The 57044-nt window shown below is 65.1% G+C and carries 52 protein-coding genes and 2 tRNA genes (1 of these 54 running past the window's edge); 25 read left to right on the top strand and 29 right to left on the bottom strand.

Annotation, left to right across the window (positions count from 1 at the left end; genetic code table 11):
• Together AUCHE_RS03540 and AUCHE_RS03535 are read left to right on the top strand one after the other, a co-directional pair.
• Positions 1–342: the final stretch of a ribose-phosphate diphosphokinase gene (locus tag AUCHE_RS03540; protein ID WP_006501902.1), read on the top strand. It extends 669 nt beyond the left edge of the window; only the last 342 of its 1011 coding nucleotides appear in the window; its start codon lies beyond the left edge, outside the window; the stop codon is at positions 340–342.
• Positions 339–767 (top strand): DUF3054 domain-containing protein, encoded by a 429-nt coding sequence (locus AUCHE_RS03535; protein ID WP_006501901.1) that lies wholly within the window; start codon positions 339–341, stop codon positions 765–767. Before AUCHE_RS03540 ends, AUCHE_RS03535 begins: the two co-directional genes overlap by 4 nt.
• Before the next feature lie 95 nt (positions 768–862).
• Here AUCHE_RS03535 and AUCHE_RS03530 read toward each other — a convergent pair whose 3' ends face one another.
• Genes AUCHE_RS03530 through AUCHE_RS03515 form a run of 4 tightly spaced genes read right to left on the bottom strand, consistent with a single transcriptional unit; the run spans position 863 to position 5560 of the window.
• Positions 863–1573, bottom strand: a complete 711-nt coding sequence (locus AUCHE_RS03530) for a peptidyl-tRNA hydrolase (RefSeq protein WP_006501900.1) — start codon at positions 1571–1573, stop codon at positions 863–865.
• Complete coding sequence (arc, locus tag AUCHE_RS03525) at positions 1570–3279, bottom strand: proteasome ATPase (RefSeq protein ID WP_081578118.1); 1710 nt, start codon at positions 3277–3279, stop codon at positions 1570–1572. Before arc ends, AUCHE_RS03530 begins: the two co-directional genes overlap by 4 nt.
• A complete protein-coding gene (locus tag AUCHE_RS03520; RefSeq protein ID WP_006501898.1) occupies positions 3276–4349 on the bottom strand; it encodes a tRNA (adenine-N1)-methyltransferase in 1074 nt (357 codons plus the stop codon). The genes arc and AUCHE_RS03520 overlap by 4 nt, the downstream gene beginning before the upstream one ends.
• 11 nt (positions 4350–4360) lie before the next feature.
• Positions 4361–5560, bottom strand: a complete 1200-nt coding sequence (locus AUCHE_RS03515) for a M50 family metallopeptidase (RefSeq protein WP_006501897.1) — start codon at positions 5558–5560, stop codon at positions 4361–4363.
• 135 nt (positions 5561–5695) lie between these two features.
• On the opposite strand from AUCHE_RS03515, the gene AUCHE_RS03510 reads away from it, so the two are divergent.
• The gene (locus tag AUCHE_RS03510) at positions 5696–6502 is read left to right on the top strand and encodes a RecB family exonuclease (protein WP_040321515.1); all 807 of its coding nucleotides are present in this window, start codon (positions 5696–5698) and stop codon (positions 6500–6502) included.
• On the opposite strand, the gene AUCHE_RS03505 is transcribed toward AUCHE_RS03510, so the two are convergent.
• Together AUCHE_RS03505 and metH are read right to left on the bottom strand one after the other, a co-directional pair.
• Positions 6445–7203, bottom strand: a complete 759-nt coding sequence (locus AUCHE_RS03505) for an HAD family hydrolase (protein ID WP_006501895.1) — start codon at positions 7201–7203, stop codon at positions 6445–6447. The genes AUCHE_RS03510 and AUCHE_RS03505 overlap by 58 nt on opposite strands.
• Positions 7200–10760 (bottom strand): methionine synthase, encoded by a 3561-nt coding sequence (gene metH / locus AUCHE_RS03500; protein ID WP_006501894.1) that lies wholly within the window; start codon positions 10758–10760, stop codon positions 7200–7202. The genes AUCHE_RS03505 and metH overlap by 4 nt, the downstream gene beginning before the upstream one ends.
• Before the next feature lie 155 nt (positions 10761–10915).
• Here metH and AUCHE_RS03495 point away from each other — a divergent pair, with 155 nt between their 5' ends.
• Positions 10916–11764 carry a PAC2 family protein gene (locus AUCHE_RS03495; RefSeq protein WP_006501893.1) on the top strand — a complete coding sequence of 283 codons (849 nt, stop codon included), beginning with the start codon at positions 10916–10918 and terminating at the stop codon, positions 11762–11764.
• Positions 11765–11841: 77 nt separating this feature from the next.
• Here AUCHE_RS03495 and mshC read toward each other — a convergent pair whose 3' ends face one another.
• The 4 genes from mshC to AUCHE_RS03475 are packed head-to-tail and all read right to left on the bottom strand — an operon-like array spanning position 11842 to position 15305.
• Positions 11842–13113 (bottom strand): cysteine--1-D-myo-inosityl 2-amino-2-deoxy-alpha-D-glucopyranoside ligase, encoded by a 1272-nt coding sequence (mshC, locus tag AUCHE_RS03490; protein ID WP_006501892.1) that lies wholly within the window; start codon positions 13111–13113, stop codon positions 11842–11844.
• A 35-nt stretch (positions 13114–13148) separates the two neighbouring features.
• Positions 13149–14060: an SCO1664 family protein gene (locus AUCHE_RS03485; protein ID WP_006501891.1), complete on the bottom strand. Its 912-nt coding sequence runs from the start codon at positions 14058–14060 to the stop codon at positions 13149–13151.
• Positions 13988–14557, bottom strand: coding sequence for a DUF3090 family protein (locus AUCHE_RS03480; protein ID WP_006501890.1), 570 nt, complete (start codon positions 14555–14557; stop codon positions 13988–13990). Before AUCHE_RS03480 ends, AUCHE_RS03485 begins: the two co-directional genes overlap by 73 nt.
• 34 nt (positions 14558–14591) lie before the next feature.
• Positions 14592–15305, bottom strand: coding sequence for an MSMEG_4193 family putative phosphomutase (locus tag AUCHE_RS03475; protein WP_006501889.1), 714 nt, complete (start codon positions 15303–15305; stop codon positions 14592–14594).
• 81 nt (positions 15306–15386) lie between these two features.
• Here AUCHE_RS03475 and corA point away from each other — a divergent pair, with 81 nt between their 5' ends.
• Positions 15387–16361 (top strand): magnesium/cobalt transporter CorA, encoded by a 975-nt coding sequence (gene corA / locus AUCHE_RS03470; protein ID WP_006501888.1) that lies wholly within the window; start codon positions 15387–15389, stop codon positions 16359–16361.
• 115 nt (positions 16362–16476) lie between these two features.
• Here the strand turns inward: corA and AUCHE_RS03465 are convergent, their stop codons facing one another.
• Both AUCHE_RS03465 and AUCHE_RS03460 read right to left on the bottom strand, forming a co-directional pair.
• The gene (locus tag AUCHE_RS03465; RefSeq protein WP_006501887.1) at positions 16477–17328 is read right to left on the bottom strand and encodes an undecaprenyl-diphosphate phosphatase; all 852 of its coding nucleotides are present in this window, start codon (positions 17326–17328) and stop codon (positions 16477–16479) included.
• A gap of 185 nt (positions 17329–17513) precedes the next feature.
• Entirely contained in the window at positions 17514–17846 is a 333-nt protein-coding gene (locus tag AUCHE_RS03460) for a hypothetical protein (protein ID WP_006501886.1), read from the bottom strand.
• 251 nt (positions 17847–18097) lie between these two features.
• Here AUCHE_RS03460 and AUCHE_RS16490 point away from each other — a divergent pair, with 251 nt between their 5' ends.
• The 6 genes from AUCHE_RS16490 to AUCHE_RS03435 all read left to right on the top strand — a co-directional run bounded on the left by AUCHE_RS16490 (position 18098) and on the right by AUCHE_RS03435 (position 25120).
• Positions 18098–18730, top strand: a complete 633-nt coding sequence (locus AUCHE_RS16490) for a hypothetical protein (RefSeq protein WP_006501885.1) — start codon at positions 18098–18100, stop codon at positions 18728–18730.
• A complete protein-coding gene (locus AUCHE_RS03450; protein ID WP_006501884.1) occupies positions 18730–20094 on the top strand; it encodes a glutathionylspermidine synthase family protein in 1365 nt (454 codons plus the stop codon). Before AUCHE_RS16490 ends, AUCHE_RS03450 begins: the two co-directional genes overlap by 1 nt.
• Entirely contained in the window at positions 20094–20510 is a 417-nt protein-coding gene (locus AUCHE_RS03445) for a DUF350 domain-containing protein (protein ID WP_006501883.1), read from the top strand. The genes AUCHE_RS03450 and AUCHE_RS03445 overlap by 1 nt, the downstream gene beginning before the upstream one ends.
• Positions 20511–20652: 142 nt before the next feature.
• Complete coding sequence (locus AUCHE_RS15485) at positions 20653–21294, top strand: copper resistance CopC family protein (RefSeq protein ID WP_052024792.1); 642 nt, start codon at positions 20653–20655, stop codon at positions 21292–21294.
• 561 nt (positions 21295–21855) lie between these two features.
• Positions 21856–22431: a hypothetical protein gene (locus AUCHE_RS16485; RefSeq protein ID WP_006501881.1), complete on the top strand. Its 576-nt coding sequence runs from the start codon at positions 21856–21858 to the stop codon at positions 22429–22431.
• Between the two features lie 277 nt (positions 22432–22708).
• Complete coding sequence (locus tag AUCHE_RS03435; protein WP_052024791.1) at positions 22709–25120, top strand: ATP-binding cassette domain-containing protein; 2412 nt, start codon at positions 22709–22711, stop codon at positions 25118–25120.
• Here the strand turns inward: AUCHE_RS03435 and AUCHE_RS03430 are convergent.
• Positions 25068–26342, bottom strand: coding sequence for a S1 family peptidase (locus AUCHE_RS03430; RefSeq protein ID WP_245706797.1), 1275 nt, complete (start codon positions 26340–26342; stop codon positions 25068–25070). The two genes, AUCHE_RS03435 and AUCHE_RS03430, sit on opposite strands and share 53 nt — an antisense overlap.
• A 1572-nt stretch (positions 26343–27914) precedes the next feature.
• On the opposite strand from AUCHE_RS03430, the gene AUCHE_RS03425 reads away from it, so the two are divergent.
• Together AUCHE_RS03425 and AUCHE_RS16085 are read left to right on the top strand one after the other, a co-directional pair.
• Positions 27915–29912 carry a hypothetical protein gene (locus tag AUCHE_RS03425; protein ID WP_143114852.1) on the top strand — a complete coding sequence of 666 codons (1998 nt, stop codon included), beginning with the start codon at positions 27915–27917 and terminating at the stop codon, positions 29910–29912.
• 25 nt (positions 29913–29937) lie between these two features.
• Positions 29938–30675: an ABC transporter ATP-binding protein gene (locus AUCHE_RS16085; RefSeq protein ID WP_217994341.1), complete on the top strand. Its 738-nt coding sequence runs from the start codon at positions 29938–29940 to the stop codon at positions 30673–30675.
• 446 nt (positions 30676–31121) lie between these two features.
• Here AUCHE_RS16085 and AUCHE_RS16480 read toward each other — a convergent pair whose 3' ends face one another.
• Both AUCHE_RS16480 and AUCHE_RS03415 read right to left on the bottom strand, forming a co-directional pair.
• Complete coding sequence (locus tag AUCHE_RS16480; protein ID WP_143114849.1) at positions 31122–31511, bottom strand: hypothetical protein; 390 nt, start codon at positions 31509–31511, stop codon at positions 31122–31124.
• A 412-nt stretch (positions 31512–31923) separates the two neighbouring features.
• Positions 31924–31999, bottom strand: a tRNA-Lys gene (locus tag AUCHE_RS03415).
• Positions 32000–32292: 293 nt separating this feature from the next.
• Here AUCHE_RS03415 and tdh point away from each other — a divergent pair.
• A complete protein-coding gene (gene tdh, locus AUCHE_RS03410) occupies positions 32293–33342 on the top strand; it encodes an L-threonine 3-dehydrogenase (RefSeq protein ID WP_006501874.1) in 1050 nt (349 codons plus the stop codon).
• A gap of 39 nt (positions 33343–33381) precedes the next feature.
• Entirely contained in the window at positions 33382–34593 is a 1212-nt protein-coding gene (locus tag AUCHE_RS03405; protein WP_006501873.1) for a glycine C-acetyltransferase, read from the top strand.
• Positions 34594–34698: 105 nt separating this feature from the next.
• Here AUCHE_RS03405 and AUCHE_RS03400 read toward each other — a convergent pair whose 3' ends face one another.
• Together AUCHE_RS03400 and AUCHE_RS03395 are read right to left on the bottom strand one after the other, a co-directional pair.
• Positions 34699–35109, bottom strand: coding sequence for a GroES family chaperonin (locus AUCHE_RS03400; RefSeq protein ID WP_006501872.1), 411 nt, complete (start codon positions 35107–35109; stop codon positions 34699–34701).
• On the bottom strand, positions 35102–35365 hold the full coding sequence (locus tag AUCHE_RS03395; protein ID WP_006501871.1) for a DUF3618 domain-containing protein: 264 nt from the start codon (positions 35363–35365) through the stop codon (positions 35102–35104). The genes AUCHE_RS03400 and AUCHE_RS03395 overlap by 8 nt, the downstream gene beginning before the upstream one ends.
• A gap of 96 nt (positions 35366–35461) precedes the next feature.
• Here AUCHE_RS03395 and bcp point away from each other — a divergent pair, with 96 nt between their 5' ends.
• From bcp to AUCHE_RS03360, 7 genes are all read left to right on the top strand, one after another.
• On the top strand, positions 35462–35926 hold the full coding sequence (gene bcp, locus AUCHE_RS03390) for a thioredoxin-dependent thiol peroxidase (protein WP_006501870.1): 465 nt from the start codon (positions 35462–35464) through the stop codon (positions 35924–35926).
• A 127-nt stretch (positions 35927–36053) separates the two neighbouring features.
• Positions 36054–36135, top strand: a tRNA-Leu gene (locus tag AUCHE_RS03385).
• A gap of 234 nt (positions 36136–36369) precedes the next feature.
• The gene (locus AUCHE_RS03380) at positions 36370–37170 is read left to right on the top strand and encodes a sensor histidine kinase (RefSeq protein WP_006501869.1); all 801 of its coding nucleotides are present in this window, start codon (positions 36370–36372) and stop codon (positions 37168–37170) included.
• On the top strand, positions 37160–37897 hold the full coding sequence (locus AUCHE_RS03375; RefSeq protein ID WP_006501868.1) for a response regulator transcription factor: 738 nt from the start codon (positions 37160–37162) through the stop codon (positions 37895–37897). The genes AUCHE_RS03380 and AUCHE_RS03375 overlap by 11 nt, the downstream gene beginning before the upstream one ends.
• Positions 37898–38038: 141 nt before the next feature.
• Positions 38039–39100, top strand: coding sequence for an ABC transporter substrate-binding protein (locus AUCHE_RS03370; RefSeq protein WP_006501867.1), 1062 nt, complete (start codon positions 38039–38041; stop codon positions 39098–39100).
• 4 nt (positions 39101–39104) lie between these two features.
• Complete coding sequence (locus tag AUCHE_RS03365) at positions 39105–40862, top strand: ABC transporter permease (RefSeq protein WP_040321402.1); 1758 nt, start codon at positions 39105–39107, stop codon at positions 40860–40862.
• A 44-nt stretch (positions 40863–40906) separates the two neighbouring features.
• Entirely contained in the window at positions 40907–42049 is a 1143-nt protein-coding gene (locus tag AUCHE_RS03360; RefSeq protein WP_006501865.1) for an ABC transporter ATP-binding protein, read from the top strand.
• Between the two features lie 54 nt (positions 42050–42103).
• On the opposite strand, the gene rdgB is transcribed toward AUCHE_RS03360, so the two are convergent.
• From rdgB to clpS, 5 genes are read right to left on the bottom strand one after another with little or no spacing between them, the layout of a single operon-like run.
• Positions 42104–42781 carry an RdgB/HAM1 family non-canonical purine NTP pyrophosphatase gene (rdgB, locus tag AUCHE_RS03355; RefSeq protein WP_006501864.1) on the bottom strand — a complete coding sequence of 226 codons (678 nt, stop codon included), beginning with the start codon at positions 42779–42781 and terminating at the stop codon, positions 42104–42106.
• Complete coding sequence (gene rph / locus AUCHE_RS03350) at positions 42778–43527, bottom strand: ribonuclease PH (RefSeq protein ID WP_006501863.1); 750 nt, start codon at positions 43525–43527, stop codon at positions 42778–42780. The genes rdgB and rph overlap by 4 nt, the downstream gene beginning before the upstream one ends.
• Positions 43528–43575: 48 nt before the next feature.
• Positions 43576–44382: a glutamate racemase gene (murI, locus tag AUCHE_RS03345; RefSeq protein WP_006501862.1), complete on the bottom strand. Its 807-nt coding sequence runs from the start codon at positions 44380–44382 to the stop codon at positions 43576–43578.
• Between the two features lie 49 nt (positions 44383–44431).
• A complete protein-coding gene (locus tag AUCHE_RS03340; protein WP_006501861.1) occupies positions 44432–45076 on the bottom strand; it encodes a DUF2017 family protein in 645 nt (214 codons plus the stop codon).
• Positions 45077–45367, bottom strand: a complete 291-nt coding sequence (gene clpS / locus AUCHE_RS03335; protein WP_040321504.1) for an ATP-dependent Clp protease adapter ClpS — start codon at positions 45365–45367, stop codon at positions 45077–45079.
• A gap of 64 nt (positions 45368–45431) precedes the next feature.
• On the opposite strand from clpS, the gene AUCHE_RS03330 reads away from it, so the two are divergent.
• Both AUCHE_RS03330 and AUCHE_RS03325 read left to right on the top strand, forming a co-directional pair.
• Entirely contained in the window at positions 45432–46688 is a 1257-nt protein-coding gene (locus AUCHE_RS03330; RefSeq protein WP_052024815.1) for a nicotinate phosphoribosyltransferase, read from the top strand.
• A gap of 23 nt (positions 46689–46711) precedes the next feature.
• The gene (locus tag AUCHE_RS03325) at positions 46712–47308 is read left to right on the top strand and encodes an isochorismatase family protein (protein WP_006501858.1); all 597 of its coding nucleotides are present in this window, start codon (positions 46712–46714) and stop codon (positions 47306–47308) included.
• Between the two features lie 29 nt (positions 47309–47337).
• Here the strand turns inward: AUCHE_RS03325 and AUCHE_RS03320 are convergent, their stop codons facing one another.
• From AUCHE_RS03320 to AUCHE_RS03310, 3 genes are all read right to left on the bottom strand, one after another.
• Complete coding sequence (locus AUCHE_RS03320; protein ID WP_245706823.1) at positions 47338–48525, bottom strand: acetyl-CoA hydrolase/transferase family protein; 1188 nt, start codon at positions 48523–48525, stop codon at positions 47338–47340.
• Positions 48526–48658: 133 nt separating this feature from the next.
• The gene (locus AUCHE_RS15480) at positions 48659–50644 is read right to left on the bottom strand and encodes an acyltransferase family protein (protein WP_006501856.1); all 1986 of its coding nucleotides are present in this window, start codon (positions 50642–50644) and stop codon (positions 48659–48661) included.
• 115 nt (positions 50645–50759) lie between these two features.
• Positions 50760–51920, bottom strand: coding sequence for an RDD family protein (locus AUCHE_RS03310; RefSeq protein ID WP_006501855.1), 1161 nt, complete (start codon positions 51918–51920; stop codon positions 50760–50762).
• 83 nt (positions 51921–52003) lie between these two features.
• Here AUCHE_RS03310 and AUCHE_RS03305 point away from each other — a divergent pair, with 83 nt between their 5' ends.
• Positions 52004–52549, top strand: a complete 546-nt coding sequence (locus AUCHE_RS03305; RefSeq protein WP_006501854.1) for an Lrp/AsnC family transcriptional regulator — start codon at positions 52004–52006, stop codon at positions 52547–52549.
• Between the two features lie 31 nt (positions 52550–52580).
• Here AUCHE_RS03305 and AUCHE_RS03300 read toward each other — a convergent pair whose 3' ends face one another.
• The 4 genes from AUCHE_RS03300 to AUCHE_RS03285 form a co-directional block, all read right to left on the bottom strand.
• Positions 52581–54335: a DEAD/DEAH box helicase gene (locus tag AUCHE_RS03300; RefSeq protein ID WP_006501853.1), complete on the bottom strand. Its 1755-nt coding sequence runs from the start codon at positions 54333–54335 to the stop codon at positions 52581–52583.
• Between the two features lie 134 nt (positions 54336–54469).
• Positions 54470–54811, bottom strand: coding sequence for a DUF3039 domain-containing protein (locus AUCHE_RS03295; RefSeq protein ID WP_006501852.1), 342 nt, complete (start codon positions 54809–54811; stop codon positions 54470–54472).
• Positions 54812–54863: 52 nt separating this feature from the next.
• Entirely contained in the window at positions 54864–55418 is a 555-nt protein-coding gene (locus AUCHE_RS03290) for a YqgE/AlgH family protein (RefSeq protein WP_006501851.1), read from the bottom strand.
• A 9-nt stretch (positions 55419–55427) separates the two neighbouring features.
• A partial coding sequence (locus AUCHE_RS03285) for a DEAD/DEAH box helicase (protein ID WP_040321498.1) occupies positions 55428–57044 on the bottom strand: 1617 nt, incomplete at its 5' end.

Here is a 57044-nt window from a genome sequence, read left to right as displayed (position 1 = left end):
GGCGGGTCGATCGTAGAACTGTTGGACCGGTTGTCCGATGCGGGTTGTCCACAGGCTTCGGTTGCCTGTACCCATGGGTTGTTCGTCGGGCAGGCGGTGGATCGTCTGAGCGGGCACCCGATGATCTCCGAAGTGGTGACCACCGATACGGTGCCACGGCCTGATAGTTTCGCCACGCTCCAGGTCCGCTCCGTGTCGCGTCTGTTCGCCGAGGCCATCGCCCGCATCCATGTCGGTGAGTCCGTGAGCAGTCTGTTCGACGGGGTCGACCCGGCCCACGCATCTCCACAACGCCAGCTGCCCCTCTACGACGATGCGGCGTTGTGCACGACGGAAGGATGAAGTACACCATGGAGGACTACGCCGTGTACGAGGCCCCCAGCGCTGAGGCGACGCATGCTCCCCGAGTGCCGTGGGCGGGCTTCGGGGTGGATATCGTGCTGGTGCTGTTGTTCGCCGTGATCGGGCGGATCAGTCATGCCGAGACCATGAATCTGCCCGGTTTCCTGATCACCGCGTCCCCTTTCCTGGCGGGTACGGTCGCGGCCTGGGCGGTCCTGGTCGGTCGGGGTCATCCACGGCCGGGGTCTCTCCTGGGCGGCACCATCATCTGGGTGTCCACGGTGGCTGTGGGGATGGCGTTGCGGGCCTTGACCGGTTTGAGTGTCCAGGGCAGTTTCGTGGTGGTGTCCTTGTTGTTCACCGGGTCTTTCCTGTTGGGATGGCGTGCCTTGGGAGACATCCTGGTGCGGCGTTATTCCCGGTGAGGGACCTTTTCCCGGGGGCTGTTGCTGTCCGGCCACATGGTCGGGCAGCAACAGCCCCCGGAGTGTGATTTCCCTCGGGTATGAGGGTTGCGATGTCACCAGAAGGCGCGCGCTGTCTCGGTGGGTCCGTCGACTTCGGTCAGTCCGGCGTCGATGACCCGGACGGGGGCGTCCTCGAGGGAGGACCACAGCTCGGCAGTGGGCTGGTCGAGGACTTGAACGCGCCATCCCTGGCGGTGCCAGGCCTGGAGTTTCGTTGATTCGTGACTCAGGACGAGTTGTTCCCAGGCGAGTTGAGCGGCGTGTCCGCACTGGGCGGCGGCTTTCCCGCTGCTGAGTTCCACTCCAGGGTTCACGGCGATGGTGATCGGCGCGGGGGTGTCCTCGCTCGGGGGGGCGTCCTGGCGGGGGAAGTCGGTTCCGGCGACCTGGAGATCGTCCAGGGCTTTGGGGAGCGGACGGGCCGGCATCGGGACGAAGGCGCGGACCTGGGCGCCGTCGTGGGTGACGGTCACTCCGGGAAGTTCTTGGGCGCGTTCCCAGCGGACCCCGCGGGCGCGGCGGACCAGTTTACGGATGCGGCCGCGGCGCCAATGGTGGACCTCGGCGGCCCAGGGGCCGTCGCCACGGGATCGCGCGTCAGCCAGGAGGGTGACCACAGCCTGGGCTGCGGCTTCACAGACGGCGCGGTGACCGGCCAGGGCGTTCTTGTCGTAGCGCACGGCCAACTGCATGCCCCAGGGTTCGTCGGGGTCGCGGGGTGTTTCCGGGGTGGGCGCGTTCTCGACGTGGTGGGTTTCGTTCACAGATATTCTCCAGTCACCGGTACGTCTTCCACCGGCCGGTGACGGCCGTGCCCGGGATGTCGGTCAGATTCCGTCGTGGTCTGGACGGCGGCGTGGGTCGAGGGAAGGTGGTGGTCCTTGAGCCGGGTGATGTGCATGACCCGTTCGGCTTTGAGCCCGGAGATCCTCATCCATTCGTCGGGGTCGGCAGTATTGGGCAGGGTGTCGTTCTCGGCGAATTCTGCTGCCAAGGCGTCCAGGAGCAGCCCGGTGGTCAGTCCTTTCTCTCCACCGGAGAGGACCTGTTTGACGGCGGCACGTTTGGCGCGGTCGACGATATTGCGGATCATCGCGCCGGAGGCCAGGTCGGCGTAGTCGAGGGTTTCTTCGCGTCCGGAGGCGAAGGTGACGTGGAGGAAGGCGTTCTGCGGTGTACGGGCGTACATGGCGTCGACGACGGTGGTGATCATCCGGTGGACGGCTCGGCGCGGGTCGTGGTCGTCGGTAGCGAGTTCGTCGGCTCCGAGGGGCAGGTCGGGGGTGAGATATTTCGCGAAGATCTCTTGCGCGCCGGCGCGGTCAGGACGGTCGATATGGATCTTCGCGTCGAGTCTCCCCGGGCGCAGGATCGCCGGGTCGATCATGTCCTCCCGGTTGGAGGCACCGATGATGATGACGTTGTCGAGCTGTTCCACCCCGTCGATCTCGGCGAGGAGCTGGGGGACGACGGTGGTCTCCACGTCGCTGGACCGTCCGGATCCCCGGGTACGGAAGAGGCTGTCCATCTCGTCGAAGAAGATGACGACAGGGGCGCCGCCGGAGGCGTGTTCCCTGGCGCGGGCGAAGATCGCCCGAATGTGTCTTTCGGTCTCCCCGACGTATTTGTTCAGCAGTTCGGGGCCTTTGACGTTCAGGAAGTACCCGGTGGCTCTTCTGTCCGGGCCGGTGGCAGCGCTCTGCCGGGCCAGGGATGCGGCTACCGCTTTGGCGATGAGGGTCTTGCCGCATCCGGGAGGCCCGTACAGCAGGACGCCCTTCGGGGGGCGTAGACGGTGTTCCCGGAAGAGTTCGGGATGCAGATAGGGCAGTTCGATCGCGTCGCGGATCTGTTCGATCTGTCCGGTCAGACCGCCGATGTCGGTGTAGGACAGATCGGGGACTTCTTCGAGGAGGACGTCCTGGTCCTCGGCCCGGGGGATGATCTCGTGGACGAAACCTGATCTGGTGTCCAGGAGGACCTGGTCACCTTGGCGTAGCGAAGTCCCGGTCAGTGCCTCGGCCCGACGGACGATCCGCTGGTCGGTGTCGGTCACCATGACCGCCAACCGTCCGTCGGCAAGGATGTCGTGAACGGTCACCACCGACCCGGTGCGGATGTCGTCGACGGCCTCCACCACCGCGAGGGATTCGTTGACCCGCACCTCGGCGCCAGGGGTGAGTTCGCCGGCGGGGACGTCGGGGCTGACCGTGACCCGCATCTTGCGTCCGCCGTGGACGAGGTCGACCGTCCCGTCCGGATGCGTGGCCACCACGCATCCGAAGGTCGACGGTGGCGCGGCCAACGCCTGCACCTGGTTCTTCAGGTCGACCAGTTGGGCACGGACCGTTCCCAACGCCTGCACCAGCTCGGCGTTCTTCCTCGACAGGCCGGTCACCGTCGCCCCTGCCCCTGCGGGAGAGCCCTGACCGGGTTCGGGTGACACTGGGCCTGTCGAGCTGTGGGTCATTCCTGTCCTTGGCCTGGCATGTCGGAGGGGTCGCCGGTCAGTTCCCGGGCGTTCCGGGCGAGACGACGCAGTTTCTTGTCGGACAGCGGCCGTTCGCCCATGGCTTCGGGCGTCCACCCGCCGTCGGTACCGCTGGCGGGTGCGGCGTCGTCGGTGACCGAGGTCGTCTCGTCTCCACCATAGGCGCCTTTGGCGGGGCGACGCTTACGAAGCGGCGGTGTCACCCCTGGCGCCAGCCTGCGGGTCGTGATCAGGAAGCCGGTGTGGCCATGCATACGGTGCTCGGGCCGGACCGCCAGTCCTTCCAGGTGCCATCCGCGGACCATCGACTCCCAGGCGGCCGGTTCGGTGAACCCGCCGTGCGAACGGGCGCTCTCGGCGACCCGGGACAGTTGGGTGGCGGTGGCCACGTAGCAGATGAGCACCCCGCCGGGAGCGAGTGCATCGGCGACGACGTCGAGACATTCCCAGGGGGCGAGCATGTCCAGGACGACCCGGTCCACGCTTCCCGGAGCGACCTGCCCGGGAAGTTGCTCGACCAGGTCACCGACCGTGACCGTCCAGGCCGGGTGCGTCCCACCGAAGAAGGACTCGACATTGGCGCGAGCGATGTCGGCGAACTCCGGCCGCCGTTCGAAGCTGTGGACCCGTCCTGCGTCACCGACGGCGCGCAACAAGGACATGGACAAGGCACCCGAGCCCACCCCGGCTTCGACGACATGGGCTCCGGGGAAGATGTCGGCCATCTGCACGATCTGGCCGGCGTCCTTGGGATAGACGACGGCGGCACCGCGGGGCATCGACATGACGAAGTCGCAGAGCAGGGGACGCAGGGCCAGGTACTCGACGCCGCTGGTGTTCGTGGCGGTGGACCCGTCGGGGCGGCCGATCAGGTCGTCGTGGGCGAGGCTCCCCCGGTGGGTGAAGAACTGGCCACCGGCTTGCAGGGTGATGGTGTGCATCCGACCCTTGGGGTCGGTGAGTTGTACCCGGTCCCCCGCAGCGAAAGGGCCGCGACACCGGGTCGCTCCCGTCGGAATCGGCGGTGTGGCATCGGGCTGAAGGCTCATGGGCACCAAGTCTAGGTGCCGGATTCGGCAGGTTCGGACACAGCCTGTTCGACGTCCCCGGAGGTCAAGACACCCACGCATCGTCCGTGGCTGTCCTGCAGGACGATCACTCCGTACGGGGAGGAGACCAGCGCGGGGAGGAAAGCGGCGACGCAGCCGTTCGGGTCGTCGTCCTGCCGGGCCAACCATCCCGGAGGCTGGGTGAGCAGGAGCGCCCCGGCCGGGACGGTGGCGACCTGCTCGGGAGAAAGCCGACCGAAGGCTTCGGGGTCGACGAGCCCGGCAGGTGTCCCGTCCGTGTCGAGCAGGACGGGGACGGCGGACCCGCCGGGACTCTGCCCCACCCGTTCGGGGACGGCGAGCGCTGGTTCTGTCACGCCGACCAGAGCGACCGGTCGCATCACCTCGGCCAGGGAGATCTTCTCGGCGGCGGCCAGGGCCTTTCCGGTCGCGATCGACGAGGTGGCCCCGGCCCACAGGAAGGCTCCGATGAAGGCCAACCAGGCCACATTCCACAGGTTGACCTCGTCCCCGGAGAGCAGCGGGCGCAGGACCAGCCAGATCACGGCGAATGCGGTGACGGCGCGGCCGGCCCATCCTGCGGTGACGAGTCCTGCGCTGCGGCGGCCGGTGTAGCGCCATACGGCGGCGTCGACGAGGAATCCGCCGTCGAGGGGCAGCCCCGGGAGGAGGTTGAACAGGGCGACGAAGGCGTTGGAGAAGGTCCAGGCGTATCCCAGCAGGCGGGGTATCCCCGGGGGGAGGAGCGGGAGGAGGATCCATCCGCCGGCGGCGAGGAGGGCGTTGGCGATCGGTCCGCTGACGGCGACGAGCGCGCTGCCTCGGGGGGAGGGGCGTGCGGTGGTGTACGTGGTGTGGCCGCCCCAGAGGTTCACCACGATCTGTTCGACGTCGTATCCGCACCGTCGTGCGGCGACGGCGTGTGCGGCTTCGTGGCAGAGGACGCTGACGGCCAGGAGGAGCGCATAGGCGAGGGCGACGAGGTAGGCGGTGGCGGTGCCGATGCCGGGGAGGACACGGTCCACGTCGGGGCCGAAGACCAGGACGACCACTGCGGTGATGACGAACCAGCTCGTCGAGAGGTATACCGGGACTCCGCCGACGGCGCCCAGGCGCAGTCGGCGGGGGGCGGTGGCGTCTGTTCCTTCGAGGACTCCAGGGCCGCCGTTCGTCTCGGGGCTGGTGGACATGGCTCCGAGAGTACGGCAAGGGCCGGTGGTCGTTCCGGGTGTGATCATCCTCGGGAGATCGTTCCGGTCGTGGTGTCGGTGAGGGGTGGGATGTCCCGGCGGAGCGGTGTCGGACATTCTTCCTACAGTGGAGGCATGCCTGTAGCTCTGTCCCCGAGTCGTGCGAGCGACTTCATGCAGTGCCCGTTGTTGTACCGCTTCCGGACCATCGACAGGCTGCCTGAGGCGCCGTCGGCCGCTGCCGCCCGGGGGACTCTCGTGCATGCCGTGTTGGAGCGGCTCTTCGACCTGCCTGCGCCGCGTCGGACGGTGGAGGAGGCCTGCGCCCTGCTTCCCGGCGAGTGGTCCCGTCTGGTCGCCGAACGGCCTGATCTGGCGGTCCTGGTGTCGTCCGAGGGAGAGGAACCGTCCGAGGAGGGGGTGTCCGAGCAGGTCTGGTTCGATGCGGCGCGGGTGCTGGTCGAGCGGTGGTTCACCTTGGAGGATCCGGTGCGATTGGAGCCGGCCGAACGTGAGCTCTATGTCGAAGCGGATCTGGACGGGATCACCCTGCGCGGATATGTCGACCGGTTGGATGTCGCTCCGGACGGGCGGATGAGGGTCGTCGACTACAAGACGGGGCGTTCACCCAGCCCGCTCTTCGAGGGCAAGGCTCTCTTCCAGATGAAGTTCTACGCCCTGGTGTTGTGGCGCATGTACGACCGGTTGCCGACATTGCTGCAGTTGGTCTATCTGGGCAACGGCGAGATGGTGCGCTACGAGCCTCGGGAGGAGGATCTGCGCGCGGTCGAACGGAAGATCAAGGCGTTGAGCGTCGCTATCGACCGGGCGGCCGAGACCGGCGAGTTCCGGCCGAGCCCGGGTCGATTGTGCGACTGGTGCGATCACCGGGCGTTGTGTCCCGCGTGGGGTGGCACCCCTCCCCCGATGCCTGCCCGGTGATCCTCGACCGCCGGGCACGCCAGGGGCAACAGGTCGGCGGCCCGCACCCCGGCCAGAGAGTCCAACAGGACCAGGCCGGGGCGAGGGGGCACCTCCTCCACGGACGGCGTGACCAGGGTGGGAATGCCGGCGTCGGCGGCTGAGGTCGAACCGGTGACGGAGTCTTCGACGGCGACACACGTCAGCCGCGCCGCGGAGGGCACGCCCAGCATGGTCAATGCCGTCAGATAGGGCTCGGGGTGTGGTTTTCCCCGGGTGACGGCGTCGCCGGTCACGATGGCGGTGAAGATCCCCGGTGGGAGTTCACCCAGGACGATGTCGAGGATGGGCCGCCACGACATCGTCACCAGGGCCTGGGGGATCCGCGCAGCATGCAGTTCGTGCAGGAGCTCGCGGGCCCCCGGGCGCCAGGGGACGTGGTCACGGATCCGTTCGACGACTCCGTTCTGCAGTCTGTCCACGATCTGCGGCACGGGCAGGGTCACCGGTGAGTGCGCGCGCAGTAGCGCGGCAGAGTCGGGGAGTGCTTTGCCGACCAGGGTGAGGGCGTCCTCCATGGTCCAGGTGCCGCCGTATTCCTCGACGAGGTGGCGTTCTTCCTCGTACCAGTACGGTTCGGTGTGCATCACCGTTCCGTCGAAGTCCCAGAGCACCGCGGTGGGCAGGTCCGGCGCGGGGGTGGGCGGGTCCGTGGGGTTCATACCTTGAAGTACTTCGCTTCCGTGTGGTGGACGACGAGGGCGTCGGTGGACTGTTCCGGGTGGAGTTGTAGTTCTTCGGAGAGTTCGACGCCGATGCGGCCTGGTTCGAGGAGGCGGACGAGGGTGGCCCGGTCTTCCAGGTCGGGGCAGGCAGGGTAGCCGAAGCTGTATCGGCATCCGTGGAAGCGGACGTCGAGGACCTGGTCGAGGGGTAGTTCTCCCATTTTTTCCAGGCCGAGTTCCTCACGGATGCGGGCGTGCCACATTTCGGCGAGGGCTTCGGTGAGTTGGACGGACAGGCCGTGGAGTTCGAGGTATTCGCGGTAGGCGTGTCTGGCGTAGAGCTGTGCGGTGACCTCGGAGACGTGTGCGCCCATGGTGACGAGTTGGAGGGGCAGGACGTCGGGTCCGTGTGTGCGGGCTTCGTCGTGGTCGCGGAAGAAGTCGGACAGGCAGAGTCGTCGGTCGCGTTGTTGACGGGGGAAGGAGAAGCGGGCGATCTCGGTGAAGGATGTTCCGGCGTCGTCGGGGTCGAAGACGACGAGGTCGTTCTCGGTGGAATAGCAGGGGAAGTAGCCGTAGACGACGGCGGGTTCCATGATCTTCTCGGCGGTGATGCGGTCGAGCCACATCCGTAGTCGGGGTCGTCCTTCGGTCTCGACGAGTTCTTCGTAGGTGGCGCTTTCCCGTCCTGCGCCTTCGCCCCGGCCGGGTTTGAGGCCCCACTGCCCGAGGAAAGTGGCTCGTTCGTCGAGGTAGGCGGCGTAATCGGCGAGTTTGACGCCTTTGACGACTCTGGTTCCCCAGAAGGGCGGTTCGGGAGTGTGGGCGGGGCGGGCGATCTCGGATCGGGTGGTGTCCGGGATATGGGTGTCCTCGGTGGTGTCCGGTGCGCGTCTGGGCACTCTGCGGGGACGTAGCGCGGGGAGGGTGTCGGCGAGGGTGGTGGTCGGGTCGGTGCGGGCTGCGGCGATGGCGTCCATGAGCCGTAGTCCTTCGAAGGCGTCGCGGGCGTAGCGGACTTCGCCGGCATAGATCTCGGCGAGGTCGGTCTCGACGTAGGCGCGGGTCAGTGCGGCGCCGCCGAGGAGGACGGGCCAGCGGGCGGCCAGGCCCCGGGTGTTCAGCTCTTCGAGGTTCTCCTTCATGATGACGGTCGACTTCACCAGCAGCCCGGACATGCCGATCGCGTCGACCTGGTGTTCTTCGGCGGCGGAGATGATCTCGTTGATGGGTTGTTTGATGCCCAGGTTGACGACCTCGTAGCCGTTGTTGGACAGGATGATGTCGACGAGGTTCTTCCCGATGTCGTGGACATCGCCTTTGACGGTGGCCAGGAGGATCTTCGCTTTGGCCTGGCGGGTCGCCCCGGTGGCGGCGGTGGCGGCTTCGATGGCCGGTTCGAGGTGGGCGACGGCAGTTTTCATCGTCTCTGCGGACTGCAGGACGAAGGGTAGTTGCATGCGGCCGGAGCCGAAGAGTTCGCCGACGGTCTTCATCCCGGCGAGCAAGTGGTCGTTGATGATCTCCAGGGGTCCGGTGCCTGCGGCGAGCGCTTCGTCGAGGTCGGTTTCCAGTCCGGTCCGTTCTCCGTCGACGATGCGTCGGGCGAGGCGCTCGCCCAGTGGGAGGGCTGCGAGTTCGGCGGCGCGGGATTCCTTGACGGAGGCGGAGTCGACGCCTTCGAAGAGTTCGAGCATGCGTGCCAGGGGGTCGTAGACGAGCCGTCCGTCGCCGTCGTACTCGCGCCGGTCGTAGACGAGGTCGAGGGCGACTTTGAGTTGTTCTTCGGGGATGCGGGCGACGGGGAGGATCTTCGCGGAGTTGACGATGGCGCTGGACAGGCCGGCTTTGGCGCATTCGGCGAGGAAGACGGAGTTCAGGACGACGCGGGCTGCGGGTTTGAGACCGAAGCTGACGTTGGACACTCCCAGGGTGGTGCTGATGCCGGGGTGGCGGAGGTTGATCTCGCGGATGGCTTCGATGGTTTCGATGCCGTCGCGGCGGGTCTCTTCCTGTCCGGTCGCGATGGGGAAGGTCAGGCAGTCGACGATGATGTCTTCGACGGCCATCCCCCATTCCTGGGTGAGTGCGGTGACGAGCCGGTCGGCCACGGCGACTTTGTGGGCGGTGGTGCGGGCCTGTCCGCTCTCGTCGATGGTCAGGGCGACGACGGCCGCGCCGTGTTCGGCGACGAGCCGCATCATCCGGACGAAGCGGCTGTTCTCCCCGTCGCCGTCCTCGTAGTTCACCGAGTTGATGACGGCCCGGCCGCCGAGACGTTCGAGCCCGGCTTGGACGACGTTCGGTTCGGTGGAGTCCAGGACCAGGGGCAGGGTGCTGGTGGTGGCGAGGCGGAAGGCCAGCAGGCTCATGTCGTCGCGGCCGTCACGACCGACGTAGTCGACGCAGACGTCGAGCAGGTGTGCGCCGTCCCGGATCTGTTCGCGGGCGATGTCGATGCAGTCGTCCCACCGTCCGTCGAGCATCGCTTCGCGGAAGGCCTTGGAACCGTTGGCGTTGGTGCGTTCCCCGATGGACAGGAAGGAGGCGTCCTGGTGGAGGGGTACGGCGGTGTACAGGCTGGCGACCGAGGGTTCGCGGGCGATCTGGCGGGCGGGGACGTCCATGCCGGAGACTGCTTCGACGACGGCGGCCATGTGCGCGGGGGTGCTGCCGCAGCAGCCTCCGACGATGGACACCCCGTAGTCGGTGACGAACCTGCGGTGGGATTCGGCGAGTTCGTCCGGGGTGAGGGGATAGCAGGCGCCGTCCTTGGTGAGTTCGGGGAGTCCGGCGTTGGGCATCACGCTCAACGGGATCGGCGAGTAGGTGGACAGGTGTCGGAGATGTTCGCTCATCTCGGCGGGTCCGGTCGCGCAGTTCAGGCCGATGGCGTCGATCCCCAGGGGGGTGAGTGCGGCGAGTGCGGCGCCGATCTCGGATCCCATGAGCATGGTTCCGGTGGTTTCCACAGTGACCTGCACGATGATCGGTTGGTCGGTGCCTGCTGCGGTGAGCGCGCGGCGGCATCCGGCGGCGGCGGCCTTGGCCTGGAGGAGGTCCTGGCAGGTCTCGACGAGGAGGGCGTCTGCGCCGCCGTCGATGAGGCCGGCGGCGCAGGTCTGGTAGGCGTCCCGCAGTTCTGCGTAGGTGGTGTGGCCGAGGCTGGGGAGTTTGGTGCCTGGTCCGATGGAGCCCAGGACGAATCGGGGGTGGTTCTCGGTGGTTCGGGCGTCGGCGGCTTCCCGGGCGATGGCGGCGCCGGCCCGGGCGAGTTCGTAGATCCGCTCGGGGATGTCGTATTCGCCGAGGTTGGCGAGGTTGGCGCCGAAGGTGTTGGTCTCGATGGCGTCGCAGCCGACGTCGAGATAGGCGTCGTGGACGGAGCGGACGATGTCAGGCCGGGTGACATTGAGGATTTCGTTGCAGCCTTCGTAGCCTTGGAAGTCGTCCAGGCTGGGGTCCTGGGCCTGCAGCATGGTGCCCATGCCGCCGTCGGCGACGATGACTTTGCGGCCCAGGAGGGCCCGGAATGCTTCGGAGCGGCTGCTCACGTGATTCTCCTCGCAGCAGTGACGACGACCTCGGCCTCGGCCGGGCAGGTCAGGAGCTTGTCATCGTATCGGTGGAGGGTGTGCCGTGGGTGCCTTCGTCCGTCGGGCGGGACTGGACCTCGAGTCGGGTTTCGTGGACTGCGTAGGCTGGTCGGGTGATCGACTTCGACGACGTTCCTGAGCTGCGCTCCCCGGTCGTGCTTGCCGCCTTCGAGGGGTGGAACGATGCCGCGGAGGCGGCGTCGTCGGTGATCGGACATCTGGCCCAGGCTTGGGAGGCGACGAGTGTGGCCGGGGTCGACCCGGAGGAGTACTACGACCTCCAGGTGAATCGGCCGAGGATCACCAGGTCGGAGGGTGGACGTCAGATCGTGTGGCCGGGGACGTCGGTGTTGGTGGCGACTCCGCCCGGGCTCGAGCACGATGTCGTGTTGATCGACGGGGTGGAGCCGTCGATGCGGTGGCGTGCGTTCAGTGCCGAGCTGGTGGACTTCATGGAGGAGGTCGGCGCGCAGGCGTTGTTCTCGCTGGGTGCCTTACTGGCCGAGTCGCCGCATCGGCGTCCGCTGCCGGTGACGGTGACGTCGGAGGACCCTGTCGTGCGGGAGCGTTTCGACCTGCCTCGGAGCACCTATGAGGGGCCGACGGGCATCGTCGGCGTCCTGGGCGATGCCGCGTCCGCCCGTGATGTGCCGTCGGCGTCGGTGTGGGTGTCGGTCCCGCATTATGCCGCTGCTCCGCCGGCGCCGAAGGCGATCTGGGCGTTGGTCCGTAAGTTGGAGGAGCTGTTGTCCTGCGAGCTTCCGCACGGAGATCTGGTGGAGGCGTCTCGGGCGTGGGAGGAGAACATCGACCAGTTGGTCGAGGGGGACGAGGACGTCGCCCGGTACGTCCGTCACTTGGAGACCTCTGCGGATGCAGCGGATTCGTTGGCAGCTTCGGGTGATGCCATCGCCCGTGATTTCGAACGTTATCTGCGGGGGCGTGGCGGTCAGGAATTCTGATTCCGGGGTGGGGTGTCCCTTCCCGGCCCTGGTGGTTCCGTCGTGGCGTGGCGCCGCGTCTGTTCAGGGGATCCTTCTCAGAGGGCGATCCCGAGCAGTGCGTCGATGAGATCCCGGACGGCCGGCCCCTGCGGGTCGGTGGATTCCTCGCCGGTGTCGGCGTCCCGGAGCGCACGGTCGGCCCAGTCGTCGATGACCTGCAGGGCCCGAGGCGTGTCGAGGTCGTCGGCGAGTGCCTGTCGTACTTGTTCCAGCAGTGTGTCCGCGGGCGGGCCGTCTGTGGCGACGGCGGAGCGCCAGGTGGCAAGTCGTTCTTGGGCGGTCTGCAGTTCGGGGTCCTGCCATTCCCATTCGGTGGCGTAGTGGTGGGCGAGCAGGGTCAGGCGTACTGCCATCGGGTCGACGCCCTGGGCGCGTAGCCGGGAGACGAGGACGAGGTTTCCTCGCGATTTGCTCATCTTGTGGCCTTGGTAACCGACCATCGCCTGGTGGACGAAGGCGGTGGCGAAGGTCGGTTGTCCGGTGAGCGCGTTGGCCTGGACCGCGCTCATCTCGTGGTGGGGGAAGACGAGGTCGGTGCCTCCGCCCTGGACGTCGAAGCCCATGCCGAGGTGGTGCAGGGCGATGGCAGTGCATTCGATATGCCATCCGGGGCGGCCGGGTCCGAGTCCATCGGAGGGCCAGAAGGGTTCGTCGCCGCGGGCTCCCCGCCACAGCAGAGGGTCGAAGCGGCCGCGTTTGCCGGCCCGGCCTGGGTCGCCTCCGCGGTCGGCGAAGACCTCGTCCATCTGGTGTTCGTCCCAACCGCAGGTGGCCCCGAAGTCGGGGCAGGCGGCCAGGTCGAGGTAGATGTCGCCGCGGGTGCCGGCGCGGGTTTTCTCCTCGGCGGGGATGTCGACCTGGTAGGCGTGCCCCTGGGCGAGGAGCGCGGCGACCTGTTCCTCGATGAGGGGGATGGATTCGACGACGCCGACGTAGTGGTCGGGGGGAATGACGCGGAGGGCGTTCATGTCGTCCCGGAAGAGTTGGGTCTCGGCCAGGGCGAGGTCCTGCCAGTCGACGCCGTCACGGTGGGCGCGTTCCAGCAGGGGGTCGTCGACGTCGGTGACATTCTGGACGTAGACGACCTGGTGCCCGGCGTCGCGGAGGATCCGGTTGAGGATGTCGAAGGTCACATAGGTGGCGGCGTGCCCCATGTGGGTGGCGTCGTAGGGGGTGATCCCGCAGACGTACATGCGGGCCACGGGGCCGGGATCGAGAGTGACCGGGCCGCGGTGGCTGTCCGTCACTGTCGGTTCGGGGCCGTGGCCGGCGAGTACGGGCAGGTGCGGGATGTCCCAGGCGATCACGGGGAAAGCCTACCGGCAGGTGGCGGGGGCGGCGTTCACAGCGGCGGCCAGGGGACGGGGTGACGATGCCCTGGTGGGGACGGGTAGGTGCCGACGTCCAGGAGGTGGTCGACCCGGCCGGTCAGGGCTTCGATCTCGTCGGCGGTGATGAGGCAGGCCAGTTCGTGGCGTAATCCGCCGGTCCTTTCCTCACCCAGGAGGGCGCGCAGACGTCGTAGGTGTTCCCGGTGGGCCGTGGGAAGGGGATCTCCTTGCCAGCCCCACAGGATGGTACGCAGTTTGTCTTCCTGGTGGAGGCTCAGTCCGTGGTCGACGGCCCAGGGGGTTCCCTGCCGGTCGGTGAGGATGTGACTTCCTTTGCGGTCGGCGTTGTTCAGGACGGCGTCCAGTACGGTCATGGCGGCCAGCCGGGGGTGATCGGCGTGGCTGACGACCACGGGGGTGCCGTCCTGCAGGGTCGCGTGGAGGACGGCATGCCACCCCTGCCCGGGGAAATTCGTTTCGGGGAAGAGACGTACCGGGGCGTCTTCGTCGGCGGAGAGTCCTCCATCGTCCTCGCCGGGGAGCGGGCCGATCCACCGTTGGACCGATCCGGGACCGACGGGACCTTCGCGCAGCACCGTCTCGGGGATGAGCCCCCAGCCGGCGGCCCGGTCGACGAGGAAGGCCGCGGCCTCCCGTGCGGCGAGGGTGCCCTCGGGGAAGTCCCACAGCGGCCGTTCACCACGCACCGGTTTGTAGACGACGGGTTCGCGCCTGCCGGACTCCGGCGCGGAGAGCACCGCCAGGTAGGCCTCGTTGGAGGCTTCGGTGAGCCGACCGATCAGGTGGAGTTCGGCCCGGGCCAGGTCGGTGGTGCCGGCCGAGGTGGGAGTCAGCGTCGGTATCCGTTCGCACGCGGGCAGATGTGCCCGTCGGGGTCGATGGGTCCGGCGCAGAAGGGGCATTGGGGACGCCCGGCGGCGACGACCTTGCGTCCGCGGCGGGCGAAGGCGCGCGCCATCGCGGCGGGCATCGATACGCGGAGGACCATCTGGGTGGGGTCGAGGGCCGGGTCTTCGGCGAGTTCGCCTGTTTCGGCGAGTTCTTCGACGTCAGCGGTGTCGAAGGAGTCGCCGACTGCGTGGAGTTCCAGGACCAGGCGGCGGGTGTCGGTGTCCCAGGAGAGTCCCATGGTGCCGACGCGGAATTCGGCGTCGACGGGGGTGGCCAAGGGGCCGTCGTCGGTGAAGAGCTGGGCGGCCTGTTCACTGGCGGAGCTCCCGGCGAACTCGTCGAGCAGATCGTTGACCCGGTCGGAGAGGACGGACACCTGGGTCTTTTCGACACCGACGGAGGTGGTGCGCAGTCCGTCGCTGGCTTGGAGGAAGAATTCGCGTTGTCCGGTGGGTCCGATCGTGCCCACGATGAATCGCTCGGGTGGATCGTAGGAGATGAGCGCCATAGGTCGACGATAACGGCCCGACGGCGGTGGTGTCCTATGGATGCGCTGCCGGCGGGGGTGCCCCAGGGCCGCCGCCGACGACGGCGTCGCTGTCGGTGGCGGGGCCGGTCGGGGGTGTCCAGGGCCGTCCGGTGTCATTGGCGCGGACGAGGAAGGGCCGGTCGGGGGTGTAGCGGACGACGGACAGGCTGGCTGGGTCGACCTGCCACCGTTGGAAGAGGTCGAGGGGACAGCCTGCGGCGTCGGCGAGGATCGCTTTGATGACGTCGCCGTGGCTGACCGCGGCCCAGATGGCGTGGGGTCCGTGTTCGGCCTCGACGAGGGCATCGAGTTCGCGGGCTGCGGCGACGGCACGAGCCGACATGTCCCGCAGGGATTCCGCGTCGTAGTCGTCGCTCCGGGGGAAGCGTGCCGCGCTGGGGTGGCGTTGTACGGTGCGCCAGAGCGGTTCGTCGGTGAGTTCGCTCAGAGCTCGACCGGTCCAGGCCCCGTATCGGCACTCCCCCAGCCGTTCGTCCACCCGTCGTTCTGCGGGGTGTCCGGCGAAGGCCAGGTCGGCGGTCTGTCGACAGCGGGTCAACGGGCTGGTGGCCACCAGGGCCAGGGGGATGTCGGCGAGCCGTCCGGCGAGGGAACGTACCTGTTCGCGGCCGTGCTCGTCGAGTTCGACACCGGGTGACCATCCGGCCAGGATGCCGTCGGCATTGGCCGTGGTACGCCCGTGCCGGACCAGCAGGACTGTCGCCATGGCTGTCATCGTACGGCGCGGGGCTCGGTCCGCCGACGCATCCGGGCGTTCCTGGGCGCCTAGAGGGTTCAGAATGACCTGGTGATCGTGGATAAAGCCGTCTATCGCGATGGTGTCAGATATGAATGTGGCGACCCCAGCGACGAGCTGGAGGAGTTGCGGGCCTCCGGCACCTCGGATTTCCTGTGGATCGGGTTGAAAGATCCCACCGACGAGGAGTTCGCCGAGTACGACGACGAGTTGAGTCTGCACCCGTTGGCGGTGGAGGACGCCCTGCACGGCAACCAACGGCCCAAGGTCGATATCTACGAGACGTCGACCTTCGTGGTGTTGAAGACACTGCGGTACATCGAACGCACCAGCGATGTCGAAACCGGGGAGCTGATGATGTTCGTCGGAGACCGGTTCGTGTTGACGGTGCGCTACGGGGAGGCCAATCCCCTCGCCGGTGTCCGCCAACGTTTGGAAGGCAGGCCCGAACGGCTGTCCTTCGGCCCGGTGGCGGTCATGCACGCGGTCATCGACCATATCGTGGACACCTACCGGACCATCGACGTCGAGCTGGAACGTGACCTGGAGGACATCGAGGAAGCCGTCTTCGCCCACGACGAAGCCGCGCTGGGCACCCAGATCTACAAGTTGAAACGCGAGATCCTGGAGTTCAAACGGGGCGCGCTCCCCCTGGTGACCCCGATGCGGAATCTCCTGGGGTCCGAAGCGTCCTTCGTGCCGACCGAGCTGCGTCCGTTCTTCGCCGACGTCCTGGACCACCTCGTCCAGGTCTGTGAACACGCCGAGTCCTACGACCGGTTGCTCGGTGACATCTTCTCCACCCACCTGGCTCAACAGGGTCTACGGCAGAACGAGGACATGCGTCGCATCTCCGCGTGGGTGGCCATCGCCGCCGTGCCGACGATGATCGCGGGCATCTACGGCATGAACTTCAAGAACATGCCCGAACTCGAAACCCACTACGGCTATCACATCGTGGTCGCGGTGATGATCCTGTCCTGCTTGCTGATGTACATCCGTTTCCGCCGCGCCAAATGGCTGTGACCCAGATCCGGGATCGCCCCCGCAGACCGGTCGATCACCGAGCACCCCACGCATACGACAGCGGCGCCCTCCCCCGACATGGGGAAGGCGCCGCCGGTCGAACCGGGAGGGAGGATCAGGTCGCGGAGATCCACCCCGCGCCCACCGCCGCGGCCAGCAGCAGACCGGCCGGCACCCGGTAGTAGACGAAGGCCTTCAGGGAGTTCGAGGCCACGAAACGCAACAGCCAGGCGATCGAGGCGTAGGCGACGAAGAAGCTCACCACGATGCCCACGATCATCGGACCGAGCGGGACGACAGCGAAGTCGACATCCTTCAGTCCGTACAGACCGGCAGCGGTCAGCGCCGGGATGGCCATGAAGAAGGACAACTCGGTGGCCACCACACGGTTCAACCCCGTGAACAGACCTGCTGAGATCGTCGCCCCCGACCGGGACACCCCAGGCACCAGGGAGAAACACTGCGCGACACCCAGGATGATCCCGTCGCGGATCGTCACATCGTCCTCGGCCCGTTGGGTGCCCTCCCGGACGTCCTGGTCGTGCCGCATCTCGGCGACCCACATCACGATGCTCCACAGCACCAGCGCCGCAGCCACGACCCACAATGAACGCAGCGACCCGGAGATCACCTTGCGGCCCAGGAAACCGACGATCCCCACCGGCAACGAACCGATGATGACCGCCCAGGCGAGCGTCCAGTCCTGGTTGTCCCGCGCACGTTCGTCACGGATACCGTCGACCCAGGCGAAGAACAAGCGTGAGATCTTGCCCCAGAAGAAGACCAGGGTCGCCGCGATCGCACCGATCTGGATGGTCGCGGTGTAACCGGTGACCGCCGGGTCGTCGATCTGCAGACCCATCATCTTCTCCACGACGGTGAGATGGCCGGTGGAGCTGATGGGCAGGTACTCAGTGATTCCCTCGACGATCCCCAGGATCACGGCATGGACATAGGTCAGTTCCACGAATGGCCTCTCGCTCGATGCTGCGGCACGCTCTCCACCCCGAGTGGGCGCCCCGCCACGGGCGCTTCACTGCCGCCCGGCGGCGTTAGTTTAGGCGGTCATGAAGAACGCCCGCGCACGGGTAACCGTCAGCGGGCGTCCAGCCTGACCGAAGGTCGGAAAGCACCGACCCCGACCGTGCACGCTCAGCGAGGCGCAGACGCCTCCGCGACGTCGACGACCTCGATGTCGTCGTCGATGTCCAGATCATCCTCGTCGTCGATGTCCAGATCGTCGTCATCGTCGTAGTCGAGATCGTCGTCATCGTCGAGATCGTCATCGTTGTACACCTGCAACGGAGTGACCTCACCGAAGGCATCCAGCAGGGCGTCGTCGTAGGCGTCGAAGGCCTCCGCAAGATCCTGGTACGCCGCGACGACGGCTGGGTCGTCCTCGCCACGACGCGACGAGGACGCCTCCAGGTGGCGTTCGAGGGCTGAGACGAACGTGGCCAGGGCGACTCGAGGATCTGAGCTCATGCCCTGAACGCTATCGCGTTCCAGCCGCCGGGTCACCCGGGTTGCCGTCAGATGTGACCTTTCCGGAGGGTACGCACCACCCGTCAGGGATGTTGCGCAGCAGGTCAGCTCACAGCCCCGGGGTGAGCACGAAAGGGTTTCGGGGAAACACCCGGTGATCCCGCAGGACACCCCTCGGCATATCCTGCTGACGCGCCCCACACCGAGGACGCACCTGGGACGACGACCCGTCTGTCGTCGAGGAGGACAGGATGGACCGACGCCGCAGCAGATTGGTCGCCCTGGGGATGACCGCGATGTTGGCTGCTTCCACCACCGGATGCGGCCTGTCCACCGACGAGAGCGACGCCCTACCCGACCACACCGGGATCTGCGTGGACCGCTCCACCGGCATCCGCCTGGACGACGCCGTCTGCGCCGCAGATCGCATCCCACCCTCACCTGCCCCGACCGACAACCCGACGACCTCGCCCACTCCCCCACCCACCACCGCCGTACCCACGACCCACTGCACTCCCGTATCCGCCCCACCTACGCCTCCCACCGCAGGCACATCGACGACCAGCGAACCCTCTGACACCGCAGCGACCGCACCTACACCCTGCCCCCCGGGCCAGGCGCTCGCCGACCGTCCGGAGAGCAGCGGAGCGACTTCCAACCCGTACCGTTCGCACGGGTGGTATTTCATCCCGTGGGGGTCGTCTGCACCGGCGGTGGGCTCGACGGCCCACGGCGGGACCTTCTCCGAGCCCCTGCAGGGTTCGTCCAGGGTCGGTGGGGTCTCCGCGGCGGGCGGCAAGGTGTCGGAGGCGTCCTTCTCGAAGGCCAAGTCCTCGATCGTCCGGGGTGGATTCGGCAGCAGCGGCAGCAAGGGCGGTAGCTGATGGAACGGCGCAGGGTCGCCCCTCGCGCCCAGTGGCGTGACCGGGTGCACGCGCAGGGCCTCACCTTTCTGACGACGTCGCTTCCCGACGGGCGCGAACTGCCCTACTGGTACGAGGAGGCTTGTTACCTCCTCTCGGAGGCCGAGGTCGAAGTGTTGGAGGCGGCGACGCAGCGCCTGCACGCCATGTCCTTGGAGGCGGCACGGTTCTTGGCCTCGGGGGCGATGGGTGATCTGGGTCTGCCCGCGGGCGCTCTGGTGCGGGTGGGTGAGTCCTTGGCTGCGGGGGCGCCGAGTCTGTACGGACGTTTCGACCTGCGTTTCGATGGCGAAGGCCCACCGAAACTGTTGGAGTACAACGCCGATACTCCGACCGGTTTACTGGAGGCCTCGGTGGCCCAGTGGTATTGGCTGGAAGACACCCATCCTGAACATGACCAGTGGAATTCGTTGCACGAGCGTCTCATCCTGGCTTGGCAGCAGTTGGCTCCGCGTCTGGACGAGGGCCCGGTGTACTTCGCCCATCATCAGGACGAACCGACCGGTGAGGAGGAGATGACGGTCACCTATCTGCGGGACACTGCGGACCAGGCGGGGCTCTCGACAGCGTCGATCACCGTGGGTGACATCGGCTGGGACGCTGTCGAAAGGGATTTCGTCGACCTGTCCGGATCCCCGATGCGGACCGTGTTCAAGTTGTATCCGTGGGAGTCGATGCTGGTCGAGGACTTCGGGGCCCACGTGGATCCGGTGAGTTCCCCGGGATCGACGCTCTGGTTGGAGCCGCTGTGGAAGGTGCTCCTGTCGAACAAGGCTCTGTTGGCGGCGCTGTGGCACCTGTACCCGGGGGACGAGCTGTTGTTGCCGGCCTATCTGAACGATCCCGGGCCGTTGACACAGTGGGTGGCCAAGCCCTTGCACGGCCGGGAAGGTGACAACATCCGGGTACACGCATCGGGTGTCGAGATCGAACAGCCCGGCGAGTACGGTGCAGAAGGCTGGTGCTACCAGCAGTGGTGCCCGCTGCCGGAGTTCGACGGGAACAAGGCCGTCCTGGGCTGTTGGGTGGTCGACGGTCTACCTGCCGGGCTGGGGGTACGGGAGAGCGACGGGTGGGTGACCGACTACCGAGCACGGTTCGTGCCCCACATGATGACCTCGGTTCGACCGAGTGCCTCCGTCCAGCAGGCGTGGTTGGCGGACGCGGGTGCTGACGTGCAGGACACGGTCGTGCAAGATGTCCTGCCGGGGGACAGCCGTCCTGAATCTGCGGTCTCCCGCCCGATGTTGACGTTGGGCGGACCGTTGGGCCTGCCTTCGGATGTGCAGGATGACACCTACTGCGACCGGCGAAGGACACCGTGATGTTGATCAGTTTGTTCCATGGGGCCGTCTACTCCCTGCTAGGGGTGGCTCTCCTCGTCCTGGGCTTCTTCACCTTGGATCTGTTGACTCCGGGCCGGTTGGGGAAGCGGATCTACGAGGATCGTTCGATCAATGCGGCGATCGTGGTCAGCGCGTCCTTCCTGGGATTGGGTGCGGTGCAGGCCACGGCGATCTACACGAACGGCGCAGCCGACCTGGGTCGGGCTTTCGCGTGGACAGCCGGTTTCGGCATCTTGGGGATCATCCTGCAGGCGGTCAGTTTCCTGGTGTTGGATGCGGTCACGCCTGGGTCGTTGCGGCGGATCACCGTGGATGAGGGTTTCCACCCGGGCGCTGTGGTCGCGGCGGCATCGATGCTCGCGGTGAGTGCCGTGGTCTGCGCGTCCATCTCCTGAGGAGTTCCTTCCACGGAAACGGGGTGCCGTGGTCGGGCCTCGGCCGGGCCGGGGTGCGGCAGGATGATCGGGTCGGGATCATCTCGATCCTGTCCTGTCCACCTACCCGTGGCCTGTCGGGCGGATCCGAAGGAGCATGCACGTGCTGTCGTCCTGTCAGGTGCCGGTGTCTGCGCCGCAACGTCGAGGGATGATCCGGTGGGTGCTGGTGTCGGTGGCGGTGACGGCGTGGGCGCTCTTCTCCGGGCTGTGGGGGCCGGTGCCGTCGGCAGGAGCCCATTCGCAGCTGGTCTCCTCCTCCCCCGCGGACGGGTCGACGGTGGAGACTCTCCCGGAGAGCGCCACGTTGACCTTCAACGAGGAGGTACATCCCAAGTTCGTGCAGGCGGTGGTCGCTCCGGCTTCCGGCGAGGCCCGGTCCGCCTCGGCGGTCGCGCAGGGACCGAAGGTGGTGGTTGCCCTCCCCCAGGATCTGGGCGGGGGGAAGATCACGGTGCGTTACCGGGTGGTGAGCAAGGACGGGCATCCCATCTCCGGGGAGATCTCGTTCACCGTGCCGGGTGGGCAGGGCCCGGCGCAACCGGGAGCGGACAGGTCGTCGGGGGCAGCCGGTTCGTCGACGTCGACCGGCGGGGTTCCTTCCTCGGATCCGGGACGACCGGTGACAACGGCTCAGGGCAGCGACACCGTCGCCGTGTACCTGTTGACCGGCGGCGCGGCCGTGTTGTTGATGACGCTGGGTTTTTTGGTCTACCGGTGGGATAGGCAACGCGACCCGCAGTGACCGGAAAGAGTCCACTCTCAACATGCCGCAACCCTGTATGGAATTAAGTATTTTTGATAGAAAATAAAAGACCTCACAGGTCTATCTGAGTCATGTTGCAAAAATAGCGATACCCACGAAAGCCTAACCTTAGTAAATTACAGATAAGTAATTTCTCACCTTCACTTAAAAGTGGCCGATCGGAGCTGCAACTTTTAATGAAGGCGGGATCTTCATGCTAGCCACTCATCAAGCAATCGAAGTCGCTACCCGGGGTGCAATATCGGCACAAATCTCAAGTGCAGAAGCAATATTTTCGCCCCGATTAGCCGATTCCCCCAGATATCGATCCTGGCAATTATGGATAGCCTCGGGGCTCCCCCTACCAGAATTTCCCGAGGAGCCAGACCACCCCAGCATGTGGTGCTCTCCCCAGGAATGGGAACATCTAGGTATCCCCCCTCGTCTCGCCACTAGGTGGGAGTCATTCGGATTTGACGCCAAGTCTGCATCCCAGTGGTTAAAACAAGGATACCCCACCCCACCATCCGCAGTTGAAGATCTTTATTTCCAGGAGAAGACATGTTCGGAATATCCCCTGAAATGATCTCAGCAATATCTGGACTTGGTGCACTATTTGTCGCCACATGGGCAGGGATAACGGCTTTCCATATTCAGCAGATTGAACGACAGCGCGACGCCATTGCTGAAAAGGAGAGGCTTAGTTCATCTGCGACCGGAGTCTCCGCGTGGACGGCGATCCAACTCGAAGGTGACATCCGCAAGTCTGGAATCCTCCTCAGAAATATCTCCACTATGCCAATATACGACGTCTGCATAAGCAGTAAAGATCGAAACGGAGCACCTGAACCTCCCATTAAACTGTGCACAGTTCCCCCGGGGGAGTATTTTATTGAAAGGGTGAATACATCTTATCATTGGGCATTCCCTGACGCGCCAACCGGGATCATACGCCCCATTATGAACAAGAAGGATTGGGCCGTCGCCTTCATTAATTTCACAGATTCATCCGGACGCGAATGGCAGCGGGAACAGAATGGATCTCTCACGTGCAAAAATATGACAGTGAAGCACGAAAAAATGGGAGAAGCACCTCCCATGGCCCACTATAAGAGGTCAGCCATAAGGCCAGCTTGACAAACCGACACCACACACTCCCGGTGCTTCCTCGGAGGAAAAATTTCCTCCGAGGAAGCACTTCTTACCTACTTACAAGTCTTCTACCCAGAGAGTAGGCAAACAAAAGTACCTAAAAGGCTTCAGCGAAGCTTCTGAGATGGAATATAGATCCGGACTTCAGTCCTCTCTAGCAATCAGAAATACAACATCTCTCACAACCCGACAGATCGGACATACCCTGATCTGAGGTGGGGACGTCCGGTTCTTCGCCGCTCGCCCACCTCGGGAGACCTCGATGACGACGACGCCCGCTGTCCATCCTGCTGACCGTCATGACGTCATCCGGGTGCGAGGCGCTCACGGGAACAATCTGCGCTCAGTCGATCTGGACCTGCCCAAGAGAAGGCTCACCGTTTTCGTCGGGGTGTCCGGGTCGGGCAAGAGCTCCCTGGTGTTCGGCACGATCGCCGCCGAGTCGCAGCGCATGATCAACGAGACCTACAGCACCTTCGTGCAGGGTTTCATGCCGGCGCTGTCGCGCCCGGAGGTGGATCACCTAGAGGGGCTGACCACGGCGATCGTCGTCGACCAGGAACGGTTGGGCGCGAACCCTCGCTCGACGGTCGGCACCGTCACCGACGCCCACGCCGTCCTACGGATGCTGTTCAGCCGGATCGGTGATCCCCATATCGGCCCGGCCAGTGCTTTCTCCTTCAATACGGCCACTGTGCGAGGCGCCGGTGCGATCACCATCGAAAAAGGTGATCGACCCACGAAGGAAAAACGCACGTACGAACGACTCGGGGGAATGTGTACCCGCTGTGAGGGGACCGGTTCGGTCGCCGAGATCGACCTCTCCGCACTGTTCGACGAGGACCTTTCCCTCAACGGCGGCGCACTCACTGTTCCTGGCTATTCGATGGACGGCTGGTACGGCCGGATCTTCAGCGGCAGCGGCTATTTCGACATGGATAAACCGTTGCGTGAGTTCACCGCACAGGAAATGCAGGATCTGCTGTATCGCGAACCCACCAAGATCCGGGTGGACGGTGTCAACCTGACCTATGAAGGGCTGATCCCCCGGTTGCGGAAGTCGATGCTCGCGAAGGACCGGGAAGCGATGCAACCGCATATCCGGGCGTTCGTGGACCGGGCGGTCGTCTTCGAGGTCTGTCCCGAGTGCCAGGGCGCCAGGCTCAACGAGCGTGCCCTTTCCTCGCGGATCGCGGGGAAGAACATCGCTGATCTGTGTTCGATGCAGATCAGCGATCTCGCGGACTGGATCGCGCGGCTCGACTCACCTTCGGTCGCGCCGCTGTTGGTGTCCTTGCGGGAGACCTTGGACGCTTTCGTGCATATCGGGCTGGGTTATCTGTCCTTGGACCGGGCCACCGGGAGCCTGTCCGGCGGGGAGTCGCAGCGGACGAAGATGATCCGCCATCTCGGGTCGGCGCTCACCGACGTGACCTATGTCTTCGACGAGCCGACGACGGGGATGCACCCGCACGACATCGTCCGCATGAACGAACTGTTGCTGCGTCTGCGAGACAAGGGCAATACGGTGCTCGTCGTCGAGCACGCGCAGGAGACGGTCGTGATCGCGGATCACGTGGTGGAGTTGGGGCCGGGTGCGGGTTCTGAGGGCGGTCGGCTCGTCTTCGCGGGCAGTGTCGAGGAGTTGCGGGCGGCAAGGACGTTGACGTCGCGGCATCTGGACGACCGTGCTCGCCTGAAGGCGTCGGTGCGTACACCGACGGGGGTGTTGGCGGTGCGAGGTGCCTCGCGGCACAACCTGCAGGATGTCGACGTGGATATTCCGTTGGGAGTGTTCACGGTGGTCACGGGGGTCGCCGGGTCGGGGAAGAGTTCACTGATCCACGGGTCGGTGTCGCCCGGGGAGGGTGTGGTGGCGGTGGATCAGTCCCCGATCCGGGGTTCACGGAGGAGCAATCCGGCGACGTACACGGGGCTGCTCGACCCGATCCGTAAGGCGTTCGCGAAGGCGAACGGCGTGAAACCTTCGTTGTTCAGTTCGAATTCGGACGGTGCCTGTCCGTCGTGCAAAGGCGCTGGGGTGATCTACACCGATCTGGCGGTGATGGCCGGGGTGTCGACGGTCTGTGAGGACTGCGAGGGTCGACGGTTCGACGAGTCGGTGTTGAAGTTCGGCCTTGGTGGGTTGAATATCGCCGAGGTCTTGGAGATGTCGGTGGCGGAGGCGACGGTCTTCTTCGAGGAGGGCCATGCCCGTGCGCCGGCGGCCGGCATCGTCCTCGGAAGGTTGAGCGATGTCGGTCTGGGATATCTGCGGTTGGGGCAGCCGCTGACCACGTTGTCCGGTGGGGAGCGTCAGCGACTGAAACTGGCTGCGCGGATGGCGGAGAAGGGCGATATCTATGTGTTGGACGAGCCGACGACGGGTCTGCATCCGGCGGATGTCGCTCATCTGCTCGCGATGGTGGACCGCTTGGTCGATGCGGGGCGTACCGTGATCGTCATCGAGCACCACGAAGCGGTGATGGCCCAGGCGGATTGGTTGATCGATCTGGGGCCGGGTGCGGGGCACGACGGGGGCCGGGTGGTCTTCGAGGGGACACCGGCCGACCTGGTCGCTGCGTCCTCGACGCTCACCGGTCGGTATCTGGCGGCAGCGGTCAGTTCCGGCGGATTTTCAGGGTCAGACCGTAGGTCTCGAGGATCGGATTGAGCGGTTGAAAATAGGCCACGTTCGGCTTGCCGTCCTGGTGCCGGCAGGCCCGGGTCTTCGGATCGATGATCTTGCGGCCGTTCCCTCCGGAGTGCACACCCTGGGCTTGGTTCCCGGCCATCCAGGCGCCACCGGAGTCACCTTTGGCGCTGCAGGCGTCGGTCTGGGTGAGCCCGGTGATCCGGGCAACCTGGCCGGTTTTCTTGTTGCGGTATTTCGCGGTGACGTCCTTGGCGGTGATGGTGCCGCAGGTCCATCCGGTGGTCTGTCCTGATTTGCAGACGGATGTTCCGACGGGTGCTTCGGTGGATCCTTTGACGACGACGACCTTCCCGTTCCATTTGTCCACGGCGTCTTTGCCCTCCCAGGCCGGGTCGAGCGTGGCATAGGCCATGTCGTGGCCGGGGTATGCGAACTCCTGGGTGACGCCGAGCTTCTTGCCGTTCTTGGTGAAGGTTGCGTTCCCTCTGCCGCAGTGGCCGGCGGTGATGAAGACGTCCTTACCGTCTTTCTGGGCGTTGAATCCGAGAGAGCATTTGAATCTCTTCGCTTCTCGGGTGAAGGTTATTTTCTGTCCGCCGTAAACCGATGTGCGTGGCGTGTCTTCTGCGATGATGGATGCTTCGTCTTCGAACTCGTCGTCGGAGGTCTGGATCTCGACGTTGTCGAGGCCTTCGACTGCTTTTCTGGCCGCATCACCGTCCTTGTTCGACACGGTGAGCACGATCGTGTTCCGACGGGTGTCCAGAGATGTTGCCTTCGCCAGATCGCCGAGTGTTTCCTCGGCTTTCCTCCGGTTGGTTTCGATCTCTCTACGTGAGGTCTTGACGACCTTCGCTTCGACCTTGTCTCCACTGATCTGTTTGGCTGTCGCGTCGTCGACGACGTTCACGACGAGTTTTCCGCGTTTCTGGTCGATGAAGGATCCTGAGGTGCGCTCCCCCAGCTTCGCCTGGATATCGCGGGCGGTGCCGGCATGTTTCTCCTGTTCGTGTGCCCGGCTGAGGGCGTCCTCCGCGGAGAGTCCGAAGGCACGGGAGATGTGGTCGGCGGACATCTTGGTGATGTCGCTGATTTCCTCTGCCCGGTCCGCGGATTTTTCTCCGGCGTGGGCGAGAAGAGGTGCCACGGTGAGGGTCAGGGCGGTAGTGACCGCGAGGCTCATGGCCGTTCGGACGTGGCGGTGTGTTGTCGTCTGGGTGTGCCGTGGCATGGTGGTCATACTCCGTTCCGGGTAGGACCTCTGCAGGTCGGCCCACGTCGTCAGATGAAATCTGCAGCGACAGTAGTGGATCCACCCAGGCGACTCCTCGCCGGGACCTTCTACGGCTGAAAAACCTACAGCTAGAAGCTATTTCACCGCCCTCAGCGGAGGCGCAACTCCCCCACCGGCCGATCCACTGGCTTCCCGTACATGCAGCGATGACCTTTTTCGTGTTGAGCGAAACCGTGACGGCGGTCTCTTCAACTGGGAAGCATCCGGCAAGGTCGGAGTTTTCACTCTCATGAAGGTGCTGGTGAGCGTTACGCCGTAGAGGGTTTTTGTTTTAAACAAAGTGACATAAGTATTGTTATCGGAAAATATCGTTTCTTTGCCGCATTGGGGCGGTTCAGTATCTCGGAACCAGCCGCAATCATCGGCCTGAGCACAGGACACCGAAACAGAAGCGCAAGCCTCCCCCTATCCCTGGCATCAGGGCTGAATAACCACCCCTCCCCGAGCCCGAGCACACCCCTGTTGCTTCTCTCGTGCCCTGTCAGTTTTAGGCGTTCTGTGCGGGTAGTTCAGGATCGCTGGGGGCCTCCCCAGCCCAGAGATTTCATCTGTAACGTGAGTCGAGAACATGAGAAATGCCACTGAACTGCGAGGACGTCACTTACGACAGCAGATACTCACGTGAGCCGAAGGGCACTTCTCAGATGAGTAGCAGCATGGCCCATGCCGAGGTGTTACTGGATCTGGCGGTCTCGTTGGCGCTGGGGCCGGGGCGCATGCACCGGGTCACGCAGTGACGGCGGCGAGTCCGCTGGTCATCGGCTTGAACGCCGAGCCTGGTCAACCTGCTCTTGCAGGGCTTCTTGCAGAATCGGGCCTAGCGGCTGATCGTGCAACTCGCAAACGGCCTCCCCCGACCACGAAGCCCGCCGGTGGGAACCCAAAACCCTGCGGCATCGATACCCGGCGCCTCGTCGTACCCCCTTACAAGAGTCCGCCTTGTTCCATCAGCACCGGCGCCAGCTCCGCCGCGACACCAGTCGATGGGAGATCCGGGTTAAGACACTCTCCAAAAAGTATGATGCGCATGCAGCTGGTTTCGGGGTTATTGGGGGACCGAACCAAGGATAATTCCACCGCTGCGCTCTGGGCGGTGTGGATTATCTCAAAATCGTAGATTGAGCGACATTCACACACTCTCACCACATGGGGAGATCATGTGTAAGTCTCTCATTGCAGCCGTGTTCGCGGCTACTTCGCTCAGTTCAACCGGTGCCGCTGCCGCCTACGCTGATGCTCAAGATGATGATGGTCTTTGGGATTACGATCATGACCAGAAGAGCTCCTGGTCCAGCTACTGGCATCGAAGCAAGACGTACGGCAGCTCGGTCATAAATAAGGGCGTTGAATTTGACTCGGAGCGCATGGGGTCAAATGTGGATTTACCAAATACTAGCCGATGGGATCGGCGTATCGGAATATTACAGATTACGGCACCCTGGCCACGGCTGTGCTGTGAGCCTGAATTGAGGCCGGCCAGATACCCTCGACCCACGTGCTGACAGGAGGAAGGTAATGATGCGACTTAATCGCACACTGACGTCAGCAATAGCCCTGTCTGTAGTCTTTGGGTTCCTCTTCTCATTCCTCTGCTTTAAGCTCTTATCGGAGCAGTCAGAAATGGGATCATTCGGCAGAATCAATCCCTATGGATCGGAAAAGAAGATAGACTCGAAAGAGTATTTTCGAGACCTGCAGAAAATGGCAGTAAGTGAACACATCGATGTGGCCGTGGTGATGAGCGACCCATCGGGGGGTGAAGATGGGGAGATCTTGCACGTGATCCCTGGCGCGGGCCCACTCGGTCTCGGTCAGGAGTGGATTAATGGGCGCACGGAGTTCAGTCCAGAGGCACATCTCACGATTCGACCTTTCTCGCCCGATGTCAGGTTGTCACCGACAAGTCCCTTGGTCATATTTGAGCCGCATGCAAAAGGCCCCGTGGAAGGGTTCGTCACCTCATGGGGCTTCACATACCACTATCAAGATGCATTTTCGTTTAAGCATGCTCTGGAGTTCTTCCTGGCTGGAGCGAAGCTCTACGCCTTTGCCATGACAACCCTCTTGGTGGCGGCACTGGTGACAGCGGGGGTCGTCTATCAGGCGAAACGGTCGGCTATCGAACAGCTTCATGGATTCGGCTACCTGCAACAGGCGATGATGTTGACACTTGCTCTGGCGCGAGGTGCTTTGATCATGAGTCTTCTCGCAGTCATCATTGCTGCCGGGTTACTTCTGCCCTACAATCGCCTCGCCTTCTTTGGTCAATTTATGGTGAGTTCACTTCTCATTTCTGCAGTGCCGATGGTTGTCGGCTTACTAGTGGGCTTACTAGCGTTGCGCATTATCACATTTATGAGCGTCATCGCCTCGATAAAGGGGCGCCTTCCTTTCCGGACAGGGCATCTCCCTGTTTACCTCGTGCGCATTCCCACCCTTGTATTAATGCTCTCTGTGATACATGGGCTTAGCGCTGGGTCCGTGGCATTGGAGTCACTTGCCTCAGAACGCGCGGAGTCACTCAAATATGGAGTCACTTATACGGTCACCATGACTGATGTTCCACATGATGATCGCGCGGTCGAACTTCAGCGCTACCTTATTGGTGGCACACGGTCTGGTGAGGTGCGAATATCGACAATGATCGATCTCCTAGCTGACGGGACTCAGCCCAGAGCTTTGTTGGTCGATGACGGTATGTATCGTCACCTAGGGCAGGAAGGGATACCCGGAGAGAAGGAACTTCTGATAGTCACGCCGCCAGGCACCAGCATCTCTGACAGCGAGCTCCACGAGAGGGCCCGCAGCGTGCTAAGGCCCTCACTGGAGGGGTGGAAACTTCGCAGGGAATCGTCCCCATCGGCTATACCTTTTTCTCCGATCACCACCATGTCTGGCATCCCCCGTGGGAACCGGGAAAACCAGGCGATTATGGTAGCTCGTCAGCCATTGGCACTCATGAGTCCATACAATGTTGCCAGTGCCCTGAGTCGAGGAGAGGTGCAGTTTACAACGCTGGAAGCTGCACAGAAAATTGTGGATGGTCGATTCGGTTCACTATTCAGCTCCATCATCTCAACCGCAGATCGAGCAGATCAAGATATAGCCAGCGTAAGAAGCGAGTATCACCTGCAATGGGTGAATGCAGCTATTGCGGGGCTTGCCCTGGTGAGCAGTTCACTCACTGTGTCCGTGATATATATGGCACGCAGAGGACAGCGTGATTTCATTCGACGACTGCATGGGTGGTCTTTTATGCAATCAAACCTGGTGGTTTTATCTCTCGAAGCCTTCCTTTCTATAACAGTGGTCGTGCTGCTGCTACACCGAGTGTCGGCCCAGGATGAATTCTTCACTCAAGGATATATTCCAATACCCACGATGCTTGATGATCGCTATACGCATGGTGAAGTGGTAGGCACTGTCATTTTGCTTGCACTCAGTGTTGTCGTATTTGCGTTCGTGCTTGCGCGGGTGAGTAACATCTCACTGCGACGCCTCACCGCTCATCCCTGATAAGACCTGATAAGAAGGCGCCCCGATGACATCACCGATGGACAGCACTGTTCGCTCGAGCCTTACTGTCAAAGGCCTTAGCAAGAGTTTCGGTAGCCACTTATTGTGGTCGAATTTGGATCTTTCTTTTCAGCCTGGTGACCGGGTTGCTCTGACTGGCGTCAGCGGGAGCGGAAAGAGCACATTGTTGAATTGTTTAGGCCTCCTTGAACGTCCTACTAGCGGAAGCATCTGTTGGGGGGATCGTGATCTCGTAAAGCTACGTCCAGGTCTTGTACGTCGGTTCCGTCGCGATCACCTTGGTTACCTGTTTCAGGATTACGCGCTCATTGAGGACGGTACGGTTGCAGAGAATCTTCAGGTCGCTTTGGGCGCGTGGGGATCCCGGGGCCACGCGCGAGGACGTAGGCGTGAAGCATTTGCTCAAGTTTTGGACCAGGTGGGTCTGTCCGGTCGCGAGAAAGACCGCATCCATATCCTGAGCGGTGGCGAGCAGCAGCGAGTGGCGATGGCCCGACTTCTTCTGCGCCGACCGTCGATTGTATTGGCTGACGAACCGACAGCGGCCCTGGACGGCGAGAATGAGGACAGGGTCTTGCATTTCTTGGACGAGATAGCGAGCAGTGGCGCCATCGTCATCATCGCAACGCACAGTGTGAGCATCCGCGATCGATGTGACCAGATTGTTCATCTCTTCGGTGAGGGAAGTGTGGAAGTGACAACACCGGTGGCAAAAGCCGCCAGCCACAGCCGGATCGAGTGAATCATCGAATCCAGCGCCGGGAACTCCCCGCTCAGCTCACGGCAAAGCGCACCGTCACGTGGTTTCTCACCTTCTCTTAAGTTATCGGAATAAACCACCATTCTGAAGAATTTAATGCGTCTGTCGCCCTCAGCAGCCGTTGTCGTTCTAGTCAGCAGCATGCATCTGTCTATCCACGATCGTGGGGATGACGTTGACAGCCAAAGAGCACACCAAATATCCGTTGGGGGCAGGTTGTGTCGCGCAGATAGGTTCGGGCCCCCGCGGAGATCAGGCTCTTCCCCATCGCCGAGGGGATCTAGTTCTGTGGTGGTGCTGAATGCTGATGACATCAGGCGTAAGCGACCCTATGCATCCACAGTGGGTTCGCACACCCACCCAACATCACACCTGCCGTCACCTGGGGGTATCGATCAGTTGCGAGATTCACCACTCCTGACTTTAACTCAGGCATAAAGGTCTGGGCGACCCGAAGTCTTCTTCCCGAAAAATGATGATGCTTTATTGATCAGATCAGCTCCGAAGGCATCCGGATATGTGCGAGCCGAAGCTTTAATGAAACTAAAAGTGTCGAAAGGCTTACCGGCCTCATAATTCAGCTGATGCGTGGCGTGCGTAATGGCTTGCGCCATCGGAACCGGACCAGAGCTCTCCGTCATTGGCCATTTAAATTTTCTCCCGTAAGCTTGGGCAAAAAATTCTTCTTCCTTGCGGAAATAAGGCACCCCACCTACAAAGCAAATATCCGAGGAAGAATCGGTTCTAGTTCGCCGTACTGGCCGCACAGCAAGATACTCGCTAGTTGCGGCAGTGAGGCTTCCTATGGGTGCACTCATGAATTTCTCCCGGTCGACTAGAGCCGTCCCTTCCCTGATCGGTTTCTCGCTCTGAATCATGAGCAGGTAGCGACCGCCCTTCGCGCCTTGCTGCTGTCTCGCGGCGATGTGGTGTCAGCGCATCATCGATGCTGGCCAGAGTGGGCCATATCCGGTTTCGCTGTGGTGCGCGCTGACGAGGATCTCTATCGTTCGTGGCGCTTCTGTTCACGCAGCATTATCGCCAGCGAACAAGTGGTCGACGTACTTGCCCAGGACCATGAACAGCAAGCGCATCGTTGTACAGATCGCAAGTCGGATCTCGTAGCGAAAGCCTCAGCATCACGCACGGCCACAGCTATGCCCCACGACACGTTCAACGCCGGACATGCAGATGAGGCGAGATCCGAAGATCCCGCCTCATCTGTTCGTTTGGTGCGCCATCAGGGACTCGAACCCCGAACCCAGTGATTAAGAGTCACTTGCTCTGCCAATTGAGCTAATGGCGCCTGCCGAACGAGTACGACTGTACATGAATTCGAGTTTCAACATGAAATCCGCTGGTCAACGGCCTGAAGCTCGGGGAGCATCCGGTGCGCGACACGCCGAAGAACCAGAAAAAGTCCCAAAAAAACTTCCAAACGTCTGATCTGACCTCCGATCAGCCCTCCCACCGGATCTCCCGGCGTAACGTCTGACATGTCTGCGCCCGCGGCGGCGCATCGTGATCACCCCGCCGACACACCCCGCACGCCAACACCCCCGGCGCCGGACACGGTGTGCCACACGAAGGAGGACAACCATGCGGGCACTCGTCAAGCCCACAGCCGGGCCAGGGCTGGAACTCCGCGACGTCCCCGAGCCCGAATGCGGGCCCACCGACGTCAAGATCCGGGTCCTGCGCGCCGGACTGTGCGGCACCGACCTCCACCTCGAACAATGGGACGACTGGGCCGCCGCCACCGTCAAACCGCCGATGACCATCGGCCACGAATTCTTCGGCGAAATCGTCGAGGTCGGCCACGAGGTCGACGGCGTCATGCCGTTGAAAGTCGGTATGAAAGCCTCCGGAGAAGGACACGTCGTCTGCGGTTTCTGCCGCAACTGCCGCGCCGGACGCCGCCACGTCTGCATCAACACCCGAGGCATCGGCGTCAACCGTGACGGAGCCTTCGCCGACTACGTCGTCATCCCCGCCGGCAACGCCTGGGTCCAACCCGACGACATGGACCCCGACGTCGGCGCACTCTTCGACCCGCTCGGCAACGCCACCCACACCGCCCTGCAATGGCCCATGGTCGGCGAAGACGTCCTCATCACCGGCGCCGGACCCATCGGCGTCATGGCCGCCGCCATCGCCCGCCACGCAGGCGCCCGCCACGTCGTCGTCACCGACCTGTCCGACTACCGACTCGCCCTCGCCGAAAAAGCCGGCGCCGACCTCGTCGTCAACACCACCCGCAAAACCATCCGGGAAGCCCAACACGAACTGGGCATGCGCGAAGGTTTCGACATCGGACTGGAAATGTCCGGCGCACCCATCGCCGTCAACGACATGATCGACAACATGAACCACGGTGGACGCGTCGCCATGCTCGGCCTCCCCAAAGACCCCTACCCCATCGACTGGGGCAAGGTCATCACCCACATGATCACCGTCAAAGGCATCTACGGCCGAGAAATGTACGACACCTGGTATGCCATGAGCTCCATGCTGCAGACCTCCGAAAACCTGCGCACCGCAGTGAAATCGGTCATCACCCACCGAGTCGACTTCGAGGACTGGCCCGACGCCTGGGCCGCAGCCCGCAGCGGACAGTGCGGCAAGGTCGTCATGGACCTCACCCGCTGACCCACGCGTCCACCCCGAAGAGCCACGAAAGGAACCACCATGTATGGCGAGATGCGTGAGCGCCTGACCGAAACCCTCACGGAGATCGACGCAGCAGGCCTGTACAAGCACGAACGGAGACTGGCCACCCCCCAATCGGCGCACATCGAGACCGTCACCACCGACGGACGAGCGCCCTCCCTCAACTTCTGCGCCAACAACTACCTCGGCCTCGCAGACCACCCCGACGTCATCGCCGCAGCCAAAGCCTCCTACGACACATGGGGCTTCGGCATGGCCAGCGTCCGCTTCATCTGCGGCACCCAAGAACTCCACAAACAACTCGAAGCCAGCCTCAGCGACTTCCTCGGCATGCAGGACACCATCCTGTTCTCCAGCTGCTTCGACGCCAACGGTGGAGTCTTCGAAGTGCTCTTCTCCGAAGAAGACGCCATCGTCTCCGACGAGCTCAACCACGCCTCCCTCATCGACGGCATCCGCCTGTGCAAAGCCCGCCGATTCCGCTACCGCAACCGCGACATCGAAGACCTGCGCACCCAACTCGACGCCGCCCGTGACGGCGGAGCCCGACAGACGGTGATCGTCACCGACGGCGTCTTCTCCATGGACGGCTACTACGCGCCACTCCCCCAGATCTGCGACCTCGCCGAAGAATACGGAGCGCTGGTCCTGGTCGACGACTCGCACGCCGTCGGCTTCGTCGGCGCACACGGCCGAGGCACCCACGAACTCTTCGACGTGATGGACCGGGTCGACATCATCACCGGCACCCTCGGCAAAGCCCTCGGCGGCGCCTCCGGCGGATATGTCTCCGGACCGCAGGAAGTCATCGACCTGCTGCGCCAACGCGCCCGGCCCTACCTGTTCAGCAACGCCGTGGCCCCCGCCGTCGCCGCCGGATCCCTCACCGCGATCGAACTGGCCCGGTCCTCCGACGACCTGCGCGCCGCCCTGGAGACCAACAAGACCCTCTTCCGCTCCCTCATGACCGACGCCGGTTTCGACCTGCTTCCCGGCGAACACGCCATCGTCCCGGTGATGTTCCCCGGCGAAGACGGCGCGCGCCTCGCCGGACGGATCGCCGAGTCGATGCTCGGCGCCGGGGTCTACGTGATCCCGTTCTCCTACCCGGTGGTGCCCAAGGGCAAGGCCCGCATCCGGGTGCAGCTGTCCGCCGCGCACTCCCCCGACGACGTCCGCACCTGTGTGGCGGCTTTCGTCGCGGCCCGGGACGAGGCCGCTGCAGGCTGATCACCGCGCCCGCCGTACCGCAGGAACCGTAGGAAGAGCGAAGGCTGTCTCCTCGTCGACGAGGAGACAGCCTTCGCTGTGGTTGTCCGACCGTAGGAAGTCGGTTCAGAGATAGAGCCCCGCGTCGGGGTCGCTCTCCGGGGTGGAGACGGCGTGGAGATCACGTTCCCGTAGGAGCACGTATTCTCGCCCGTCGAGTTCCACCGTGGCCCGTTCCGAAGGGTCGTACAGCACCCGGTCACCGAGACGCACCTGCCGGACGTTGGCCCCGACCGCGACGACAGCAGCCCAGGCCAGGCGTTTGCCCAGCTGAGCGGTGGCCGGGATGATCAGGCCACCACCGGTCTGCCGTTCGCCCTTCTCCCCTTCGTCGGAGAGCAGGACCCGGTCGTGCAACATGCGGATGGCGAGCCCGCCCTCGGAGACGGCCTGGCGACGCGGCGCGGCGTCGGTGGGACCGTCGGCGTCGGGCAGCTCGTCGTACGCCCCGTCGTCGGGAAGATCTGGGTCAGCCACGGGAGCGGCGCATGATGCCGATACCGACGAGGAGGATGACCGCAGCGGCCACGATGGCGACCCGTTCCATACGGAAGTCGCCCTTGGGGGTCATGAAGGTCTCCTGGAGTTTCGCGACCGTGGCGTCCTTCTGTCGCTGCGCGATGACACCCGGTTTGGCACGATAGGCCAGCTCGTCGATCGTGGTCGCCAAGCGGGTCCGAGTGGCTTCGATGTCCGCTTCGATCTGGTGCGGGTTGCGAGCTTCTTGGCTCATCTGTTGTCCTTTCCTGCGCGGCCCCGGCGGGCCGGTGGCGTCCTGAACTAACCTACCGTGGAACACGCCTCGTCGTAGCCCTCCAAGGAGCAACCCATGACCCGCCTGGAACCCGGTGAACTCGCCCCAGCCTGGACACTCACCAGCGACTCGGGGACGACGGTGAGTCTGGCCGATTACGCCGGGCGCACACTGATCATCTTCTTCTACCCGGCCGCGATGACACCGGGGTGCACCAAGCAGGCCTGCGACTTCCGGGACTCCCTGGAACCCCTGCGGGCCGCCGGGTACGAGATCGTCGGGATCTCCCCGGACAGCCCGGAGAAACTGGCAGCCTTCGTCGAGAAGGAATCGTTGACCTACCCGCTGTTGTCCGATCCGGACAAGGCCGTCCTGACCGCCTACGGCGCGTACGGGGAGAAGAAGCTCTACGGCAAGACGGTGACCGGGGTGATCCGCTCCACGGTCGTCATCGACGGTGAAGGCCGCATCAGCCTCGCACGGTACAACGTGAAAGCCACCGGGCATGTAGCCTCGCTTCGGAAAGGCTTGAAGGTCTGACCAGCACGGACGGCTGCCCGCGTGGTCGCACGCGCAGTCGTCCGGCGTGAAGTTCGGTGTCGCCGAAATGTCTCAGTGGGCCTGAATGCCTACTTCTCGTCGAACAGGCCGTAAACTTCACGCTTGCGCGGGAGTGGTGAAATTGGCAGACACGCAGGATTTAGGTTCCTGTGCCGTAAGGCGTGAGGGTTCGAGTCCCTTCTTCCGCACGCGGTGAGCGATGCAGGCGTTTCCTGTCCCGGTCTCCTGACAGTGGCCGATGGGTGCGCCTGCGTCGCTCTTCTTCGTGTCGGGGGCTTCTTCCTCGATTCCGGGAGAGTCGCGGTGAGATCGTCTGTGTCGGGCCGGGCTTCCGGTTCGGTGGAGATCGCTGGAAAGACGCTGGTGGTGGCGCGCTAACATCACCGCAACGCCTTGACCCCACCGCCACATCGCAGGTGACCATGCCCTGGACGACCGCCGTGTTGACGGCTTTCGCACTCACGTCCGTCGTGGTGTCCGTTCTGTGGGCCCGGTCCCGGAGAGAACTGACGGTCATCCGTGCCGAGAATCTCCGCTGGCGCGAGCTGGCCCAGCATCGGGCCGACCGGGTCGCGATGCTCAGCCACGAGGTACGCACCCCGCTGGCGTTGATCTCCGGGTCGACCGAACTGCTCACCGACGAGACCGCGGGACCGGTCAACGAACGCCAGCACCGACTGTTGAACACCATCGAGGTCAACAGCCGTCTCATGCAGGCGCTCGCCCAGGATCTGCTCACCGAAGCCCGTATCGACAGCGGCGACTTCGTCCTGCGCGCGCAGAAGGTCGATCTGCGCAGGGTCGTGCAGGACGCGGTGGACGATCTGCGTGGTCTGTACGACAACCGGATCGTCATCGACACTCCTGGTGCGCCGCCGGAGCTGTCCGGCGATCCTCAGCTGCTCCGGCAGGCCTTGGTCAATCTGATCACCAATGCTGTCCGTCACGGTGGCCCTGGGGCGACGGTGCACGTCCGTGCGCGTCGTACCGAGTCTGGGGTCTTGGTGACGGTTTCCGATGACGGCACCGGGATGGACGAGGCCCAGCAGGCGGCGCTCTTTCGGCGGACGATGGCCGGCAAGTCACCGACCGGGAACGGCCTGGGGATGATCATCACCCGGAAGATCGTGCAGTTGCATGACGGACGGTTGGTGATCGACACGGTCAGCGCCCACGGCACCCGCGTGATGATGTCCCTACCGAGGAGCAGCGATGAGAACTGATCGGGCCGTGAAGCAGCGGGTGCTCGTCGTCGACGACGAACCTCGGATGGCCGAGCTCGTCCAGTTCGCGCTCGAGGCGCAGGGGTTGGCGGTCGTCACGGCTCATGACGCGGTCGGCGCGTGGCGTGTGTTGTCCGAGGTGAGGGTTGATCTCGTCGTCTTGGACGTGATGCTTCCCGGGGAGTCCGGGGTGGATCTGTGCCGGCGGTTGCGGGCGGTGTCGGCGGTGCCGGTGATCCTGTTGACCGCCTTGGGTGACACCGAGGACCGGGTCGCCGGGTTGGAGGCCGGGGCGGACGACTATCTGACGAAGCCGTTCAGTCCGCGGGAGTTGGCCTTGCGGGTCTCGGCGGTGTTGCGTCGGATGGGTGGGGCGGGTGGTCCGCTCGGGCCGGTGGCGGTCTCGGGGCCGGCGCATCCGGCGGTGCGTGAGCTGGGCGTGTTGAAACTTGATGTCCATCAGCATCGTGCGTTCGTGGACGGGCGGGAGTTGCATCTGACGCCAGGTGAGTTCCGGTTGTTGTTGGCTCTCGGCGAGCGCCCGGGGGTGACCTTGCGTTGGGTGGAATTGGCTCAGGTGATCGGTCACGGTCCTGAGCATGTCGGTTGTTCGAGTGTCGTGAAGACGGCGATCTACCGGTTGCGTAGCAAGCTCGACACGGTGCCGGGTGCGCCGCAGATCGTGTCCGATCGCGGGTGTGGCTACCGGATCGTGGTGCTCAACTGAGCATGAGTCAGGTCGGCGAGGCATCGACGGAGTGAGGGTCACGGTTTCGTGACCGTTTGTGTCCGGGACGGTGACCTGACGTGTCGGAGGACTTCCTAATCTGACGGGACGACGTACACCCCTCGTTCTGCAGGAGACGCAATGACGCGCACCGCCCGGGTCGCCGCCACCGTCACCGCGGGCTGCCTCATCGGCCTCGCAGTGACCTCGTGTGCGGTGGACGAGAAGACTTTGGCCTCAGCTTCCGGCGGGGGGTCTGGAACCATCTCCGTGGCATGTGGCGCCATGGAGGACGTCTGCGCGGCTTGGACGAAGGCGTTCACCGCGAAGACCGGAGTTCCGGCGACCTTCGTACGGTTGTCGTCCGGGGAGACCGTCGCCCGGTTGGCGGCGGCCAAAACGGCACCGGAGTTCGACGTCTGGCACGGAGGACCGGCCGACGGTTACGGGGCTGCGCGGGAGCAGGGGCTCCTGGAGAAGTACGCCCCGCCGACGGCGGCGAAGATCCCCGAGAAGTACAAGGACCCGGAAGGGTACTGGCATGGCGTCTACCTCGGAGCGCTCGGGTTCTGTTCCAACAAGAAGGTCCTGGAGTCCCTCGGCCAGCCTGTTCCCCAGTCCTGGGAGGACCTGCTCTCCCCCAAGCTGAAGAAGCAGATCAGCACCGCCCACCCCTCGACCTCCGGGACAGCGTTCACCACACTGTGGACCCAGGTCGTCCGGCTCGGTGGGGAGGACGCCGGCCTGGACTACATGAAGAAGCTGCACAGCAACGTCCTGCAGTACACCAAGTCGGGAACCGCTCCCGGTCAGGCCGCCGGGCGGGGCGAGGCCGCGGTCGGCCTGGTCTTCAGCCACGACTGTGTCCTCTACAAGGAGAAAGGCATGAGCGACCTCGTCGTGTCCTTCCCCAAGGAGGGCACCGGGTACGAGGTCGGCGGCGTCGCCGTCGTCAAGGGTTCGAAGAATGCCGACGCGGCGAAGAAGTACGCCGAATGGGCGCTCACCGCCGAGGCCCAGGACATCGGGCCGACCGTGGGCTCCTACCAGGTGCACACCAATCCTGAGTCCAAGGAGGACCCCCGGATGGTGAAGCTCTCCGACGTGAACCTCATCGACTACGACTTCACCAAGGCGGCCAAGGCGAAGAAGCCACTGACTCAACGTTTCGACGCCGACGTCGCCGCACAGCCCAAGAGCTGAAGCCATGACGACCGTAGAAGCTCCGCCCTCGACCGCTGTCGACCCCGGGGCGCCGTCCGCGACGAAGCCGGGCAGCCGACGACGACGCCGGTTCGACACACCGACCGCTGTGGTGGTCACCGTCGTCGTCGCTCTGCTCGGGCTCATGATCGTCCACCCGTTGGTACAGATCTTCGCCAGCGCATTCAGCGCCGAAGGCGCCACCGTGTTGACCGGGCTGTTCACCAGCCCGGTCAACCGGGGCATCGTCCTGAACACCCTCGTGCTGGGCACCTTGGTGGGCGCCCTGGGCACCGGGATCGGTTTCCTGCTCGCCTACGTTCAGACCAGGGTCGACGTGCCGGGGAAACGTGCCCTGCATCTGCTCGCCCTGATGCCCATCGTGTCACCGCCCTTCGCGGTCGCCACCGCCGTGATCACCCTGTTCGGGCGACGCGGGATCATCACCCACGGCCTGTTCGGCGTCGAGTACGACCTGTACGGGCTGACCGGGCTGACCCTGGTCCTCGCGCTGTCCTTCTTCCCGGTCGCGTACATGAACTTCAAAGGGCTCCTGGAGGCCTTGGACCCCTCCTTGGACGAAGCCGCCGCGAATCTCGGTGCCAGCCGTTGGCGGATCTTCTGGACGGTCACTCTCCCCATGCTCGCGCCCGGTTTCGCGAGCAGTTTCCTGTTGCTCTTCGTCGAAGCGATCGCAGATCTGGCCAATCCCCTGGTCATCGGCGGTGACTACACCGTGCTCGCGTCGAGGGCCTTCATCGCCATCACCGGTGAGTACGACGTCCGCTCGGGTTCGGCGTACTCCCTGGCCCTGCTGGTCCCGGCCGTATTGGTCTTCCTGGTCCAGCGTTACTGGGTCGGGAAGAAATCGGTGGTGACCGTGACCGGCAAGCCCGCCGGACGACCCACCACAGTCGCCGGAGGAGCATCGAGGATCCTGCTCGGCGGGGCCGCCTGGGCGATCGCCTCCCTGGTCGCCCTGATCTACGCGACCGTCCTGGTGGGAGCGTTCGTGCAGATCCTCGGGGTGAACAACACCCCGACCCTGGACAACTTCCGCTACGTCCTCTCCGGGATCGGCAACAAATCCATCACCGACACCACACTGCTCGCCCTCATCGCCACCCCTCTGGCCGGGCTGCTCGGCATGGTGATCGCCTGGCTGGTCGTCCGTAAGCTCCGCCACGGCGCCGCCTGGCTGGACTTCCTGGGGATGCTCGGCCTGGCCGTCCCCGGCACCGTCGTCGGCATCGGCTACGCCATCGCCTTCAACCAGCCGCTCATCGCCGGAGGACGCATGTGGCTGCCTGCGCTCAGCGGCGGCGCGGCCCTGTTCGGCGGGTCGATCGCCATCGTCATGGTCTACGTCATCCGTTCCATGCCTTCCGGGCAGCGTTCCGGGGTCGCCGCCTTGCAGCAGATCGACCCGGCCATCGACGAAGCCTCGGCCTCCCTGGGCGCGGACTCGATCACCACCTTCCGCAAGGTCACCCTGCCGCTCATCCGGCCAGCACTGCTGTCCGGGCTGATCTACGCCTTCGCCCGGTCGATGACGACCCTGTCGCCGATCATCTTCATCACCACACCCCACACCCAGATCATGACCAAGCAGATCCTCTCGGAGGTGGACGCCGGCCGCTTCGGCAACGCCTTCGCCTTCTGCACCCTGCTCATCCTCATCGTCACCGGCGTGATGGCCCTGCTGAACCTCGCACTGCGTCGACGTTCCACCCCGTCCAGTGGATTGGGCGGCGGGCTGTGAAAACGGCTCCCGCCTCCGCACGTACCGAAGGAGAACCGGCCATCATGACCGCTACCGCCCCGACCACCCAGACCGTTTCGAAGGGCGAGGCGCGCACCGGGGTGATCCGGCTGTCCGCACTGGTGAAGACATTCCCCACCGCCGCCGGGGTCTTCGCCGCCGTCGACGGGGTCGACCTGCGCACCGAACCCGGGGAGTTCCTCACCCTCCTGGGGCCCTCCGGTTGCGGCAAGACCACCACCCTGCGCATGATCGCCGGATTCGAGACCCCGACCTCCGGGGAGATCACCCTCGACGACGAGGACATGCTGAGACTCACCCCCGACAAACGTCCCATGTCGATGGTCTTCCAGTCGTATGCGCTCTTCCCTCACCTGAGCGTGTACGACAATGTCGCCTACGGGCTGCGCCTGAAGAAGACGAACAAAGCCGTCCTCGCCGAACACGTCGAAGGCGCGCTGACCGCGATGGACCTGGTGCGGCTCGCCGACCGCGCACCGCATCAGCTCTCCGGCGGGCAGCAGCAACGAGTGGCCCTGGCCCGGGCCATGGTGATGCGTCCCAGGGTGCTCCTCTTCGACGAGCCGCTGTCCAATCTCGACGCCAAGCTGAGGGTCCAGATGCGCGCCGAGATCCGCAGCCTGCAGAAACGGATGGGGATCACCGCCATCTATGTCACCCACGACCAGGACGAGGCGATGAGCCTGTCCGACCGGATCGTGGTGATGAACCGCGGCCGGATCGAACAGATCGGCACCCCGGAGGAGATCTACCACCGGCCGGCGACAGTCTTCGTCGCCGATTTCATCGGTCAGGCGAATTTCTTCGACACCGAGACCCTGCACCTGGACGAGGGCCGCGCCGACGTGAACGTTCTCGGCCGTGCCCGGACGGTGTCCACGGCGTCGCGGGTCTCCCCGGCCGGCACCCAGACCTTGCTCGTCCGTCCCGAGTCGATCCGGGTGGAAGCCCTCACCTCCGGCTCGGAGTCCGCCGTGGAAGGCGACCGGGGGCGGGTGCTCTCCTCGGTGTTCTACGGGTCGACCGTGGAATACGAGATCGAGTCGGCGTCCGGGACGGTCGTCGCCGTGGACTCCGACCCCGACTACCACGGCATCCTCAAGCCCGGCGACCTCGTCCGGATCACCTTCGCCGACGACCGCGGCTGGCTGCTCCAGCGGGACTGACATCAACCGGGGTGGGCCGCGTCATCCCGGCGGCCCACCCGGAGGTTGCGGTCTTCACCGGGGCCTGTGGGGCAGCCGCTCCCTGAGATCGACGCTCAACGCCCCGAACGCCCTGCCACGATGGCTGATGGCATTCTTCTCCTCCGGAGACAGCTCCGCAGCGGTCCGAGTGTCTCCGTCGACCAGGAGGATCGGGTCGTATCCGAAACCGTTCTCACCGCGGGGAGAACGCGTCAACCTGCCGGGAAAACGCCCCTCCCGCACCACGACCTCGCATTTCTCGGGTTCTCCGCTGCCATCTGGGACGGCCAGGGCGGCTGCACAGACGAAGGCCGCCGACCGCTCCTGGTCCGGCACGTCACCGAGCTGAGCGAGCAACAGTTCCAGGTTGGCGCGGTCGTCACCGTGCCGCCCGGACCAGCGCGCGCTGAAGACCCCTGGAGAGCCGCCCAGGACGTCCACGGCCAATCCGGAGTCGTCCGCCAACGCCGGCAGGCCGGTCGCCGCGGCCACCGAGGTAGCCTTCAACGTCGCATTGGCTGCGAAAGTCACCCCCGTCTCGACCACGTCGGTCAGCTCGGGGAACTCGGAGACACCGATCAGTTCGTATCCCGTCTCGGCCAGTACGTCGGCGAGGATGACTCGCAGCTCGCGCACTTTGCCCTCGTTCCGGGTCGCCAGCACGATCCGACGGTCCTGCCTTGCGGCGGCGGCGATGTCACGCTGGTTCATCGGGAACGCTCCCGGGCCGGGGCCTCCAGGGCCGTCTGCTGGAGCTCGGTCAGCCTGGCACAACCCACCTCGGCCAGGGCCAGCAGCCCGTCGAGCAGTGCACGGTCGAAGGGTTCGCCCTCCGCAGTCCCCTGCACCTCCACGAACCGTCCGTCACCGGTCATGACGACATTCATGTCGGTGTCGGCGTCGACGTCCTCCACATAGTCCAGGTCGAGCACCGGTGCGCCTTTGACCACGCCGACGCTGACTGCGGCCACCGACCCGGTGAGTACTGTCGCGGACGAGCGGATCGCCCGGGATGCCTTCCCCGCTGCGATCGCGTCGGCGAGTGCGACATAGGCGCCGGTGATGGCGGCGGTGCGGGTGCCGCCGTCGGCCTGGAGGACGTCGCAGTCCAGGACTATGGTGTTCTCCCCCAGGGCTTTCATGTCGACGACGGCGCGGAGAGATCGTCCGACCAGCCGGGAGATCTCGTGGGTGCGTCCGCCGATCTTGCCCTTGACGGATTCACGGTCGTTACGGGTGTTGGTCGACCGGGGGAGCATCGCGTACTCGGCGGTGACCCAGCCTTTGCCCTGTCCTTTCAACCACCGTGGCACGCCTTCGGTGAAACTGGCGGCGCAGAGCACCCGGGTGCGGCCGAATTCCACCAGGACGCTGCCTTCGGCATGGTCGAGCCAGTTACGGGTGATGCGGATGTCGCGGAGCTGGTCTGCGGCGCGGCCGTCGTGTCGGGTCGTCATGGTCGAAACCCTATCGGGATCGGTGCCGGGTCGTTCTCGGGTCGCGGGTCAGGTGTCCTGCGCGCTTCCCCGGTAGACGCCGGTGACTTCCGGCCCGAGGAAACGTTTGGCGAGGTTCGCGAACTCGGCAGGGTCGCCGGTGGTGGTGAAGCGGTGTTCCGGAGTGGTGAGGGAGTCGGCGCGTAGTTCGCCGCGGTCGGCGAGGACTCGGTAGACGTCCTTCGCGGTCTCCTCCGCGGAGGAGACCAGGGTGACCAGGTCTCCGACGACATAGCTGATGACGCCGGTGAGCAGCGGGTAGTGGGTGCATCCCAGGATGAGGGTGTCGACGCCTGCCGCGACGACCGGGTCCAGGTATCCGTGGGCGACGGCGAGCAGGTCGTCGCCGCCGGTGATCCCTTGTTCCACGAATTCCACGAAACGTGGGCAGGGCTGGCTGAGGACGTCGATCTGGGGGGCTGCGGCGAAAGCGTCGGGGTAGGCGCGGCTCTGGTGTGTGCCCTGGGTGGAGATGACACCGACCTTCTGGTTGCGGGTCGCGGCGGCGGCTCGCCGGACGGCGGGGCGGATCACTTCGACGACGGGGACGTCGTAGCGTTCCCGGGCATCGTGCAGGACGGCTGCGCTGGCCGTATTACAGGCGATGACGAGGATCTTGACGCCGCGGTCGACCAGCCCGTCGAGGCATTCCAAGGCGTACTGGCGGGTCTGGGCGATGGGTCGCGGCCCGTAGGGTGCGCGTGCGGTGTCGCCGAAGTATTCGACGGCTTCGTGTGGGAGCTGGTCCAGGACCGCTCGTGCGACGGTCAGGCCGCCGTAGCCGGAGTCGAAGATACCGATCGGAGCGTCCACCACGACGACGACTATAGAGGGCGGCGGCGGGCGCTCTGTTCCCAGGTGTGTCTCAGGTCGGGTCGTCCAACGCTTGGATGAGCGCTTCGGAGAGGGATTCCTGTAGCCAGGTGAGGAAGTCGTAGATCATGACGAGTTCGGTGGTCTTCTCGTCGAGGGTGTCATCGGTGACGGCCTGTTCGAGCCGGTCGCCGTCGTCGTCGGTCCGCAGGTCCAGGCGGTCGCCCAGGACGAGACGGACGTCGGTGAGCGCGGTGACCAGGCTTTGCGCACCGTCCTGGTCGAGGAGAAGTTCGTCGGGATCCTCCGGGGTCGGGCCGTCGGCGGGAGCGGCGAGCAGAGCCATCGCAGTCTGCAGATTCGAGGCTTTGCGGTCGCGGAGGCCTGGAGCCACCATACGTCGGAATTCAGCTGCGGCGAGAGGGTCTTCCCGGTGTGCATCCGGGAGGAGCCGATCCAGTGCCGGGTCTCGTCCGGGGTCGTCCAGGTCGTCGTCGTGCAGATGCGGTGCGGAGCCGTCCAGGTCGGCGAGTCCGGCGCCGCGCATCAGGTCCTCGAAGTCGTCACCGGTGGTGGGGCGAGCGGGTCTGGACACCAGCCGGTGGACCTGCTCCATGAGGGAGATCAGCAGGGCGCGCTCGTCCTCGTCGAGACGGGCGGCGAAGCGTCCTTGTCGGAAGTGGAAGGCGTGGGCCATCTACTCGTCCTTCTGGTAGGTCGCCCAGAGTCCGTAACCCTGGAGCGCTTCGGTGTGCCGTTCCATCTGTTCACGTGGCCCGCTGGCGACGACGGCCCGGCCTTTGTGGTGCACGTCCAGCATCAGGGAGTGGGCTTTGGCCTGGGAGAATCCGAAATAGCTCCGGAAGACCCAGGTCACATAGCTCATCAGGTTGACCGGATCGTTCCAGACGATGGTCACCCAGGGCACGTCCACGTCCGTGGTGGCCTGTTCGAGCCGGAGCAGCTGGTCCGTGGGGGCAGTCGACACGGCACCACAATAGAGTGTGCCCGTGACCAGCACCGCACTCCTGACCGACCACTACGAGTTGACCATGTTGCAGGCCGCTCTTCATTCGGGCGCCGCGCATCGTCACAGCATCTTCGAGCTTTTCGGGCGGCGGCTGCCCGACGGGCGGCGCTACGGCGTGGTCGCAGGAGTGGGCAGGATGCTGAAGTCCTTGCGGGACTTCCGCTTTCAGGACGACGAACTGGAATTCCTGGCTGCGCGGAGAGTCGTCGACGCCGACACGGTCGATTTCCTCAGCGACTACGCCTTCACCGGGAACATGTGGGGTTATCGAGAAGGCGAGGTCTACTTCCCGGGTTCGCCCCTGCTCGTGGTCGAGGGCAGCTTCGCCGAAGCCTGCATCTTGGAAACCCTCCTGCTGTCGATCTACAACCACGACTGCGCGGTCGCTTCGGCGGCCTCCCGGATGGCGACCGCCGCCGGGGGCCGTCCACTGATCGAGATGGGCTCGCGGCGCACCCATGAGGAGGCCGCCGTGGCAGCAGCCCACGCCGCCTACGTGTGTGGTTTCTCCACGACCTCCAACCTGGAAGCAGCCCGCCGGTTCGGAATCCCCAGCGCAGGGACGTCAGCGCACAGTTTCACCCTCCTGCACGACAGCGAAGAAGCAGCCTTCCGAGCCCAGGTGGACAGTCTGGGCGCGTCGACGACCCTCTTGGTCGACACCTATGACGTCGTTCAAGCGGTGACCCGCGCGGTGGACATCGCCGGGCCGGAACTGGGAGCGGTGCGCATCGACTCCGGCGACCTGGTCACCCAGGCCTACGACGTCCGGGCCCTGCTCGACTCACTGGGCGCGACGACGACCCGGATCGTGGTCACCTCCGACCTGGACGAACATGCGATCGCTGCTCTGGCTGCAGCCCCGGTCGACGCCTACGGGGTCGGCACCTCCCTGGTCACCGGCTCGGGTCATCCCACTGCAGGGCTCGTCTACAAACTGGTCTCCCGAGCCGACGAGGACGGGAACCTGGTCGATGTCGCCAAACGCAGCAAGGACAAGTCCTCGGTGGGAGGACGCAAACATGCCCTGCGTCGCATCGGACCGTCCGGTGACGCCGAAGCCGAGGTGATCGGTATCGGTGAGGAGCCCCCGGCCCGCGACCACGACCGGCCGTTGCTCGTCGAGCTGGTCCGCGACGGTGAGATCGTCACCGACACCGATGCGGATACCGCCCGCGCCCACCACAAGAGGGCCTTGTCCGAATTGCCGGCCGGAGCGCGTCGCCTCTCTCGAGGCGAGCCCGTCATCCCTACGATCTTTCAGGACGACATCCGCTGACCCCTACGCCTCCAGGAGGAGAAATGACCGCGGACGACCGAGCGTTGATCGTCGTGGACGTGCAGAACGACTTCTGCGAAGGAGGGAGCCTGCCCGTTCCGGGAGGGGCCAAGGTCGCCGTCGACATCGCGGACTACCTCAGATGTCACTCCCCCGACTATATGGCGGTGGTGGCGACCGCCGACTGGCACGTGGACCCGGGCCCGCACTGGTCGGACCACCCTGATTTCGCTGAGAGCTGGCCCCGGCACTGCGCCGCCGACAGTCACGGTGCACAGTTCCATCCGGCGTGGGCCGACCAGGCTCAGAAGGTGGATGCGGTTTTCCGCAAGGGTGAGCGCAGCGCCGCTTACAGCGCCTTCGAAGGTGTCACCGCTGAGGACGGCCGAGAGATCGGCCTGCTCGACTGGCTGCAGGCGAACGGTGTTCAAGCGGTCGACGTCGCAGGTCTGGCGACGGACTACTGCGTTCGGGCCACCGCACTGGACGCCGTCACGGCGGGTCTTCCGGTACGTCTGCTGCTCGACCTGACCGCGGGAGTCGCCAAGGAGAGCACCATCCGGGCGCTGGCGGAGCTCCGTGAAGCGGGAGTGGAGCTCGCCGGGACGTTCACCGGCTGAGCCCGTGGCGGCCCAGCCGGTGAACAAGATCAGGCCAGGCCCAGTTTGCGGGCTTCGACCCATAGTTCGTCCCGTACCCGAGGGTGCGCGGCGCATTCGATGAGATTCGCGGCCTGACGTTTCTCCGAGCATCCGGCCATTTCGGCGACGCCGTTCTCGGTGATCACACAGGTGTGCTGGAAAGAGGTCACCGGCTCGTCCAACAGCGGGACGATGGTGGACACATCGGCCTTGGGATGCCAGCTGCGCAGCGCCATGATGGCCTGTCCGCTGGGGGCGTGCATCGCCCCGACGGTGAAGTCGGTCTGCCCGCCGAAGCCGGAGTGGATGCGGGCCTTGATCCGGGAAGCATTGGCCTGGTCGAGCAGGTCGATCTGGAGCGCGGTGTTGATGCTGACCATCGCGTGGTTCTGGCTGATCCGGCTCGGGGAGTTCACCGTCTCGGTCCGCAGTACCCTGACCCTGGGGTTGCGGTCGATCCACCGGTAGAGCTCAGCGGAGCCGTAGACGAAGGAAGCCGTGATCACCCGGGAGGTGTCCAAGGACCCGGCGTCGTCCAGGGCGAGTACCCCGTCGGAAAGCATCTCGGTCCAGATCCCCAGATTCCGGCGCTCTGCCAGGAAGGGCAGGGTCGCATCGGGGATCTCGCCGATGCCCAGCTGGAGGGTGGCTCCGTCGGCGACCCGTTCGGAGACCAGGGCGCCGATCGTCCGTGCGGAGGCCGCTCGGTCGATGGCGGCATCCGTACCCGCCGGGGCAGCGTGGTGGAGCGGCTCCAGAGGGATGTCCGACTCGACCAGGGCGTCGAAGATGTCGACCTCGTATTCGCCGTCGCCGAAGGTGTACGGCATCGACGGGTTGGTCTGAGCGATCAGGAGCGCGCCCCGGCTGCGCGCGGCCTCGAGGACCCCGCAGAGGATGTTGATCTCGCAGCCGAGGCTGACTTTGCCGTTACATGGCTCCGAGGTGTGGACGACCACGACGTCGACCGGGAGTTGTCCTTTGCGGAAGAGGTGGGGCACATGGCTCAACCGGGAAGGGTAGTAGTCGAGTCGTGGACTGCGACGCATCCCGGCGCCGACGAAGGCCGATTCGAGGGTCACGCCGTCTCTGTCAGGGATGCCGGGCGGGGCGTTGAGGATGAAGAGCCGGTATTCGTCGAGAGTCCCGTCGATGGCGCGTGCCATGGTCCAGGGGACGGCTCCGTTGCCGCTCATCACGATACGAGGGTTGGGTCCCCGCGACGCGACCAGCGCGCACGCTTGATCTGGTGTCATCGTTCGCACGACACCCACTGTGCCAAAGGCAGACGGTCCGACGCAGGAGGTCGCCGGGAACAGACCGCTTCGATCAGGACGGAGTCGTGGTGCTCGTCCGGGCGGGCTGTCTGGTGGTCGGTCGCGCCGGAGATCCCGGCCGGCCGGGGCCGCCGGGAGGTCTGGACGTACCGGTGGCGGACGGGGTCGGTGAGGAGGTCGTCGGAGTGGGCTTCGGCAGTGAACCCTCCGAGTCGGGAATCGCGACCTGCGACAGGATCAGCCGGGTGTATGCCTCTTTGCCCGGTTCGGCCAGGTGGATGCCGTCGGAGACGAACCAGCTGGGTTTGTTCTGGGCGTAGGTGTGCCAGTCCGCGATCGTGGCGTTGGCATAACCGGGGGTGATGGATCGGATCGACTGGATGGCTCGACGTTCCCAGCTCCGAGGCACCTTCGGAGTCACCACGATGACCGACCGGATGTGTTTCACCGAGTCCAGTGCGCGTTTCAGCTCTGCGTCGGGGATGATCCCGTTGTCACCGGTATGGATGACCAGGACGTCGGCCCGGATCTTCCCGGCCGCGGCGTCGGCGGACAGCTCCGGGAGGAGTTTCCAGCTGTGTTCGGCCACTTTGGCCCGGTTGTCGACCTTGCCGAAGAATTTCTGCAGTGCGCTCTGTGCCCCGGCGGGGACGGAATCGCCGTAGACCACCAGGGAGAGGTCGAGGCGAGGCGTCACCTGTTCAGGGCTCAGGCTCGGAGTGGGTTTGGACGGTGTCGGCGTCGAAGGTGCCACAGCAGTGGGCAGCTGCGGCTGGGGGACGTCGACCCGCGCCGGGATCGCGAAAGCCACGGCCATCCCGGCGACCAGCTGGATGACGGACAAGCGGAAGACGGGGAAAGTCCACCGCATGTTCCGCCAGGGGTTGCGCCAGCCGTGCAGACGCACCGGCTGCTCGATGAGCTGGTACGACAGCTCCGCCAGGACGAAGGTCAACACGAAGCGCAGGACCATCACCCGCGCACCGGTGAAGGGAAGGTCGAGGTCGGGCCGGGTGAAGGCGGCTACCGGCCAGTGCCACAGGTACAGACCGTAGGAACGTTGCCCGATGTAACGCAACAACGGGATGGAGAAGACCTCTTCGAGGATCCCCGGCCGGGAGACCACGGCCACCAGGAAGACCGTGATCACCGAAATGATCGGGAATCCGAAGCGGTACAGCGGAACCGAGAACTCGTCGATCAGGGTCACCGCGGAGACCAGCAGCCCGAGACAGAACACGCCGATACCGGTGTGCACCCGGGTGGCCGGTCGGATCGTCGGCATCAACGAACCGAAACCGGCACCGCCTCGGTGGAAGGCCAGCGCCGCCCCCAGTAGAAGCCCGATGGCGTGGCTGTCCGTGCCGAAGTACCACCGGCTGGGATCACCGGCGTCAGGCACCTTGGACATCGCCGAACCGAAACCCATGATCAGTGAGGAGATGACCGCCAGGGTGAGACTGACGATGGTCAGTACCTGACGCCGCGCCCGCTGCCGCGGGATGTTGTTCAGGACGAGGAGTACCAGCAGCGGCCAGACCACGTAGAACTGTTCCTCGACGGCAAGACTCCACAGATGCTGCAACACCGGTGGTCGTCCACTGGCCTCGAAGTAGGAACGTTGGTGGAAGATGTACCACCAGTTCGAGGTATAGGTGGCGGCGGCTCCGACGTCTCCGAAGAAGACACCCAGTTGGTCGCGTCCACCGATCAGCATCGCGACGGTGCAGGCCAGGATGAGCGCGAAGACGGCAGGGAAGAGTCTGCGCATCCGCGCGAGCCAGAACATCTTCAGGTCCGGGCCTTGTACTGCCCACCGGGACCACAGCTGGCTGCTGATCAGGTAACCCGACAGCACGAAGAAGATGTCGACCCCGAGAAATCCGCCGGTGGAGAAGGGAACGTGGAAGTGGTAGGCCAGGACGGCGAGCACCGCGAAAGCGCGCACACCGTCCAGACCGGTCAGATAGTGAGCCTTCTTGTCCCTTCGCGTACGGGTACGCGTCTCGACCTCTGAACCGACGATGCCTGTCCGCACTCCTGTCCCTTCATGACTGCTCGGGCAAGGGAAATCTTCACCCTGTACTGATGTCGAGCCTGTCACAACCCGTCTCGCTGCTGTGCGACCACCCCCGTGAAGCAGCTACGGAGAGTTAGGCCCCCGGGTATCGGCCGGTTCCCGGGCCGACGGGGCCGTGGGGTCGCTGGGGCAGTGGCCGACGTACGGTCATGACCACGTGGGTACCACCCAACACATCATGGATGGTGCAGCGTTTCCGGTCGATCAGGCCACGCCCGAAATCGAACAGGGTGAGAAAAAGCCCGACTCCCGACAAGAGCGGCGAGCCCGTCAGGAGCCGACCGACGACCTTCATCGCACTGCGACGTGAAATCATATCGAATGTCAGTGCCCCACCTGCACGGGAGACGACCTGGATGCCGAGCATCCTCCTGCCCAGGGTCGTCCCGAACTTACCGAGACCGACCAGCTCGTAGGTGAAGTACACGAGCACCACGACGACCCCGATGACATCGGTCAGTGCGAGCACGCCCTCGGAAGGCACCGGGAACTTCCCCCGACCCACGGACGCCTGCAATGTGGCTTTCGACCACGCGTCCACCTCCTCCCATCGGGTCGACAGAATCATCGCGGCCAGCGGCGAGGCCAACAGGGAACAGAGCACCCAGTCGGTCATGAAAGCCAGGATGCGACGCCACCAGGGCGCCAGGGAATACGACTGCGTCTGCTGTGCAGGCTGCATCTGTGCCGGGATGCTCTGCGGCGGCGGCACATACTGAGGAGCCACCGGCGGAGGCTGGTGGGCGGACGGTGGCTCAGGCGCCGACGGAGGTTGTGTCTGTTCCGAAGCCTGAACGGCGGTCGGTCGTGCAGGCACCGAGGTGGCGTCTTCTGTCGCGCCCGCCGTGTCACCTCCGGCAGCACCGGCGGACGTCGTGCTCTCCGGCGAGGAGGACTTCCCCGGAGGGACAGGCTGTTCTCCGCCCCAGTTGGAGCCGAAAGGCCAGAACTCCTGCCCGCCGGACTGTCCTGGTTTGCTTGCGGCGCCGACGTCGCCCGATGACGCGCTGTCGCCGCCGGATGTCGTCAACGGCCCGTCCGCCGGCCTGTCCGTGGGCGTGTCCACCGACGAAGCCGTCCCGGGCGTCACGTTGTCGGATGCCCCTGGTTCCTGCGGCGTCTCGGGGCTCCCTGCTGGCTCCGCCAGCTGGTCGGTCCACGCAGACCCGTCCCAATAGCGCAGGCGGCCGCTGTTCGCAGGGTCGTCGTACCAACCGGGAGGAGGAGAAACCATGAAGACATCCTGTCAGACCATCGGCCGAGTGCCTGCACCGGAAAGCCTCCAGGAGCGGCTGCCGTCGGATTACGCTCCTGAACATGATCAGTGGAGTGGACCAGCTCGATGCCCGGATCATCGATCTCTTCACCGAACAACCTCATATCGGGGTTCTCGGCGCCTCCAGAGCGCTGGGCATCGCCCGAGGCACGGTACAGGCCAGGCTGGACCGGCTCCAGGAACGCGGTGTCATCACCTCGATGGCCCCCACCGTCGACCCCCGGGCCCTGGGTTTCCCGGTGACCGCTTTCTGCAGCCTGCAGATACGACAGACTTCGGGACAGTCGACCGTCGTCCGGCATCTCTCGCAGATCCCCGAGGTCATCGAGACCCACACCATCACCGGGAGCTTCGACCTCTTCGTCAAGGCCGTCGCCCGGAGCAACCACGACCTGCAACGGGTGATCGACACCATCGTCGACCATGACGACGTGCAACGCGCCTCCACCCAGATCGCCCTGGCGACCCATATCGGCAGAAGGACCCTGCCCCTGGTCCATGCCGCCGCCGGGCGACACGGCAGCCACCCGGACCTCGCGGACGAACCTGTCGCGCCGGCCGGGAAACCGCGGACACCACCACGTTGACGGGACGGAATCGGCTCCGCTCCGGGAGCGGTCAGCCCCGGCCCACGAACCACTGCCTGATCAGAGCGATCCGCGCTGTGACCTGCTCGTGGGTGGCCTGGTCCAGGGTAGGGCCGCCACACTGACGGCGTAGGTCGGAGTGGACCACAGCGTGGGACCGTCCGCTCTTGCGCGCATAGGCGGCGACCAAGGAGTTCAGTTCCTTACGTGTCGCAGCCAGCGCACGATGTCCGGCCACCTGCGCCGTTTCCGAGGCAGGCCGTCGCCGGGCATGACGCCGCTGCTTCTCGGCCAGTAGACGCGCCACCTGATCCGGTTCCAGGAGCCCGGGCAGGCCCAGGAAGTCCTGCTCGTCGGCAGAACCCGCGTCGGAGACGAAACCGTACTGCTCGGCGTCGAAGAGCACGTGGTCGAACGAGGCATCAGACTCCAGGGCCTCGAAAGACAGCTGCTCGTCCCCGAGATCGGCGGTTTTCCGCGCCCGGTTGGCCTCGGCGAGGAGCTCTTCCTCGGGCGCCCACAGATCGTCGGCCCCGGGCGCTTTCGGCCGGTCAAGGGCGTGGTCACGTTCGTCCTCCAGCCTGGCCGCGTGCTCCAGGATGATCGGCACACTGGGCAGGAAGACACTCGCCGTCTCCCCTCGCCGTCTGGCCCGCACGAAACGACCGACGGCCTGCGCGAAGAACAACGGGGTCGAGGTCGAGGTCGCGTAGACCCCTACGGCCAGCCGCGGGACATCGACACCTTCGGACACCATCCGGACAGCGACCATCCACCGCTGCTCCCCGGCCGAGAAGTTCTCGATGCTCTGCGAAGCCTTGGGGTCGTCGGAGAGCACCACCGTCGGCGATTCACCTGTGATCTGCCGCAGAATGCCCGCATAAGCCCTCGCCTGGCTCTGGTTCGTCGCGATCACCAATGCCCCGGCATCGGGAACATGCCTGCGCACCTCGGTGAGCCGCCGGTCGGCAGCCGCCAACACCGAGGGGATCCACTCCCCCCGGGGATCCAATGCGGTCCGCCACGCATGAGCGATGAGATCCTTCGTCATCGGCTCCCCCAGCCGGGCCGCGACCTCGTCCCCGGCCTTGGTGCGCCAACGCATATTTCCGCTGTAGGCCAGGAAGATGACCGGCCTGACCACGCCGTCCGACAGGGCCTCGGCATATCCGTAGGTGTAATCACTGGCCGAGCGTCGGACGCCGTGTCCGTCCGGTTCATAGCGGACGAACGGGATGGGTGCGGTGTCCGACCTGAACGGGGTCCCGGTCAGCGCCAGCCGCCGGGTAGCCGGTTCGAAGGCCTCCCTGACGGCGTCACCCCAGGCTTTCGTGTCCCCGCCGTGGTGGATCTCGTCGAGGATCACCAGAGTGCGCCAGCGTTCGGTACGGGCACGGTGCAACAACGGCTTGGTGGCCACTCCGGCGTAGGTCAGAGCGACCCCCTGGAAGTCCGCGCTGGTGCCACCGGCGCCATTGGTGAAACCCGGGTCGATGTGGATACCCACCCTGGCTGCGGCATCCGCCCACTGGGTCTTCAGGTGCTCGGTCGGGGCCACGATGGTGACCTTCTGCACCACACCACGGTCCAGCAGTTCGGTCGCCACCCGCAGGGCGTAGGTCGTCTTGCCCGCACCCGGCGTGGCCACCGCCAGGAAGTCCCGGGGTTCCACCGCGAGATATCGATCGAGTGCCTCCGCCTGCCAGGCACGTAGTTTCGAGGCGGTGCCCCAGGCCGCACGTTTCGGGAATGCTGGGGACAGGTGAGAGGCAGCCGAGGTACTCATCGCCCCGACACGGTACCCGAACCGGCCGGGCTACAGCTGCACGCTTCGATGCATCACCGTGTCACCGACGACGACGCGCCATCTGTCGCGTGCTTGTCACGACCGATGGCAACCGGAGGGTTCCACCTGAATGTTCAGTCGTCGCCGTCCTGGGGCGCTCGCAGCCCTTCGTAGATCTCCTTGCAGACCGGGCACACCGGAAAACGCTGAGGGTCGCGCCCGGGCACCCACACCTTCCCGCACAGGGCGACCACGGGCTGTCCGGACAACGCGCTCTCCAGGATCTTCTCCTTACGCACGTAATGGGAGAAGCGCTCGTGATCACCTGGTTCGGACAGCTGATGCTCGACCGAGGTCTCTTCACGTTCGAGGACGCTGGTAGCCGTCGACGGCCCGAGCGGGCCACCCGGCCCGTAGGGGTCGAAGGGATCGTTCCCGGGTCCGGCAGGGGTCGACTGTGCGAACGGGGAGGTCATGCCGCCAGTGTAGTGGCGTCCCGTCACCGTGCTGCCCGTGGGCGGTGCGTGCTCAGTTCCACTCCGGCTCGTCCGGATAGTGGGTGACGAAGGCCAGGCGGCCTGGCTGGCGTCGTAGGACCGCCCGCCACAGCCCCCCTGGGTCGAGACAGAAGGCGTCTCCCGGTGTGGCGTCCACCACGTACCAGCTGCCCTCGTCGATCTCCTCTTCCAACTGCCCTTCGGACCATCCCGAGTAACCGGCGAAGATCCGCGTCCCGGCAGCGCCGGGCGAGACCGACCCCGGTGGAGCATCCAGATCGACGACCCCCACCGCACCGAACAGGAGATGGACGGCGGGCGGGCGGTCCCCGCCAGGTAGCCAGACCAGGCCCAGAGCCGTGTCCATGGAGACCGGCCCACCTTGGAAGAGCTCGCGAGGAGAGCAGACCTGCTCACCCCATCCAGGGAGAACACGGTCCACGTCCACCCCGATCGGTTTGTTCAGCAACAACCCGTGGGCCCCCGCGGTGTCGTGGTGCAGAAGCAGCACGACACCGCGACGGAACACCTGAGCCGTGATCTGCGGTGTGGCCACCAGCAACCGACCGGTCAGACTCGTCTCCACAGCGGCGAACTACCCCCGGTCGTATCCGTTCATGCGTTCGCCGCCCTCACGACGACGTCCGTTGTCACGCCCGCGGTAGCCCCCTCCTCGTCCGGGACGTCCCTGGCGAGGTCCGCCACGGAAGGAACGCTTAGGGCGGCCTTCCACGATCCGCTGGTAGGACTCCTCCGGAACCGGGATACCCGACGTGCGCCGGGCTCCGGTGGCCGCGAGCAGGGAGTCGTCCCCGGGTCCGACCTCGACCGGGGTGGCCTCAACCCCTGCGGTGCGCAACAGACGTTCCGTGGAGCGACGCTGGTGCGGCAGCGCCAGCGTCACCACGGCACCGCGCTCGCCGGCACGGGCAGTCCGACCGGCCCGGTGCAGGTAGTCCTTGTGGTCCCGTGGCGGGTCGACCTGGAGGACGACCGAGACCTCGTCGACGTGGATACCGCGAGCAGCCACGTCGGTGGCCACCAGGACGGGCATCCGGCCGTCCTTGAAGGCAGCCAGGACCCGGTTCCGGGCCCCCTGGTTCAGGCCGCCGTGCAGAGCAGCCGCCAGGACTCCCTGCTCCCGGATCTCCCGGGCAACCCGGTCCGCCCCGAGTTTGGTCCGCACGAAGACGATGGTCCGGCCTTCACGGTTCGCGACCTGAGCGGTCACGATCTTCTTGTGCTGAGGCTGGATCAAGAGCACGTGGTGGTCCATCGTGGTGACGCTGGCCGTGGGCTCGTCGGTGGAATGCACCGTGGGCTCGTTCAGGTAACGCTCGACCAGCTCGTCGATCCCGTTGTCGAGGGTCGCGGAGAACAACAGCCGCTGACCGCCGGCCGGGACCTGGTCGAGGATCGCGGTGACATCGGGCAGGAACCCCATGTCCGCCATGTGGTCTGCTTCGTCGAGCACGGCAATCGTGACTCCGTCGAGACGGACTGCGCCGCGGTCCAACAGGTCCATCAGACGCCCTGGGGTGGCGATCAGCAGATCGACGCCGCGTTCCAACGCTGCGATCTGGGAGGTGTAGGCGAGCCCGCCGGCGACGAGCTTATGACGCAGGCCGAGCACGTGCGCGATGGGCTCCAGTGCGTCGCTGACCTGCATGGCCAGCTCACGGGTGGGCACCAGCACCAGGGCGCGGGGACGTTTGGGCTCCGACGGCTCCCCCTGGGCGAGACGCGTCAAGGTCGGCAGACCGAAAGCCATGGTCTTACCGGAACCGGTCTGTCCGCGACCCAGGACGTCCTTGCCTGCCAGGGCATCGGGGATCGTCGCCGCCTGGATCGGGAAGGGCTGGGTGATACCGCCCCTGGCGAGACGACGTACCGCGGCATCGGGCAGCCCCAGGGCCGCGAACCCGTTGTCCTCGGCCACCGGTGCGTCCTCGACCGGGCCACGGTCGGCAAGTTGCTGCGGAGGGTTGTCCTGCCGACGCAGTTTCTCCACGTGGTGATCTGCGCGATGCCCGCGCTCGTATCCTCCTCGGGGTCGGTCTCCGCGGTGTTCACCACGGGCGGGGCGGAAGTCGGAGCGGTAGGAGCTGCGAGCCCCTCGCTCGGAGCGGTCCCGGTGTTCTCCGTCCCGACGCTCGAAACGCTCGGTCGACGGGCGGCCCCGACGATCATCACGATCCCGGTCACCGCGGTG

This window comes from Austwickia chelonae NBRC 105200 (assembly GCF_000298175.1).
GTDB classification, from domain to species: Bacteria; Actinomycetota; Actinomycetes; order Actinomycetales; family Dermatophilaceae; genus Austwickia; species Austwickia chelonae.
Note: the sequence above shows the minus strand (reverse complement) of the source record. Positions and strands in the feature narration are given on the sequence as shown.

Excerpts from the sequence above, each read along its gene's own strand:
- AUCHE_RS16485 (WP_006501881.1), top strand. The coding sequence starts at position 21,856 with ATGTTCGGAATATCCCCTGAAATGATCTCAGCAATATCTGGACTTGGT.
- bcp (WP_006501870.1), top strand. The coding sequence starts at position 35,462 with ATGACCCGCCTGGAACCCGGTGAACTCGCCCCAGCCTGGACACTCACC.
- AUCHE_RS03300 (WP_006501853.1), bottom strand. The coding sequence starts at position 54,335 with ATGAGTACCTCGGCTGCCTCTCACCTGTCCCCAGCATTCCCGAAACGT.
- AUCHE_RS03475 (WP_006501889.1), bottom strand. The coding sequence starts at position 15,305 with ATGGCGACAGTCCTGCTGGTCCGGCACGGGCGTACCACGGCCAATGCC.
- AUCHE_RS03520 (WP_006501898.1), bottom strand. The coding sequence starts at position 4,349 with ATGAGCCTTCAGCCCGATGCCACACCGCCGATTCCGACGGGAGCGACC.
- AUCHE_RS16480 (WP_143114849.1), bottom strand. The coding sequence starts at position 31,511 with ATGAGTGCACCCATAGGAAGCCTCACTGCCGCAACTAGCGAGTATCTT.
- AUCHE_RS03430 (WP_245706797.1), bottom strand. The coding sequence starts at position 26,342 with ATGACCACCATGCCACGGCACACCCAGACGACAACACACCGCCACGTC.
- AUCHE_RS03380 (WP_006501869.1), top strand. The coding sequence starts at position 36,370 with ATGCCCTGGACGACCGCCGTGTTGACGGCTTTCGCACTCACGTCCGTC.
- AUCHE_RS03535 (WP_006501901.1), top strand. The coding sequence starts at position 339 with ATGAAGTACACCATGGAGGACTACGCCGTGTACGAGGCCCCCAGCGCT.
- AUCHE_RS16085 (WP_217994341.1), top strand. The coding sequence starts at position 29,938 with ATGACATCACCGATGGACAGCACTGTTCGCTCGAGCCTTACTGTCAAA.
- tdh (WP_006501874.1), top strand. The coding sequence starts at position 32,293 with ATGCGGGCACTCGTCAAGCCCACAGCCGGGCCAGGGCTGGAACTCCGC.
- AUCHE_RS03370 (WP_006501867.1), top strand. The coding sequence starts at position 38,039 with ATGACGCGCACCGCCCGGGTCGCCGCCACCGTCACCGCGGGCTGCCTC.
- AUCHE_RS03405 (WP_006501873.1), top strand. The coding sequence starts at position 33,382 with ATGTATGGCGAGATGCGTGAGCGCCTGACCGAAACCCTCACGGAGATC.
- AUCHE_RS03395 (WP_006501871.1), bottom strand. The coding sequence starts at position 35,365 with ATGAGCCAAGAAGCTCGCAACCCGCACCAGATCGAAGCGGACATCGAA.
- AUCHE_RS03360 (WP_006501865.1), top strand. The coding sequence starts at position 40,907 with ATGACCGCTACCGCCCCGACCACCCAGACCGTTTCGAAGGGCGAGGCG.
- rdgB (WP_006501864.1), bottom strand. The coding sequence starts at position 42,781 with ATGAACCAGCGTGACATCGCCGCCGCCGCAAGGCAGGACCGTCGGATC.
- AUCHE_RS03480 (WP_006501890.1), bottom strand. The coding sequence starts at position 14,557 with ATGGCGCTCATCTCCTACGATCCACCCGAGCGATTCATCGTGGGCACG.
- AUCHE_RS03450 (WP_006501884.1), top strand. The coding sequence starts at position 18,730 with ATGGAACGGCGCAGGGTCGCCCCTCGCGCCCAGTGGCGTGACCGGGTG.
- AUCHE_RS03295 (WP_006501852.1), bottom strand. The coding sequence starts at position 54,811 with ATGACCTCCCCGTTCGCACAGTCGACCCCTGCCGGACCCGGGAACGAT.
- AUCHE_RS03435 (WP_052024791.1), top strand. The coding sequence starts at position 22,709 with ATGACGACGACGCCCGCTGTCCATCCTGCTGACCGTCATGACGTCATC.
- AUCHE_RS03325 (WP_006501858.1), top strand. The coding sequence starts at position 46,712 with ATGACCGCGGACGACCGAGCGTTGATCGTCGTGGACGTGCAGAACGAC.
- AUCHE_RS03305 (WP_006501854.1), top strand. The coding sequence starts at position 52,004 with ATGATCAGTGGAGTGGACCAGCTCGATGCCCGGATCATCGATCTCTTC.
- AUCHE_RS03425 (WP_143114852.1), top strand. The coding sequence starts at position 27,915 with ATGCGACTTAATCGCACACTGACGTCAGCAATAGCCCTGTCTGTAGTC.
- AUCHE_RS03320 (WP_245706823.1), bottom strand. The coding sequence starts at position 48,525 with ATGAGCGGCAACGGAGCCGTCCCCTGGACCATGGCACGCGCCATCGAC.
- AUCHE_RS03515 (WP_006501897.1), bottom strand. The coding sequence starts at position 5,560 with ATGTCCACCAGCCCCGAGACGAACGGCGGCCCTGGAGTCCTCGAAGGA.
- AUCHE_RS03365 (WP_040321402.1), top strand. The coding sequence starts at position 39,105 with ATGACGACCGTAGAAGCTCCGCCCTCGACCGCTGTCGACCCCGGGGCG.
- AUCHE_RS03445 (WP_006501883.1), top strand. The coding sequence starts at position 20,094 with ATGTTGATCAGTTTGTTCCATGGGGCCGTCTACTCCCTGCTAGGGGTG.
- AUCHE_RS03375 (WP_006501868.1), top strand. The coding sequence starts at position 37,160 with ATGAGAACTGATCGGGCCGTGAAGCAGCGGGTGCTCGTCGTCGACGAC.
- AUCHE_RS16490 (WP_006501885.1), top strand. The coding sequence starts at position 18,098 with ATGGACCGACGCCGCAGCAGATTGGTCGCCCTGGGGATGACCGCGATG.
- AUCHE_RS03460 (WP_006501886.1), bottom strand. The coding sequence starts at position 17,846 with ATGAGCTCAGATCCTCGAGTCGCCCTGGCCACGTTCGTCTCAGCCCTC.
- AUCHE_RS03330 (WP_052024815.1), top strand. The coding sequence starts at position 45,432 with ATGTTGCAGGCCGCTCTTCATTCGGGCGCCGCGCATCGTCACAGCATC.
- AUCHE_RS03310 (WP_006501855.1), bottom strand. The coding sequence starts at position 51,920 with ATGGTTTCTCCTCCTCCCGGTTGGTACGACGACCCTGCGAACAGCGGC.
- arc (WP_081578118.1), bottom strand. The coding sequence starts at position 3,279 with ATGACCCACAGCTCGACAGGCCCAGTGTCACCCGAACCCGGTCAGGGC.
- AUCHE_RS03505 (WP_006501895.1), bottom strand. The coding sequence starts at position 7,203 with ATGAACCCCACGGACCCGCCCACCCCCGCGCCGGACCTGCCCACCGCG.
- rph (WP_006501863.1), bottom strand. The coding sequence starts at position 43,527 with ATGACGACCCGACACGACGGCCGCGCCGCAGACCAGCTCCGCGACATC.
- AUCHE_RS03510 (WP_040321515.1), top strand. The coding sequence starts at position 5,696 with ATGCCTGTAGCTCTGTCCCCGAGTCGTGCGAGCGACTTCATGCAGTGC.
- AUCHE_RS03340 (WP_006501861.1), bottom strand. The coding sequence starts at position 45,076 with ATGGCCCACGCCTTCCACTTCCGACAAGGACGCTTCGCCGCCCGTCTC.
- AUCHE_RS03485 (WP_006501891.1), bottom strand. The coding sequence starts at position 14,060 with ATGCCCCTTCTGCGCCGGACCCATCGACCCCGACGGGCACATCTGCCC.